The sequence below is a fragment of the Streptomyces rimosus subsp. rimosus genome, assembly GCF_000720725.1.
In the GTDB taxonomy this organism is placed as follows: domain Bacteria; phylum Actinomycetota; class Actinomycetes; order Streptomycetales; family Streptomycetaceae; genus Streptomyces; species Streptomyces rimosus_A.
In genome coordinates this window covers 1-57,671 of the sequence record NZ_JOCQ01000045.1, presented here as the reverse complement: position 1 = coordinate 57,671, position 57,671 = coordinate 1, and the positions used below count along the sequence as shown (strand labels likewise).

Genomic DNA, 57,671 nt, shown 5'->3' with positions numbered 1-57,671 from the left:
GACGGCGATGCGCGAGCAGGCCGTCGAGGTGGAGATCGACCCGGAGTCGGACGCCGGGGCCGTCGCGGAGGTGCACGGTGTGTGCGACCTGCTCGCCGGCCGCACACACCGCGACCTGCTCGCCGACGGCGTGCCGGAGGAGAGCATCACCACCCGGGCCCGCGTCATGCTGCGCTACGCGGGCACGGACTCCGCCCTCGCCGTGGCGCTGGACACGCCGCGGGCGATGGCCGCGGAGTTCGTCGAGGCGCACCGCGCGCGCTACGCCTTCACGATGGACAAGCCGCTGATCGCCGAGGCGGTCTCGGTCGAGGCGGTGGGCGCGCCGGGCGGCACGGCCGGGCACGAGCTGCCGACGGGGGAGCGGGCCGGGGAGCTGGCACCGGTCGCGCGGGTCCGGATGTTCGCGCAGGGGCGCTGGCAGGACACCGCGCTGTACACCCGCGACGACCTGCGCCCCGGCGATACGCTCACCGGTCCCGCGATCATCGCCGAGGACGACGCGACGACGGTCCTCGACCCGGGCTGGCAGGCGCGCGCCGGGGAGCGCGGCCACCTGCTGCTGACCCGGGCCCGGCCGCGCGCGGGCGGCGCGGCGGTCGGCACCGACGCCGACCCGGTCATGCTGGAGGTCTTCAACAGCCTCTTCATGGCCATCGCCGAGCAGATGGGCGTGCGCCTGGAGAACACCGCCCACTCGGTCAACATCAAGGAGCGGCTGGACTTCTCCTGTGCCCTTTTCGACCACGAGGGCAACCTCATCGCCAACGCCCCGCACATTCCCGTGCATCTCGGGTCGATGGGGGAGTCCATCAAGGAGGTGCTGAAGCGGCGGCGCGGCGCCGGTGACATGCGGCCGGGTGATGTGTACGCGGTCAACGACCCGTACCACGGCGGTACGCACCTGCCGGACGTCACCGTCGTCACCCCGGTTTTCGACGACGCCGGGCGGGAGCTGCTGTTCCTGGTCGCCTCGCGCGGCCACCACGCCGAGATCGGCGGCATCACCCCGGGCTCCATGCCCGCCTTCAGCCGCACCATCCAGGAGGAGGGCGTCCTCTTCGACAACTGGCTGCTGGTACGGGACGGGACGCTGCGCGAGGAGGAGACGCGCGCCCTGCTCGCCGCCGGGCCGTACCCCTCGCGGGCCCCGGACGCCAACATCGCCGACCTGCGCGCCCAGATCGCCGCCAACGAGAAGGGCATCCGCGAGCTGCGCAAGATGATCGCCGAGTTCGGGCTGGACGTGGTGCGCGCCTACATGGGGCACGTCCAGGACAACGCCGAGGAATCGGTGCGCCGCATCATCGCGCGCCTGGAGGACGGCGCGTACCGCTACGAGACGGACGGCGGCGCGGTGATCCAGGTCGCGCTCACCGTGGACCGGGAAGCGCGCAGCGCGGTGCTGGACTTCGCCGGGACCTCGCCGCAGCTGCCCGGAAACGCCAACGCGCCCAGCTCGGTGGTGATGGCCGCGGTGCTCTATGTCTTCCGCACGCTCGTCGCCGAGGACATCCCGCTCAACAGCGGCTGCCTGAAGCCGGTGGAGGTCCGCATCCCGCCCGGCTCGATGCTGGCGCCCGCATTCCCCGCGGCCACCGTCGCGGGCAACGTGGAGACCTCGCAGGCGGTCACCGGCGCGCTCTACGCCGCGCTGGGCGTACAGGCCGAGGGCTCGGGCACGATGAACAACCTCACCTTCGGCAACGACCGCGTGCAGTACTACGAGACGGTCGCCAGCGGCTCGGGCGCGGGCGACGGCTTCGACGGCGCGGACGCCGTGCAGACCCACATGACCAACTCCCGGCTGACCGACCCCGAGGTGCTGGAGTGGCGCTACCCCGTACGGGTCGAGAGCTTCGCCGTACGGGAGGACAGCGGCGGACGCGGGCGCTGGCGCGGCGGCAGGGGCGCCGAACGGCGGCTGCGATTCCTGGAGCCGGTCACGGTGGCGCTGCTGACCGGCCACCGGCGGGTGCCGCCGTACGGCATGGCGGGCGGCGGACCGGGCGCGACCGGCGCCAATCTGGTCCGCAGGGCGGACGGCACGGAGGAAGCGCTCCAGGGGTGCGACGTGGCGGAGATCGACGCCGGGGACGTACTGGTGATCCGGACGCCGGGGGGTGGAGGGTACGGGGAGCCGGACGTCTCCTAGTACTGCTTCGTTACCAGGGCACTCGATGGTCTGCCGCGGCTCAGGTAGTCGGACGCCGTACAGGTGGAGAAGCGGGGGCCCGGCAAGCCTGTGGCGCGCCACTCGCATGGTCAGGAGTGTTGCCCCGGCCGCCCGGCCCCCTCCGGCTGATCAGCCGATGGGCTCGGCCACGATGAGCTGGAACCGCTCGAAGGACAGCTTCACGGTGTTGTGCTGAGCAGTGGCGGTGCCGAGTGACTTGCCGGTGAACGGGTCGGTCAGGCGGTACCGCGTGCGGCCCAGACCGCGCAGCTCGACCGTCCCGTCCCACTTGTCGGCGTAGAAGGCGTAGTGGAGGGTGCGCTTCTTGGCCACGACATGCGCCTCGGGCTTGTCGAAGCCGATGTCGTACAGCTCACCGCGGTACTCGCCGGTGGACAGCATGTTCTTCTCGTACAGGGACACCCACTTGCGCCAGAGGACCTCCTTCTCCGGGGTGAGGTCGGTCGCCTTGTCCGGGGCTCCGGTTCCGGGGAGGGTGAACTTGGTCGACAGGACGGCTCCGATGCCGTAGGAGGACGCGAAGTCGTTCCCGCCGTCGCTCAGTTCGACGTGGTCGCCGGCGTAGCTGCTGCCCGCGCCCATCAGCGCCTTCATCGACTTGCCCTTGCTCCGGACCTGGTAGGAGGACTCCGGGTCCGAGCTGGGGTACTGGTCGACGTAGGGCAGGTTGTGGAAGGCGAAGGCGGTGCCGCAGGGGCAGAGCTCGACGAGGGCGTCGGGGTTCGCCTCGTGCGCGGCTTCGTGGATCGCCTTCCAGAACAGGGCCACGCCCTCGGTGGATTCCTCGGGGCGGGCGTGCCGGTGCTTCGGGTTGTAGCAGGGCGCGACGCTGTTGAGGTGCTGGCCGTCGATCTTGAGCCCCTCGTAACCCCAGTCGCCGATGAACCTCTTCGCCTGCTCGACGAAGTAGTCCACCGTCGGCCGGTAGGCCGGACAGAGGGTGTAGGCGTCCCACCAGGTGACGTCCTGCTTGTTGCCGTCGCGGTCCAGCAGCAGCATGTCGGGCCGGTCCCGGAACAGGTTGCTGTCGGGGTCCGCCGCCAGCGGGGCCCACCACAGGCGTGGCCGCAGACCGGCGTCCCGTATCTTCTTGGTGAAGGCCCGCATGTCCGCTTCGCCGCGCGGGAACTTCGCCGTGTTGATGTCCCAGTCGCCCTCGTTGGTCTGCCAGCCGTCGTCGAGCGCGGCCCAGCGCAGGCCGACCTCGTGCGCCTTCGGCAGTGCTGCGGTGACCTGCTCGGTGGCGAAGCCGCGCTCGTAGCCCCAGGCACACCAGATGGGCTCGAAGGCCGAGGCGGGGACCTTGGGGGCGCGCTGGCCGATGTCGCTCATGTAGTCGCGGTACCGCTGGAGCGGCACGAAGTGGTCGCCCGGGAGGGCGGTCAGAAACGTGGTGTCGGTGCTGAGCCGGCGGCCCGGCCTCAGGGTGCGGGCGGTGTCGTCCTGGATGGCGATGCTCGCTCCGGCGTCCGTCTTGCGGACCGGCATGCGCAGGACCGTCGCCACGGGCTCGACATGTCCGACGGAGAGGCCCGCGCCCCGGCGCCAGACGGTCGCCAGCGGGGTGCCGCCGCCGTAGTCGGAGGAGTCCATCCCCAGCGAGTTCTCCTGGACATAGCCGTCCTTCACCGGCATCACCCAGTCGCGGCGGTCCGTGTACGTGGTACCGGAGAAGGTGTAGAAGCCGCCGGGAGCCTCCAGGAGTTCGTGGGCTCCGTTGCGCCACCCGGTCACCTTCAGCGCGGTGGAGGACCTGTTGGTGTAGGTCACCTTCATCACGATCATGCCGGTAAGACGCTCGAAGGAGGTCAGCACGACCGTCTTCTGTACGCCTTCCCTGGACGTGCCCTCGATCGTCACCCGGACGCCCGCGCCGTGGCGGGGGTGCCGGGTGCCGTGGGTCCGGTGCCCGCGGTAGGCGAACGCCTCGATGGCCTTACCGCCCACCAGCAGGGCTTCGCCGGCGTCGAAGCGGGTGAGGCCGACGCCCTTGAGCGCCACCCGGCTGCGCAGTTGGTCGTCGAACTCCAGGGTGATGGAGGTGTCGCCGACTCCGACGAGGTCAGGATCCGAGTTCGGTGCGGCGGCCGCGGGTGAGGCGCCCATGGCCACGGCGGGGAAGGCGGCCAGGCCGGCACCCCCCAGCGCCACCTTCAGTACGCTTCGCCGGTTCATGTCCGTCATGTCGAACTCTCTTTCGGTCGTGCGTGCCCGACTGGGGCAGCCGCCTTTTGTCCGTCGTCGTGGATCGTCAGAGTCGAGCCGCACGCTCGCGACGAAGCGACCGTCCGTAAGGCTGGTCGATGCCTGGTCTACTACCGGTTTTGCAGAGGGTCGGCTGGGGTCGGGGGACGGCGTATCGCCCGAACGGGCATCCCAGTGCGAGGTCGCCTCCGGCGGTAGCGGGCGGGCATCCTCGGTGAGCTGCGACAACGCTGCCTGGATCACCGGCGGGTGCCCGAGGCGCGGCGAAACGGAAGGTTGCTCACGGGCGACTTCTTCATCATCGGGTGGCCTGCTTCGAGAACGTAAGTGGTATTCGAGTGGCATGTCAACGGGCGGGCCTCCTGGACAAGGATTGGCGCCGTCGATCGGATTGGTATGCTTCTGGTATGGCAGATGCGAAAACGTCAATGCCCAGAGGCCTGTTCGGGGACGACGTCCTCCCGCTGTACGAGCGCACAGCCACGCAGTTGCTCGACGACCTGCGCGCCGCCGGCGCCCGCCGCGGTGACCGGCTGCCCTCCGAGCGGGCTCTGGTCGACCGGTACGCCGTGTCGCGCGTGACGCTGCGAGCGGCCCTTGCGCAATTGGAATCGCGCGGCATCGTGCGGCCGTCATCGTCGCGCGGGTGGTTCGTCGCCGAGCTCGGTCTTCTCCCCGAGGCGACGACGACGGCCACCTCGGCGGCCCCGCAGGTCCAGGGGTTCGCCGACTATGCGCAGGCCAACGGCTTGACGACGGCCGGCAAGGTGCTCTCCGCCACCGTTCGCCCGGCCACGGTGTCCGAGGCCGAGCAGCTCCGGATCGCTCCGGGCGCCGACCTCTTCGACCTCCATCGACTGCGCTTCCTCGACGGTCTGCTCGTCGTGCTTGAGCACAACCGGCTTCCGTTGGCGCCCTGCCCCGCCCTGGCCGAGACCGACTTCAACACGGCCTCGCTCTACGCCACCCTGCGCGCCGCCGACCCGCCGCAGCTGCCCCGCATCGCCGACTATTCGGTCGAGGCCCGCCACCCGACGCCACGGGAGATCGAGCTGTTCGAGATCGGGGAGACCATGCCGATGCTCGTCGCGACCCAGCTGACGTCGAATCAGGAATCACGCCCGATCGAACTGACCGTCCAGGTCTACCGGGGGGACCGCTACCGGTTCCGGGCCTCCATCACCAATCAGACGTAAACGGTGACCAGCCAGATTTGAGCGATCGCCGACCGGACTTGGAGGGTCGCCGCGGATCTGCCGGTTCGGCTATGCAATACCAGTTGCATACCAGAATAAGACTATTGACGACCCCAAATAAGACCAGTACCGTCCGGCGTGAGCCGCAGGCCGTGACGGCGGATCGGCTTGAGATACACGTTGAGTAAGGGGTTGGCAATGCAGAGCCCGTTGAGCGAGGTGGTCCGGCGTCAGAAGGCCGGACAGCCGCAGGGCATCACCTCGGTGTGTTCGGCTCATCCGCTGGTCATCGAGGCGGCCGTGGTGCAGGCACGGGAGACCGGCGGTCATGTACTGGTGGAGGCGACCTCGAACCAGGTCGACCAGTACGGCGGTTACACGGGCATGCGGCCCGCGGACTTCCGCGACCTCGTGTACGGCATCGCCGCCGAAAGCGGTCTGCCACTGGACCGCGTGATTCTCGGCGGCGACCACCTCGGACCGAACCGGTGGCAGTCCCTGACGCCCGACGAGGCGATGGAGCGGGCCGACGCCCTGGTCGCCGCCTACGTGGCGGCGGACTTCACCAAGATCCACCTGGACTGCAGCTTCGCCTGCGCCGATGACCCCGTACCGCTGACCGACGACGTGGTCGCCGAACGCGCCGCACGGCTGATCCGGGTGGCCGAGGAGACGGCCGGCCCCGAGCGGGCCGAGCGGATCCGGTACGTGATCGGTACCGAGGTGCCCACACCCGGCGGCGCGCACGAGACGCTCGACGCGCTCCTCCCGACCACGCCCGAGGCGGCGCGCACCACTCTGGAGCAGCACCGCAAGGCGTTCGCCCAGCACGGCATCGACGAGGTCTGGCCGCGCGTCATGGCCCTCGTGGTCCAGCCGGCCGTCGAGTTCGACCATGTGCAGGTCGTCGACTACCGGCGCGAGCTGACCGAGGAGCTGCGCAAGGTCCTCGACGACGAGCCCACCATGGTCTACGAGGCCCACTCGACCGACTACCAGACCGCCGAGGCGCTCACCGCGCTGGTCGAGGACCACTGGGCGGTCCTCAAGGTGGGCCCCGGACTGACCTTCGCCCTGCGCGAGGCGCTGTTCGCCCTCGCCGCGATCGAGGACGAGCTGGTCCCGGCCGCCGAGCGGTCACACCTTCCCGAGGTCGTCGAGGAGCGGATGCTCGCCGAGCCCGCCAAGTGGGAGGGCTACCACCCGGGCAGCGCTGCCGAGCAGCGCCTCGCACGCCGCTACAGCTACAGCGACCGGATGCGTTACTACTGGCCCGACCCTGAGATCGAAAAGGCCCAGGCCCGGCTGATGGACAACCTCTCGGCCGTGGACATCCCCCTGCCGCTGCTCAGCGCCCACCTCCCGGTCCAGTACGCCCGCGTCCGCCACGGCGAGCTCGCCGCCCGGCCGCGCGACCTGGCCGTGGACCACGTCCGCGACGTTCTGCGCGACTACGACCGCGCCTCCCACCCCCACCTGATGGAGCACGTGTGACCACGCCCTCCGGCACCCCGTCCCTGGACGACGGCGCCGCCCACACCGTCCGCGAGATCGCCCAGCAGCCCGCCCTGTGGCGGGAGGTCGACCGGATCGTCGCGGCCTCCAGGGAGTCGCTGGACGCCTTCGTGCGTCCGCTCGTCGCCCGCGGTGACCTGCGCGTCGTACTCACCGGTGCCGGCACCTCAGCGTTCGCCGGCCAGGTGCTCCAGCCCGCCCTGGCCCGGCGCCTGGGACGCCGCGTCGACGCGGTCCCCACCACGGACCTCGTCGCCGATCCCCGCGGCGCTCTCGCCGAGGACGTTCCCACGCTGCTGGTTTCCTTCGCGCGCTCGGGTGACAGCCCGGAGTCCGTGGCCGCCACCGCCCTGGCCGACCAGGTCCTCTCCGAGGTGCACCACCTCGTGATCACCTGCAACGAGCAGGGCCGCCTGGCCCGCGAGCACGCGAAGCTGCCGAAGTCCCACGTGCTGCTGATGCCGGCCGCGTCCAACGACCGTGGTTTCGCCATGACGTCGAGCTTCACGTGCATGACGCTCGCGGCACTGCTCGCCCTCGGCGGCAGCGCCTACGACGGGGTCGCCGAACGCCTGGCCGAGGCGGCCGAGTCGATCTGCGAGAGCGACGCCGTGGACCGCACCGTCGGCGCCCTCGTGGACCGCGTGCCCGAGCGCATCGTCTTCCTGGGCAGCGGCCCGCTGAAGGGCCTCGCCGAGGAGTCGGCGCTGAAGGTGCTCGAACTCACCGGTGGGAGGCTCATGGCCGTCTCGGAGACCTCGCTGGGATTCCGGCACGGTCCCAAGGCGGTGCTCAACGACCGTTCGGCCGTCGTGGTGTACATGTCGAACGACCCCTACACCCGCAAGTACGACCAGGACATCTCCGCGGAGCTGCGCGGAAATCTTCCCGCCGGCAGCGTCGTCACGGTCTCCGCGGGCCCCGTCACGGAAGCGGACGGCAACGACGCCTGGCCGCTGCCGGGTCTCGACGGCGTCGAGGACGTCGCCCTGGCGCTGTCCGCTGTGGTGTACGCCCAGCTCATCGCCCTGCGCGCCTCCCAGGCCCGGGGCCTGCGGGCCGACAACCCGTTCCCCTCGGGTGAGGTCAACCGCGTCGTGCAGGGCGTGACCCTGCACTCCTTGCACAACTGATCAAAGGCATCAACGGCGCGGATCCACGGCGCCTGACGGAGGTACAACGATGTTCCTAGGTGTCGACGGTGGCGGTACGAAAACCGCCTTCTGCCTGGTCGACCGAGGCGGACAAGTCGTGGCGCGAGCGCAGGCGGCAAGTTCGTACTACTTCTCCCACGGCATCGAGCTCGTCGAGCGTGTGCTGGGGGAAGGCGTCGACGCCGTCTGTGCGGCGGCCGGGCTGACCCCCGCCGGCATCGAGTACGCCTTTTTCGGCCTGCCCGGTTACGGGGAGGCGGCCCGCGATCTGCCCGTCCTGAACGCGACCCCGCGGGCCGTGCTCGGACACGACCGCTACGCCTGCGACAACGACATGGTCTGCGGCTGGGCCGGTTCACTGGGCGCGGTCGACGGCATCAACGTCATCAGCGGCACCGGCTCCATGACCTACGGCGAGCGGCTGGGCCGGGGCGTGCGCGTCGGTGGCTGGAGCGAGATGTTCGGCGATGAGGGATCGGCGCACTGGATCGCGGTCCGCGGCCTCAACGCCTTCACGCGGATGAGCGACGGACGGCTCCCCGAGGGCCCCCTGGCCGAGGTGTTCCGGCGCCACCTGGATCTCGCGTCCGACCTCGACGTGATCGACGTCGTCCATACCCAGTGGCAGGGCGACCGCGGCCGGATTGCCGCGCTCAGCCGCTCGGTGGCCGAGGCGGCCGGTCTGGGCGACGAGACCGCCTCGGCGATCCTCGCCGAGGCCGGCCGGGAACTCGCCCTGCTCGTCGACGTCACCCGCGAGCGGCTGGAGTTCGGCCCGGACGAGACCGTACCGGTCTCCTACTCGGGCGGCACCTTCGGCGCGGACGCGGTTCTGGAGGCGTTCGCCACCGGACTGAAGAGTCGTTTCACCCACTACGACCTGCGACATCCTCTGTACGAGCCCGTCGTAGGTGCCGCCCTGTACGCGGCAAAAATCGCCGGAACCCCGCTCGACCGGTCCGCGCTCGACGCGCTGCGCATGGCCTCCGGGATCTCTGCCTCAAGAGAGGAAGACCGATGAACAGAGGCACGAAGAGCTGGATTCTGTACGCGTCACTGCTGGTCCTGTTCTGGGGTGTGTGGGGCGCCTTCTCCAGCGAGCCGAACAGCAGGTACGACTACCCCAACGAGATGATCTACATCATCTGGGCCTTCACGATGCTCATACCCGCGTACTTCGCGCTGCGCGGCAACACGTTCGACCGCCGGCCGATCGCCGCCGTGTACGGACTGATCGCGGGACTGACCGGCGCCGGCGGCCAACTCCTGCTGTTCCACGCGCTCGCCAACGGCCCGGCGTACCTGATCTTCCCCCTGGTGTCGCTCTCCCCGGTGGTCACCGTCGTCATGGCGATGGCGCTGCTGCGGGAGCGGATCAACCGGCTCGCCCTGGTGGGTGTCGTCGCGGCGCTGGCGGCGATCGTGCTGCTCAGCATTCCCAGCGGCCAGGACGACTCGAACGCGCACGGCCCGTGGCTGCTGATGGCCATCCTGGTCTGTGTCGCCTGGGGCGTGCAGGCGTTCTGCATGCGCAAGGCCGCGGTGGTCGGGGTCAACGACGCGACGACCTTCGGCTGGATGACCATCAGCGGACTGCTGCTGGTTCCGGTGGCGTTCGTGACGATGGGCGATTTCCCGTCCGACGCTCCGTGGCAGGCGCCGGCACTCACCGCGGTGACGCAGGTCCTCAACGCGGTCGGCGCGTTGTTCCTGGTCATGGCGTTCAGCCGGGGCAAGGCCACGGTCGTCGCCCCCGTCACCAACGCGCTGGCCCCGGTGCTGACCATCGTGCTGTCCCTGGCGGTCTACCGGACGCTCCCGAACGTGTGGGGCGCCCTCGGCATCGTGCTGGCCCTCGCGGGCTCGACCCTGATGGTCTACAGCGACGAGAAGAGCGGCGAGAACTCCGTGGCCCCGGGCGCGGCGGACGACGGTGCGGACGTGCGTCCGGTCCCGCAGAAGTCCTGATCGCCCGCATATCCGTACCGGCCGAACCACGTAGCGGTACCGGCCGAACTACGTAGCGGCACCGGCCGAACCACGTAGCGGTACGGGCCGACACCGGCCCGTACCCACCGAACCGACAGGAAAGCGAGGGGACACCTTCATGCCCCTGGTTCCCACGCGCGAACTCGTCTCGAAGGCCGCCGCCGCAGGCCGGGCCGTCGCGGCGTTCAACGTGATCACGCTGGAGCACGCCGAGGCGATCGCCGCCGGCGCGGCCGCCGCGGGCGCCCCGGGGGTGATCCTGCAGATCAGCGAGAACGCCGTACGGTTCCACGGCGGCCGGGTCGAGCCGATCGCGCGGGCCGCGGCCGAGGTCGGCAAGGCCTGTGACGTCGACGTCGCACTGCACATGGACCACGTGACGGACATGCGGCTGCTGCGCACGGCGGCCGACGCGGGGTTCTCCTCCGCGATGTTCGACGCCGGGGCGCAGCCGTACGCCGAGAACCTCGCCGCCACCCGCGCCGCGGCCCGGTGGGCGCACGGCGCGGGCCTGTGGCTGGAGGCCGAACTCGGCTATGTGGGCGGCAAGCCCGACGCTCCCGCGAGCGCCCACGCGGCCGGGGTGCGGACCGACCCGCAGGAGGCGGCGCGCTATGTCGCGGACACCGGCGTGGACGCCCTGGCCGTCGCCGTCGGCAGCAGCCACGCGATGACCGAACGCTCCGCGACCCTGGACCACGCGCTCATCGAACGTCTGCGGGATGCCGTGCCCGTACCCCTGGTGCTGCACGGTTCGTCGGGCGTCGGCGACGACGATCTGCGCCAAGCCGTTCAGGCGGGCATCGTGAAGATCAACATCGGTACCGCTCTCAACGTCGCGTTCACCGGCGCGGTCCGCGAGGCGCTGGCGGAGCGCCCCGACCTGACCGACCCCCGCCCCTACGTCGCCCAGGGCCGGGAGGAGATGGCGGAGACGGTCCGGGGCCTGCTCGGTGTGGTGAGCGGCTGAGCGGGGCCGGAGCTTTCCCCGCACCTGATGTCGCCTGGTCGGTGACGGCGGACCGCGTGGTCACGAGGGCGCCGACGCCACCGGCGCGCTCTGCGCCCCTTGGGGATCCGCCGCCGTCGCCACCCGGCCCCGCGCGCCGTCCCGGGTGGCCTGGACGGCGTGACCGCCGAGGTCGGCGACCCGCTCCACCGCCTCGTCCACGTCCGCCACCTCGAAGTACGTCATCCAGTGCGATCCCCGCTCGGGCGGCAGCGCGTGCCCGACTCCCGCGTCACCAGCTCGTTCCTCGCCACCGCCCAGGTACGCCGGCCAACGCCCTGCCCAGATGCTCCGCCGCCTGCCGGATGCCGAGCACCGCGCCCGGCGGATCGGAGCCGATGGCCGTCCGGCCCGCCTCACCGGCGTCCAGCGGGCCGACGCCCACCGTGCCGCCGCAGTGCCGCACACCGGCGGCCGTCCCGTCCACATCGTCCGAGGCCAAGCCGGGGGGTTCAGGCGACTACGGGGAGGCGTCCGGCTCAGCCCTGCCCGAAGGAGCGTGCGGGGCGCGGCACGATCCGCACCGGTGTCCCGGGCGTCGCCTGGGCCGCCGCGGCGAGGAACCGCTCCGGTACCACTCCGACGACCGGGTAACCGCCGGTCGTCGGATGGTCGTTGAGGAACAGCACCGGCAGCCCGTTCGGCGGCACCTGGAGGGCGCCCAACGGCATGCCCTCGCTGGGCAGTTCGCCGTCCTTCGCGCGCTCCAGGGGCGGGCCCTCCATGCGCAGTCCGATGCGGTTGCTCGCCGAGGACACCCGGAAGCGCCCGGTGGCCAGCGTGCGCAGCCCCGCCTCGGTGAACCAGTCGTCGCGCGGCCCCAGGACGCACGGCAGCACCAGTTCCGCGGCCGGCAGGCCCGCGCGTACGACGGCGTCCACGCGCGCGGGCGGGCCGTACGGGTCGCCGAGCGGCAGCACGCCGCCATCGGACAGCGGCGCGGGCCCGAGCCCGGACAGCAGGTCGGCGGCGCGGCTGCCGAGGACCGGCTCCGCCGCGACACCGCCGGCGAAGGCGAGGTACGAGCGGAGACCGGCGGTGGCGGGACCGGCGTCCAGCACCGCGCCCGCCGGGACGGCGACCGGCGCGCCCCAGGGGGCGGGGCGGCCGTCCACCGTGACGGAGCACGGGGCTCCGGTCACCGCGACGACGGTGGCCGTGCGGACCCGTACGGCACAGCCGGTCAGGGTCGTCTCCAGGGTCGCGGCCGTTTCGGGGTTGCCCACGAGGCGGTTGGCCAGCCGGTGGGCGGGCTCGTCCAGGGCGCCCGCGCGCGGCACGCCGAGGTGGGCGTGTCCGGCGCGGCCCAGGTCCTGGACGGTGGTCAGGGCTCCGGCGCGGACGACGCAGAAGGCGCGGTCGGTCATCGTGCCTCCCGGGGCGATTCCGTGGATGTTTCCGCCGTAACCGGTACGAAGCGGACGCGCGTTCCAGGGGTGAAGAGCGCCGCCGGTTCGCGGTCCGGGTCCCACAGCTCGACGTCGCTGGTGCCGATGAGCTGCCAGCCGCCGGGGGAGGAGCGCGGGTAGACGCCGGTGTACGGGCCGGCCAGCGCGACCGAGCCGACCGGGACCTTGGTGCGCGGTGTGGCCCGACGCGGCACGTGGTGGCGCTCGGGCAGCCCCGTCAGATAGCCGAAGCCGGGGGCGAACCCGCAGAAGGCCACGTGGAACTCCGTACCGGAGTGGATGCGCACCACGTCCTCCGGAGTGGTGTCCCACAGGGCGGCCACATCGGCGAGGTCCGGGCCGTCGTAGCGGACCGGGATGTCGATGGCCGGGCGGTCGTCGGAGGCGGCCGGCGGGATGTCCCAGCCGGGCAGTTCGGCGGCCAGCCGTCCGGGGTCGGCCAGGCCGTCGAGCAGGACCGTGCGCGCGGCCGGGACGATCTCGCGGACCGCGGGCAGGGTGCCGGCGGCGGCGCGGCGCAGCAGCTCGGCGTGGAACGCCTCGACGGCCGTCGCGTCGTCCAGTTCGACCAGCAGCCCGTGGTCGCCGACCGGCAGCGGGCGCAGCGGCAGCCGGGTACGGGCGGCGCCGTTGCCGGTGCTCACGCGAAGCTGCCGATCCGCACACCGGCCGCGGTCAGCTCGTCGCGCACCCGCCGGGCGAGGTCGGCGGCGCCGGGGGTGTCGCCGTGCAGGCACAGGGAGCGCGCTTCGACGCTTACGGTGCTGCCGTCGATGGCCGTCACTGTGCCCTCCGTCGCCATGCCCAGCGCGCGCTTGACGACCTCGTCGGGGTCGTGGACAACGGCGCCCGGTTCGCGGCGCGAGACCAGCGTCCCCTCGGGCGTGTAGGCGCGGTCGGCGAACGCCTCGCCGATGACCGGCAGGCCGACGCGGCGGGCCGCCGCGTGCAGCTGGGAGCCGGGCAGGCCGAGGATGGGCAGGGGGGTGCCGGCGGTGCGTACGCCCTCCAGGACGGCGGCGGACTGCGCCTCGTCGTGCACACAGCGGTTGTAGAGCGCGCCGTGCGGCTTCACGTAGCCGACCCGGGTCCCGGCGGCGCGCGCGAAGACCTCCAGCGCGCCGATCTGGTACGCGATCTCGTCGGCCAGCTCGCGCGGCGGTACGTCCATGGCGCGCCGTCCGAAGCCCGCCAGGTCGCGGTAGGAGACCTGGGCGCCGACGACGACGCCGCGCTCGGCGGCCAGCTCGCAGACCCGGCGCATGGTGCTCGGGTCCCCGGCGTGGAAGCCGCAGGCCACGTTGGCGCTGGTGACGACGGACAGCAGCGCCTCGTCGTCGGTGAGCTGCCAGCGTCCGAAGCCTTCCCCGAGGTCGGCGTTGAGGTCGACGAGGGGGGCGGTCACCGGGTCGCTCATGTAAGTCGTACGTCCGTTCCGGGAGGCCGCGCGGGCTGGCGCACCGGCGGCGGGTCACTGGCTGCGGGACCGGTCGGCCCTCATCCGTAGTGGCTCTCCCCCTGAGGGCACCAGGGCCGACCGGTGATGGGGCCAACGTAGGCGATTGTTCAACGATCCGACAAGAGGTGTGTTGTCTCGTTCTGCCATCTGGGATTGACTGCCGCTCACGGCACACGGGGTGCGCACCGGGGCGGAGAGCGGGGACGGCGATGGCGGGCAAGGCGGCGAAGGACGATCAGCGGCGGCTCGCCGAGGTCTCGGAGCTGGCGGGGGACCGGGTGCTGCTGGGGCGCTCCAGCACCGCGGAGCGGGTCGCCGACATTCTCCGGGACCGCATCACCGAGGGCTACTTCCCGCCCGGCGCGCGGCTGTCCGAGGAGAGCATCGGCGGGGCCCTGGGGGTCTCCCGCAACACCCTGCGCGAGGCGTTCCGGCTGCTCACCCACGAACGCCTGCTGGTGCACCAGCTCAACCGCGGGGTCTTCGTGCGCATCGTGACGGTGGCCGACCTGGACGACATCTACCGCGTCCGTACGCTCGTGGAGTGCGCCGCGGTCCGCAGCCTGGGCGAGCCGCCGCACCCGGTGGGCGCGATGGAGGCCGCCGTGCTGGCCGGCGAGGCCGCCTTCGAGGAGCGCGCCTGGCGCGACCTGGGCACCGCCAATCTGCGCTTCCACCAGGCGGTGGTGGGGCTGGCGGGCAGCCCGCGGATGGACGAGCTGATGCGCGGCGTGCTCGCGGAACTGCGGCTGGTCTTCCACGTGATGGACGATCCGCGCCGCTTCCACGCGCCGTACCTGACCCGCAACCGGCAGATCATCGAAGCGCTCCAGGCCGGCGACGCGGCCGACGCGGAGCGGCTGCTGGAGTCTTATCTGGAGGACTCGCGGGCCCAGCTGTCGGGGGCGTACGCCCAGCGCATCGCCGCTCGATAGGGCGCTCGGAGCGCTCGCATTTCGCTCCTGTCAACCCCTTGTCGGATCGTTGAACAATAACCTAGCCTCCTCGCATCCTCCTCACGGTCCGCGTGAGGTCCCGTATGCGGAAGGCGGACCCATGATCGTGCTTCTCGGCGTGCTCGTGGTCGTGGTCGGCTTCGCCACCAAACGCAATGCCCTGCTGGTCGTGGGCGTGGCGGGCATCGTCACCGGCCTGCTCGGCGGCCTGTCGCCGCAGGAGGTCCTGGCGGCCTTCGGCTCCGGCTTCGCGAGCAGCCGGGCGGTGACGATCTTCGCGATCACCCTGCCGGTGATCGGCCTCCTGGAGCGCTACGGCCTCCAGGAGCAGGCCCGCCGGCTGATCGCCCGCTTCGCCAAGCTCACCACCGGCCGCTTCCTCGCGCTGTACCTGGGGATGCGCCAGATCGGCGCGGCCGTCGGCCTGACCCACGTCTTCGGGCACGCGCAGACCGTGCGCCCGCTGGCCGTGCCGATGGCCGAGGGCGCCGCCGAGCGCAAGCACGGGCGGCTGACCGAGAAGTCCCGCGAGAAGGTCCGCTCGTTCTCCGCCAGCGCGGACAACGTGGGGCTCTTCTTCGGCGAGGACGTCTTCCTCGCGGTCGGCTCGATCCTGCTGATCACCAGCTTCGTCAACACCACGTACAACACCCACCTGGAGCCGCTGCACCTGGCGCTGTGGGCCATTCCCACCGCGCTGTGCGCCCTGGCCGTGCACGGCTGGCGGCTGCTGCGCCTGGACCGGTACCTGGAACGCGAACTGGTCGCCGCCAACATCGGGCCCGTCGCCGAGGGAGCAGCCAAGTGATCAAGGCAGAGTGGTTCTACTGGCTCGTCGGTCTGAGCTTCCTGGTGATGGCCTCCCAGATGCTCACCGACCGCAGCAACCCCAAGCGCATCGGCACCACCGCCTTCTGGGGCCTGCTCGGCGCCGGCTTCATCTACAGCAGCTGGGTGGTCGAGAAGAAGGCCCCCGCCGAGCCGCTGGGCGCGGCCGTGCTGGTCATGATCGTGCTGGCCGGCTTCGGGTTCACCGGACGCGGTACGCCGCGCACCACCACGCCCGAACAGCGCGAGGCGAGCGCCCTGAAGATGGGCAACAAGCTGTTCGTGCCCGCGCTGGCCATCCCGGTCGTCGCGCTGCTGTGCGCGGTCGTCGTCAAGAAGCTCTCGATCGGCGGTGAGCCGATCCTCCAGGAGGGCAGCGAGACCATCCTCGGGCTCGGCATCGGCGCCGTCGTCGCCCTCGTCGTCGGCATGATCATGCTGCGCGAGAAGCGGATATCGGTGCCCGTGCAGGCCGGACGCTCCATGCTGGAGGCGATGGGCTGGGCGATGCTGCTGCCGCAGCTGCTCGCCACCCTCGGCACCATCTTCCAGCTCTCCGGCGTCGGCACCCAGGTCGGCAAGGTGTCCACCTCGGTCCTGCCCAAGGACTCCCTGTACATCGCGGTCATCGTCTACTGCGTCGGCATGGCCCTGTTCACCGTGATCATGGGCAATGCGTTCGCCGCCTTCCCGGTGATGACCGCGGCCGTCGGCTGGCCGGTGCTCATCGAGCACTTCCACGGCAGCGCGCCCGCCGTCCTGGCCATCGGCATGCTCGCCGGGTTCTGCGGCACGCTGGTGACCCCGATGGCGGCCAACTTCAACATCGTCCCGGCGGCCCTGCTGGAACTGAAGGACCAGTACGGCCCGATCAAGGCCCAACTCCCCACCGCCGGCATCCTGCTCGGCTGCAACATCGTGGTCATGGCCCTGTTCGCCTTCTGAGGGCGCCTTCCGAGTCCGCTTTCCGAGGCCGCCTTCCGACCACGCCCACCGCACGACACGGACCACGCGCGCACCGGAAGGTGCCGCGTGCGTCCACGAACCACAGGGAACGCCATGACCCGGACGACGCGCGTCCTGCTCACCGGATTCGAGCCCTTCGACGGCGAGCGCACCAACCCCTCCTGGGAGGCGGTGCGCGACGCCGCCGCGTCCCCGCCCGACGGGCTGGAGATCACCGCCGTCGAACTGCCCTGCGTCTACGGGCGCTCGCGCACCGCGCTCCGCGAGGCCGTCGCGGCGCACGACCCCGACCTGGTGCTGTGCGTCGGGCAGGCGGGCGGGCGACCCGACCTGACCGTGGAACGGGTCGCCGTCAACATCGACGACGCCCGCATCCCCGACGTCTCCGGCGCCCAGCCCATCGACGAGCCGGTCGTCCCCGGCGGCCCGGCCGCCTACTTCGCGGCGCTGCCGGTCAAGGCGTGTGTGGCCGCCGTGCGTGAGGCGGGGCTGCCCGCCTCCGTCTCCAACACCGCCGGCACCTTCGTCTGCAACCACGTCTTCTACGACCTGATGCACCTGATCGCCACCGAGCGGCCCGCGCTGCGCGGCGGCTTCGTGCACGTCCCGTACGCCCCCGGACAGGTCACCGGCCGGTCGCTGCCCTCACTCCCGGTGAGCGCCGTCGCCGAGGGGCTGCGTGTGATCGCCGCCACCGCCGCGCGTACAAATACGGACATCAAGGTCGTCGGCGGCGCCACGCACTGACGCCGGGGCCCGTGCCGTTTCGTCCGTTGTCAGTGTGAGCGCCTACTCTGTGCGACGTGACTTTTCCTGCCCCGGGGACCGCTGCGTCCCAGCTCAACGGCGTGGCCCGGCCCGAAGGCGGCGCCCGGCCCGCGCCGGGCCCGGCCGCCGACGAGGGCCTGGCCCGCCGGCTGCGCGCCCTCGCGTGCACGGCCCCGCTGCACGACCTGGACACGCGCAAGGCCAACCTCGCCGGCGAGTACGGGGTGTACGCGATGGCGGAGGTGGCGCTCGCCGCCATCGACCTGGTCACGCTGCACATGGATTTCGACACCGGCGCCGACCACGAGCAGATAGTGGCCCGCCTGCTGCCGCGCGTCGCCGCGCAGACCCCGCGCCGCCCCGCCGCCGAGCACGAACGCGTCGCCCGCTGGGTGCTGGAGAACCTCATCAACGTCGGCAGCGTCGACCGCGGCTTCCGCGCCGTGTACGGCACCTTCGGCCCCGAGGGCGAGTACGTCCGCCGCGACTACGACTTCAAGCTCATCGAGGAGGTCCCGGGGCCCGGCGGCGGTGTCTACCTCCGTACCACCGACGAGGCCGTCAACGTCCTGGTCGGCGCGCTGGACACGGACGTGACGAGCGCCCAGATCGCCGCCGAGGTCAAGCTGGAGGTGCTGATCAGCCGCGGGCGGCTGGCGGACGCCCAGCTCGCCGCCGAGCAGGCCCGCTACCGCACCGTGCAGTATGCCGAGACGCTGCGCCGCACCCTCGACGCCACCCGCCGCAACGTCCGCGCGGTGGACTGGCTGCGCGCCGTCCCCGACATGATCGCCGAAGCCCTCGACCACGTCGCCGAGCGCTACCGCCACGAGAACGCCATCCTCACCAACATCCGCAGGGCCCGCGACGAGGCCGAGGACCCGGAGAACAAGCGCCGCGCCGCCGAGCTGGTCGACATCGTCAAGGACTGCATCCGCCGGCACACCCAGCTCCAGTCCCGGCTCCTGGAGGCGGGCCCGCTCTTCCGCGCGGAGCAGGACCGCCAGGCGTTCGCGCCGCCCGCCGGGCGCTCCGGCCTCGACCTGTACGGCCAGTTGGTCGCCCCGGTCCTGCCGCTGCCCGTCGAGCAGGCGATCCGGGTCACCGACGCCTTCTTCGCGCGCGGCACCGGCTTCCGTACGGGCACCTCCGTACGGCTCGGCGACCTCGTCGGCCTGCTGTTCCAGCCGCCCGTCGAGCGTGAGCACCTCGGTGCCGAGATGCCCGAGCCCGACCTGATCGCCACCCCGGACGACAGCCGCTTCTCCGAGGAGCAGCTGGAGGCCGCCCAGGCCCTGCTGGACCTGCCCGCCGACGCGCCGCGCCGGCTCTCCGGCCTGCTGGCCGAGGCCCGCCGCAGCGATCCCGTCCTGCCGTATCTGGTCGCCCTGCTGGCGGTGCACGCGGCCAGCCCCCCGGTCGGCACCGCCTACCGCCAGGGCGAACAGCACCTGCTCTTCGCCGTCGACGACGGCACCGTGCTCGACGACCATGAGTTCGGCGGCGCCGACCTGATCGTCGGCAAGGCCCTGCTGGACGCGGCGGGCATGGCCGCGGACCGCTCGGAGGTGGCCTGATGCCGGCCGGTCGGGGCGCGCACACGGCGTCAACAACAGGGCGTCACAAGGAAGTTCGCATGGAGGTACGGGCGTGAGTGAGTACGGAACCGGCGCCGGGGCCGGCGCCGAGGACCCGGCACAGGGAGACCTGACCGGCGGGGCGGACCACCCGTCCTGGTCCGCGCCCGGCCCGGCCCCGGCCGAGCCCGCGGGCCCCGCGCCCGTGACACCGGCCGACGCCGCGGACGCCGCCCGGCTGGTCTCCTTCGGCCTCCAGCCCAAGCTGCTGCCCGCCCGCGACGCCGAGTACGGCGAACTGCTCCGCAGGTACCGTGACGAGCCCGCGTTCGCGCGCCTGGCCGACGCCGTCGCGACCGGCCTCGGACTGGTCGTCCTGGAGGTGTCCCCGCGCGCCGGCATGGCCGTCACCGCCGACGAGGACTCCGTCTTCGCCGTACGGATGGGCGACTACGCCCGCCGCGCCTCCGCCGACTCCGCCGACCGCTTCCTGCACGGCCTGGCCCACCTGGCCGTCGCCGCGCTGGCCTTCCCCCGCCCCGAGGACCTCGCCGACGACGGCTACATCGGCCGCATCACCGTCAACGGCGTGGACGCCTTCGTCCGGCAGGCGTGCCGCCGCCTGGAGGAGCGTGCCGAGGAGCAGGGCGAGAACACCGACCCGGTCACCGACGCGCCCGGCCTGGAGGCCGCCTGGCGCACGTACGCGCGGCGCAGCGCGACCGGCGCCACCAAGGACGCGCGGCGGCTCGCCGGTTCGACCACCGGCATCATCGCCAAGGCCGTCGCCTTCCTCGTCGACTCCGGCTTCCTCCAGCGCACCGGCGACGACGCCGGCGGCGCCTACCGCACCACCGCCCGCTACCAGCTCCAGGTGCGCGACATGGCGGGCAGCGCCGCCATGGCCGAACTGCTGGAGCTGGGCGTGGTCCCCGTCGGCGACGGCAGCGCCACCCTGCTGCCCGCCGAGGACACCGACGACCTGGAGCTGGTCTCCGACGCGGGCCTGCCCTTCCACTCCTCCTGACCGCCCGGGGCCGGGCGCACCGGCCCCGGCCCCACAGATCTCCCGTCCACCGACCACCGTCCGCCCACACAACGAGAGTCCGCCGCCATGTACGAGCTGTCCCGGGTCCGCCTCTACTCCATCGGGCCCGCCGGTGCGCGCTATGCCGACACCGTGCTGGACCTGCGGGGAGTCGGCGCGCCGGTGCCCGACCCGGCGCCCGCGCAGGCGGACTTCTTCGAGGACGAGCCGGTCGGCCCGCCGCGCCGGCCCGCCCCCGCCGGCGTCCTCTTCCTGGAGAACGGCGGCGGCAAGTCCGTCCTGCTCAAGCTGATCTTCTCGGTGATGCTGCCGGGCCACCGCAACACCCTCGGCGGCGCCAGCTCCGGCGTGCTGCGCAAGTTCCTGCTCGCCGACGACTGCGGCCATGTCGCCCTGGAGTGGCAGCACACCCTCACCGGCGAGTCCATCGTGGTCGGCAAGGTCAGCGAGTGGCGCGGCCGGCAGGTCTCCAACGATCCGCGCAAGTTCGCCGAGGCGTGGTACAGCTTCCGGCCGGGTCCCGGCATGAGCCTGGACTCGCTGCCGGTCGCCGAGGCCACCGTCGTCCGCCCGCGCGGCGAGCAGGCCGAGGGCCACTCCGGGGCCCGGGGCCGCCGCCGTACGATGAAGGGCTTCCGGGACGCCCTGGTCGAGGCCGGCAAGAACTACCCCAACCTGGACGTCTCCTGGGTCGAGATCCACGAGCGGTGGAACGAGCACCTCGGCGAACTGGGCCTGGACCCCGAACTCTTCCGCTACCAGCGGGAGATGAATGCCGACGAGGGTGAGGCGGCCGGCCTCTTCGCGGTCAAGAACGACTCCGACTTCACCGACCTGCTGCTGCGCGCGGTCACCGACACCCGCGACACCGACGGCCTCGCCGACCTCGTGCACGGCTTCGCGCACAAGCTGGGCCGCCGCGCCGAACTGACCGCCGAGCGCGACTTCACCGCCGGCTCGCTGGACCTGCTGTCCCGTATCGCGGACGCCGCCGAGCAGCGCGAGACCGCCCGTGACGTGCACGCGGGCGCCGAGCGCCGCACCCGTACGCTCGCCCAGCGGCTGCACGCCCGCGGCACCGAGGAGCGCGGCCGGGCCGCCGAGTTCGCCGAGCAGGTCGCCACCGCCGCGCACGCGGTCACCGACGCCGAGCGGGTCCGCGAGCGCCGTGCGCTGATCTCCGCCGAGATCGCCTACCGGCATGCGTCGCTGGCGCTGGCCGCCGCCGAGAAGGGCGCCGCCGCCCAGCGCCGCGAGCTGAACGACGCCCGTACGCTGCACTCCGCCTGGCAGGCCGCCGAGACCGTGCTGCGCCACCGCGCCGCCGCCGACCGGGCCACCCGTGTCGCCGCCGCGATCCGCGAGGCCGAGCGGGACGCCGCGCCCGCGCTCGCCGCCCGGTCGAAGGCCGCCGGTGAACTGGTGCGCGCCCTCCAGGCCGCCGCCGACGTCAGCGAGGGCATCGCCAACGAGCAGGAGGAGCGCTCGGCCGCCCTCCAGGAGACCAGCGACACCGCGCACCGCGACGCCACCGCCGCCGCCACCCACGCCCAGCGCGCCCGCAGCGAGGCCGAACACCTCAAGCAGCGGCTCGCCGAGGTCGAGCAGGAGACCGCCGAGGCCGTGAAGGCCGGCTGGCTCGACGACTCGGCGCCGGACGCCGACCCGGCGCGCGCCGCGCTGGCCGCGTCGGACGCAGAGAAGTCCACGGTCGAGGGCTGGGACGCGGCGCGCGAGGCCGCGGCCGGCGCCGCCGACCGGGCTCGGGAGGCCGCCACCCGGCTCGCCGCCGCCGAACTGGCCGCGGCCCGCGCCGAGGACGCCGCCCAGGCCGCCGAGCGGGCGTACGAGGCCGAGCGCCAAGCCGCCGAGTCGATCGGCGCCGAGCAGCGGCTCGCCGACCTGCTGGGACTGCCGCAGGCGCCCGCCAAGGCGGGCGTGCCCGGACCCCGTACGGGGCAGCCCGCGGACTCCCCGGAGGAACCCCACCGCGTCCGCCGCCCCGCCTCCGAGGGCCCCCTGACCGCCGAAGAACTCGACCGGAACGCCGACGACCTGCGCGACCTGCTCGACGAGAGCGTGGCCTCCGCCGAGCGCCAGCTCTTCGACCTGCGCACCGCCGCCGCGGACGACGCCCGTATCCTCGGCGCGCTGGGCGACGGCGGCCTGCTGCCGCCCGGCCCCGACGTGCTCGCCGCCGTCGAGTATCTGGGCGAGCACGGCGTCCCCGCGCTGCCCGGCTGGCGCTACCTGGCCCAGTCGGTCGACCCCGCCGACCACACCCGAGTGCTGGCCGCCCGCCCCGAGCTGGTCGACGGCGTCATCATCACGGACCCGGAGACCCACGCACGGGCCCGCGACGTGCTCGCCCAGGCCGCGCTGCTGCCGCGCTCCACCGTCGCCGTCGGCACCGCCGCGGCCCTGCTCGCGCCCACCCCCGCGCCGGACGCCCAGGACAGCGGCGTCTTCCTCGTCCCGCCGAACCCGGCCATGCACGACGAGTCCGCCGCCGACGAGGAGCGCCAGGCGCTGCGTGCGCGTGCCATAGAGCGGGACGAGGAGATCCGCGCGCTGGCCGCCCGGCTGGCCGGTGACCGCGCCCTGGCCGCCCGCCTCTCCTCCTGGCGTACGGGCTGCCCGCCCGGCCGCCTCGCCGAACTGGCCACCGCTGCCGAGGAAGCCCGTACGGCCGCCGACACCGCCGCCGCCGAGCTGGCCGAGGTGCGTACGGTACGGGCCGAGGCCGACGAGGAGGCCGCCGAGGCCGCGCGCGTGCGCGATCAGCGGCAGGAGGCCGCGCAGCGCGCCCGCCGGGTCGCCGACGCCCTCGCCGGGCTCGCCCACCGGCTGCGCGAGCGCGCCAACTGGCAGGTCCGGTTGCGTGAACTGGCCGATGAGAGCGCCGAGTTGGAGGCACGCGCCGAGGGGTGCGTGGACCGGGCGCGGGCCGCGGACGAGGACCGCCGCACCGCCCAGCGCGCCGCCGACGACGCCCGGCGCACGGCCCACGCGCTGCGCGCCGAGCGCGCCGAGATCGCGGGCGTGCCGGACGACATCGGCGAGGACGGCACCGAGCCCGCGACCGCCTCCCTGCCCGCGCTCCGTGAGGCGTACCGCGCCGCCTCCCAGGTCTACGAGAAGGTGGGCGTCGGCGCCGACCTGCGCGCCGAACAGGCCCGCGCGGAAGGCGACGAGAGCGCCGCCCTGGCCGAGCTGAACCGTCTCACCAACAAGGTCCGCACCCGCGCCGAACAGCTCCTGGAGAGCCCGGACGCCGCCGACGGACCGTCCCGGCAGGCCGCCGCCGCCCGCGCCGAGGCCCTGGTCTCCCGGCTGGAGTCGCGTGCCTCGGCCGCCAGTGAACAGCTCGGCCGCCTGCGCGGCGAGGCCGAGCGGCTCGCCCCGGCCGACGGCGAGGCGCACACCGAGCTGCCCGAGGACATGATCCCCGCCGACGCGGACCGCGCCAAGGAACTGCTGCGCACCGCCAACGCCGAACTGGCCACCGCCGACGATGCGTTGGAAACCGCCCGCGCCACCCACACCGAGCTGCTGCGCGCCCACCGCGCCGCCGAGGACGCCGCCTCCGGCTTCGACGAGATCGCCGCCATGCTGCGCGACCTGCTGCGCGACACCCAGGAGGACGAGGGCGAGCGCCCCGAGCCGTATGCCGGGCGCCTGGAGGACGCGCGGCAGGCCGCGGCCGAGTCTCGCCGTTCGCTGCGCGGCTGCGCGAGCGACCTGTCGGCGGCCGAGGCCGCGGTGCGCGAGGCCAGCGACGTGCTCGTACGCCACGCCAACTCCACCAAGTACGAGCAGGTCCGCACGCCCGCCCGCCAGCAGATCCGGGAACTGCCCGCGGCGGCGCTGCCCGACCACGCCGCCAAGTGGGCCGACGCCTTCGCGCCCCGCCTGCGGGTGCTCACCGACGAGCTGGAGCAGCTGGAGCGCAACCGCGACAGCATCGTGGACCGGCTGCGCGGCCTGGTCGAGTCGTCGCTGGCGACGCTCCGCTCCGCCCAGCGGCTCTCCCAGCTGCCCGGCGGCCTGGGGGAGTGGTCCGGGCAGGAGTTCCTGCGCATCCGCTTCGACGACCCGGATCAGGCCACGCTCACCGAGCGGCTGGGCGAGGTGATCGACGAGGCCACCCGCTCGGCGGTCAAGAAGAACAGCGACCTGCGCCGGGACGGCATGTCCCTGCTGCTGCGCGGTGTCAGCGCGGCGCTCCAGCCGCGCGGCGTGGCGGTGGAGATCCTCAAGCCGGACGCGGTGCTGCGCGCCGAGCGCGTCCCGGTCGGCCAGATGGGCGACGTGTTCTCCGGCGGCCAGCTGCTGACCGCGGCCATCGCCCTGTACTGCACCATGGCCGCGCTGCGCAGCAACGACCGAGGCCGCGACAAGCAGCGGCACGCCGGCACGCTGTTCCTGGACAACCCGATCGGCCGCGCGAACGCGACGTACCTGCTGGAGCTCCAGCGCGCCGTCGCCGACGCGCTGGGCGTCCAGCTGCTCTACACCACCGGCCTCTTCGACACCACCGCACTCGCCGAGTTCCCGCTGGTCATCCGGCTGCGCAACGACGCGGACCTGCGGGCCGGGCTGAAGTACATCAGCGTCGAGGAGCATCTGCGACCCGGTCTGCCGCAGCAGGACCCGGAGTCGGAGCCGGTGCACGGGCAGATCACGGCGACGCGGATGTACCGCCGTCCCGAGGACGAGCGGCAGGAGGACCGGCCGGTGCCCCAGGAACCTCAGGGACACCCCGAGCCTCAGGAGAACCCGGAGCCTCAGGAGAACCCGGAGCCTCAGGAGAACCCGGAGCCTCAGGACCCCCCGGCAGCAGCCGGATGACCCACCGGTGGAAGCCGGCGATGTGGTGCTCGCTGGGGACGAGCACCCCGCCGGCCCGGTAGGCCCGCGAGTCCATCGCGGGCTGGGTCCGCTCGCAGGCCGCGAAGTCCTGCGTGTTGACCCGGTGGAAAAGTTCCACCGACCGCGACAGGTCGGCCCCCGAGGCGATCACCTCGGGAGCGTAGAGCCAGTCGCACTCCACGACGGTGCGGTCCGCGGCCAGCGGGAACATCCGGTGCACGATGACATGGTCCGGCACGAGGTTGAGGAAGACCTGCGGGCGCACGGTGACGGCGTAATAGCGGCGGTCCTGGCTCTCCTCGATGCCCGCGATGCGGGCGAAGCCGCCGCTGCCGTCCACGGTGAACCCCTCGGCCTCGTCCGCGAACGCCGCGCCGTGCCCCACGTAGTACTGCGCGGCGAACCCGTCCGTGAACTCCGGGAGCACGTCGGTCAGTTCGGGGTGGATGGTGGCGCAGTGGTAGCACTCCATGAAGTTCTCGACGATCAGCTTCCAGTTGGCGCGCACGTCGTAGGTGACGCGCCGTCCGAGTTCCAGTCCGTCGATCCCGTACCGCCCGATCGCCTCCGTCCCGCCCAGCCGCTCGCTGACCGCGCCGATCACCGTCTCCTCGAACGACGGCGGCTCGTCGGCCAGGCACACCCACACATAGCCCAGCCACTCGCGCAGCCGGACCGGCAGCAGCCCGCGCTCGGCGCGGTCCACGTCCGGCATCCGTTGCAGGTTGGGCGCGGCGACCAGGCGCCCGTCCAGGTCGTAGGTCCAGGCGTGGTACGGGCACTGGAGGTTGCGCCGCACCTCGCCGGACTCCTCGGTGCACAGCCGGGCTCCCCGGTGGCGGCACACGTTGAGGTACGCGCCGAAGCCGCCGCGCCGGTCGCGGACCACCAGTACGCTCTCCCGGCCGACCTGGACCGTACGGAACGCGCCCGGCCGCGGCAGGTCGGCGGCGCGCACCGCGCAGCACCACAGCGATTCGAAGATGTGCCGCTGTTCCTGGCGGAATGTCCCGGGGTCGGTGTAGAAGGCGCCGGGCAGGGTGGCGGCGAGGCTGGCGGCCGGGGCGGTTCCGGTGGCTCCGGCGGTCTCGGGGGCGAGGGTCATCGGACGCCTCCTGGGGCGGACGGGGCGGGAGAGGGGGTGGTGGCCGGGGCGGCAGCGAGCAGGCGCTCGGGTGCGAACAGGCCGACCGGGTGCGCGGTGTCGCCGCTCAGCGCCAGGTCGGCGAGGATCTCGCCGACCACCGGCACGAACTTGAAGCCGTGTCCGGAGAAGCCGCAGGCCACGGTCACGGTGTCGGGGTGCGCGGGGTGCCGCGCGAGGACGAAGTGCTCGTCGGGGGTGTTGGTGTACATACAGGTGACGGATTTCAGGTGGCGGCCGGGCAGCGACGGCAGCAGCCGGGCCGCCTGCCCCGCCATCGCCCGTACCTCGTCCTCGTGGACGGCCCGGTCGATGGTCTCCGGCGTACAGACGGTTCCCCTGCGGAAGAACGCCACCTTCGCGCCACCCCCGGGCCCGTCGATCGCGGGGAAGCCGTAAATCTGTACGCCGTCGGCGTCCTCCCAGATGTAGATGGGGTGCCGCTCCGGGACGTACGGACCCGTGCCGCCCGTGGGCTCGAACCAGTGCATGATCTGGCGCTCAACGGAGAACGACACCCCGAGACCGTCCAGCAGCTCCGGCGCCCAGGCGCCCGGACAGATCACCAACTGGCCCGCCGTATAGGCGTCTTCAGGCGTGTGCACCCGCACGCCCCGGCCACCCGGCAGCGCCTCCCACCGGGTGACCGGTTCCTGGAAGCGCAGGTCGGCGCCGCCCTGGGTGGCGAGCTGGAGCTGCGCGGCCACGGTGTTCTCCGGGCGCAGGAACCCGGCGCGCGCCTCGTACAGCGCGACCTCGTCGGCGCCCGGCGTCAGCGTCGGGAAGCGGCGGCGTACCTCCCGCGCGTCCAGCATCTCGTGGGGCAGGTCCCAGGTGCGGGCGGAGCGCAGCGACCCGGCGACGGTACGGCTGTCCGGCCGCCCGAGCATCACCCCGCCGCACAGCGTGGCGATCCGCCGCCCGGTGGCGCGCTCCAGTTCTTCGTACAGCTCGTAGGCGCGCAGCAGCAGCGGTACGTACGCCGGATCCTCGAAATAGGACTGCCGCGTGATGCGCGAGCCGCCGTGGCTGGAGCCGTGCGTGTGCACCGGCCCGAACTTCTCCAGGCCCAGCACGCGGGCGCCGCGCGCGGCCAGGTGGTGGGCCGCGGCGCTGCCCATGCCGCCGAGGCCCAGCACGATCACGTCATGGGTGGGGGACAAGCGGACCTCCCGGGTCGGCGGGGACACCCGACGGGCTGCGGGCGACGGACTGCCTGTGGACGGTCATCTGCGGATACGTTCCATCGCGGGGTCGAACAGCGGCTCCGCGGCCACCGTCGCCGCGGCCTTCTCCCCGAAGTACTCGATGTGCACGGCGGTCCCGGGTACCGCGGCCCGCGCGGGCAGCCACGCGTAGGCGACCGTCCGCCCGACGGAGCAGCCATAGGCGGCGCTGGTCACATAACCGGCGGGCACGCCGTCCACGAACACCGGCTCCTTGCCCAGCACCACCGCCGCCGGATCGTCCAGCGTCAGACACACCAGCCTGCGCCGAACGGTGTCCGCCGACCGTCCCTCCAGGGCCGCGCGCCCCACGAAGTCGCCCTTGTCCATCCGGACGGCCCAGCCCAGACCCGCTTCGTACGGGTCGTGCTCGGTGGTCATGTCCCGGCCCCAGGCCCGGTAGCCCTTCTCCAGGCGGAGGCTGTCGAACGCGCCGCGCCCGGCCGCGACCACGCCGTACCGCTGCCCGGCCGCCCAGAGCGTGTCCCACAGGCGCAGGCCCAGATCCGCGCTCGTGTACAGCTCCCAGCCCAGCTCGCCGACGTACGACAGCCGCAGTGCGGTCACCGGCACCTCGCCGAGGAACGCCTGCCGCGCCTTGAAGTAGCCGAACGCGCGGTGCCCGAAGTCGGTGCGGGTCAGCGGCTGCACGAGATGGCGGGCGCGCGGGCCCCAGACACCGATGCAGCAGGTGCCGGGCGTGATGTCGCGGACCTGCACGCCGTCGGGGGCGCGCCGGGTCAGGTGGTCGAGATCCATTCCGCTGTTGATGCCGACCTGGAAGCGGTCGGCCCCCAGCCGGGCCACGGTCAGATCGCTGCGGACGCCGCCCGCATCGTCCAGCAGCAGCGTGTACGTCACCGAGCCCGGCTTCTTCGCGAGCTGGTTGGTGGTCAGGTACTGGAGGAAGTCCAGGGCGCCCGGCCCGCTGACCTCCAGGCGCCGCAGCGGCGTCATGTCGTACAGCGCGACCCGCTCGCGGGTGGTGTGCGCCTCGGCCGCGGCGATGGGTGACCAGTGACGTGCGGACCAGGCGTCCCGCTCGGGCAGCGGGATGCCGTCCGTCAGCGGCGCGTTGGCCTCGTACCACTGCGGACGCTCCCAGCCCGCGCCTTCGAGGAAGTATGCGCCCAGCTCCCGCTGCCGCTCGTAAAAGGGGCTCACGCGCAGCGGGCGCGGGCGGCACAGCGGCTGGAGCGGATGGATCACGTCGTAGACCTCGGCGAACTGCTGCTTGCCGCGCTCGGTGACATAGGCGGGGGAGAGCTGGGCCTCCTCGAAGCGGGCGATGGCGCACTCGTGCACGTCGGTGGCGGGCCGCCCCTCGGTGAGCCATTCGGCCACCGCCTTGGCCACGCCCGCCGAGTGGGTCACCCACACCGCCTCGGCCAGCCAGAACCCGCGCAGCCCGGGCACCTCGCCGAGCAGCGGCATGCCGTCGGGGGTGAAGGAGAAGACCCCGTTGAAGCCCTCCTCGATCCGCGCCTCCCCGAGGGCGGGCAGCAGCCGGCGGCTGTCCTCCCAGCTCGGGGCGAAGTCGTCGGGGGTGAAGGGGAGGGAGGAGGGCATGACGGGCGCGTCGTCGAAGGCGGGCACCGCGGTTGGGTCGACGGGCATCGGGCGGTGGGCGTACGAGCCGATGCCGATCCGGCCGACGCCGTCTTCCGTATGTTCGCGGAAGTACAGGTCACGTTCCTGGAAGCGCAGGATCGGCCGCCGGCCGTCCGGACCGGCGAGCGCGGAGGTCTTCGCGTACTGGTGGGCCAGCGGCAGCAGCGGTACGGACACGCCCGCCATCGCCCCGATCACCGGGCCCCAGAAGCCCGCCGCCGAGACCACCACGTCCGCGGGGAAGGTGCCCCGGTCGGTGGCGACCGCCGTCACCCGGTCCGCGTCGCGCTCGATGCCCGTGACGGTGTGCCGCTCCAGGAAGCGGGCGCCCCGGTCCCGCGCCCGTGCGGTCTGCGCGCGGGCCGCGGGCAGCGCCCTGGCCAGCCCGTCACCGGGGGTGTGGAACCCGCCCAGCACCTTCGCGGCGTCCAGCATCGGCCACAGCCGGGCGCACCGGCGCGCGTCGATCAGCTCGCCCTCGATGCCCCAGGAGGCGGCCAGCCCGGCCTTGCGGTGCAGTTCGGCCCACTGCTCCCCGGTGGTGGCGATCTCCAGCCCGCCCACGGCGTCGAAGCACGGCCGGCCGTCCTCGGTGAGCGCGGTGAACTTCTCGACGGTGTACATGGCGAAGTCGCTCAGCGTTTTGGAGACGTTGGTACGGAAGACCAGGCCGGGCGCGTGCGAGGTGGAGCCGCCGGGGGCGTGCAGCGGGCCCTGCTCCAGCACGGTGACGTCCCGGGCGCCGCGCGCGGTCAGCTCGTCGGCGAGCGCACAGCCGACGATGCCCGCGCCGACGATCACGATGCGGCGCCGTGCCGGGCCGCCGGAGCCGGTCACAGGACCACCACCGAACGCAGCACCTCTCCGCGCCGCATCCGCGCGAACGCCTCCTCCACGTCCTCCAGCCGGACGGTCTCGGAGACGAACGCGTCCAGGTTGAGCTTGCCGCTCAGATGGAGGTCGATCAGGACCGGGAAGTCCCGGCTGGGCAGGCAGTCGCCGTACCAGGACGACTTCAGGGAACCGCCGCGTGCGAACACGTCGAGCAGCGGCAGTTCGATGTGGTGGTCCGGCTCGGGCACGCCGACCTGAACCAGGGTGCCCGCCAGGTCCCGCATGTAGAAGCCCTGCCGGAACGTCTCCGGGCGGCCCACCGCGTCGATCACGACATCCGCGCCGTGCCCGCCGGTCAGCGCGCGCACCGCCTCGACGGGGTCGGTGCCGCGGGAGTTGACGGTGTCGGTGGCGCCGAAGCGCTCGGCGGCGTCCAGCTTGCCGTCGTCGATGTCCACGGCGATCACCCGGCGCGCCCCGGCCCGGGAGGCCCCCGCGATGGCGGCGCTGCCCACCCCGCCGCAGCCGATCACCGCCACGGTGTCGCCGCTGCCCACGCCCCCGGTGTGCACCGCGGCCCCGTACCCGGCCATCACCCCGCAGCCGATCAGGCCCGCGGCCTCGGGGCGGGCCGCCGGGTCGGCCTTGACCGCCTGCCCGGCGGCGACCAGGGTCTTGTCGGCGAAGGCGCCGATGCCCAGCGCCGGGGTCAGGGCGGTGCCGTCCAGCAGGGTCATGGGACGGGCGGCGGTCTGCGAGTCGAAGCAGTACCAGGGGCGGCCGCGGCGGCAGGAGCGGCACCGGCCACAGGGCGCCCGCCAGGCGAGCACCACATAGTCGCCCGGCACGAGGCCGGTGACGCCGGGGCCGGTGGCCTCGACGACACCGGCGGCCTCGTGGCCGAGCAGATAGGGGAAGTCCTCGCCGACCGCGCCCTCGCGGTAGTGCAGATCGGTGTGGCACACCCCGCAGGCCTGCACGGTGACGAGGACTTCCCCCGGTCCGGGATCGGGGACGAGGATCGGCAGCACCTCGACGGGCGCGCCCTTCTTGGCGGCGACGACGGCGCGTGCTTCGTGCGGCATGACTCACTCCTAAACAGCGCCTGCCGGGGGCAGGGCGGGTGCGTGGAGCCGGCACGGATGCCGTTATGGGGGATGGCGCGACGTACGGGACCGGCGGGAGGCAGGCGACCGCACGGTACGGAAGGGGAAACGGGGGAGGCGCAGGGAGCCGCGGGAGACGGAACAACGCCCTTGGGAATCCCCTGTGTTGCTGATGGCGCGCTACGTTGCGCCATGAGAGACATGCTGGAAGTCCGTGAGCGATCCGTCAAGGGGGGACCGGGTGGCCGCGGAGCCCGGGTCCGAAACCCGGCCGGGCGGCGGGCGCCCGGCCGGGCCCTCAGCCCGCGAAACCCATCCGGCGGGACAGCTCGGCAGCCGCCTTCACCGCCCGCCCGGCCAGGTCCGGAAGCAGCGCCTGCGCCATCCGGTACGCCGGTCCGGACACGCCGATCGCGCCGATCACCGCGCCGTCGTGGGCCCGCACCGGCGCCGCCACCGCGTTCAGCCCGACCTCCAGCTCCTCGCAGGAACAGGCGTAACCCTGCTCGGCCGCGGCGGTCAGCTGCCGGCGCAGCTCGCCCGGCACGGTCAGGGTGTTCGGCGTGAAGCGGGCCGGTTTGCGCTCGATCAGGCGCTCGCGGCGCTCCCGCGGCAGGTGCGCGAGCAGGACCTTGCCGCTCGCGGTGGCGTGCAGGGGCGTACGGCGGCCCAGCCAGTTGTACGCGGTGACCGCCGCCGCGCCGCGCGCCTGCATGATGTTGACCGCCGCGTCCCCGTCCAGGACGGCGATGTTGGCGGTCTCCCCGGTGTCGTCGGCGAGCGCCCGGCACACCGGCTGGCCCTCCTGGGAGATGTCCAGCCGGATGGCGGCGGCGCCGGCCAGCCGCAGCACCCCCGCGCCCAGGTAGTACTTGCCGCGCTCGTGCTCCTGCTCCACGAGCCCGCGGTGCTCCAGGACGCCCAGGATGCGGAAGGCGGTGGACTTGTGCACCCCCAACTCCTCGGCGATCTCGGTGACTCCGGCCTCGCCGAGGCGGGCCAGGATCTCCAGGACGCTCACCGCGCGGTCCACGGACTGCACGGATCCGGCCGCTCCCCGCTTCTCCTCGGACCGGTCGTCGGCCGCCTCGCTCGTCTTCGGCATGGTTCTGGCGTCACCACCCGTTGGCCCCGCGGGGCACGTCGGCGGGGCCCGGCCAAGAAGCGTCGGCGGCCCCTTGACGGCACACTCCCCGGACTGGATTCTGTTGCGCAATGCGCTACGCGATGCGTTATTCAGAACGCCATGATACCGATCAGCGCTGAGGGGGCCAGATGATTCCCGTCTGCCGCACCGAGGACCTGCCCGAGGGCGGGGCCGTACGGATCGAGATCGACGCCACCACACCCGCCATTGCCGTCTTCCGCAGCGAAGGCGTCCTCTACGCCCTCGACGACCGGTGCAGCCACCAGGACGCCTCGCTCTCCGAGGGCTGGGTGGAGGGCTGCCAGGTGGAATGCCCGCTGCACGCCGCCCTGTTCGACCTGCGTACCGGCAGGCCCAGCTGCCTCCCGGCCCGCCGCCCCGTGCGCACCCACGAGGTCACCGAGGCGGACGGCATGATCCATGTCCGGCCCGCCGCGCGGGGGACCGCCGTACGGGAAGACGCCTACGCATGAGGACCGTCACCGTCGTCGGCGCCTCCCTGGCCGGGCTGTACGCGGCGCGGGCGCTGCGCGGCGAGGGGTTCGACGGCCGGCTGGTCATCGTCGGCGCCGAGCGCCACCGCCCGTACGACCGGCCGCCGCTGTCCAAAAGCTTTCTCACCCAACGCCCGCCCGCAGCCATGGAGTTGGAAGACCTCCGGCTGTGCGACCAGGACGAGGAGGACGCCCTCGCCGCCGAATGGCACCTCGGCACCCGGGCCACCGCACTGGACACCGCGGCCCGCACGGTCACGGTGGACGACGGCCGTACGGTCCGCCCCCTGCGCACCGACGGCGTCGTCATCGCCACCGGAGCCGTCCCGCGCACGCTGCCGGGGCCGCCGCTCGCGGGCGTGCACGTACTGCGCACCTACGACGACGCCCACGCGCTGCGCACCGCCCTGCACGACGGCACGCCCCGCGTGGTCGTCATCGGCGGCGGCTTCATCGGCGCCGAGGCCGCCTCGTCCTGCGCCGCGCTCGGCCTGCCGGTGACGGTGGTCGAGGCCGCGCCGCTGCCGCTGGTGCCCCAGCTCGGCCCGGACCTCGCGCGGATCTGCGCGGACCTGCACGCCGGCCACGGGGTGCGGCTGCTGTGCGGCACCGGCGTCGCCGGGCTGCGCGACGACGGCACGGGCCGCGTCCGGGCCGTGGAACTGGCCGACGGGCGGCTGCTGGACGCGGACCTCGTGATCGTCGGGATCGGAGTGCGCCCCGCCGCCGACTGGCTGACCGGATCCGGGCTGCCCCTGGACGATGGGGTGGTGTGCGACGCGGGCGGTATGACCTCTGTGCCGCAGGTGGTCGCCGCGGGCGATGTGGCCCGCTGCGCGGGCGTGCGCACCGAACACTGGACGGGCGCCACCGAACAGCCCGCCACCGCCGTGCGCAACCTGCTCGCGGGCAGCACCGTCGCGCGGCACGAGGCGCCGCCGTACTTCTGGTCGGACCAGTACGGCGTACGCCTTCAGCTCGCCGGCCGGCCCGGGCCGCGGGACGCCGTACGCATCGTCGAGGGCGACCCCGGAGAGCGCAGCTTCCTGGCCGTCTGCGAACGGGACGGGCGCACCACGGCGGCGTTCGCCGTCGACCGCCCGCGGCCGTTCATGCGGCTGCGCCGCCGACTCGCGACGGGCCCTCCCGGGGATCGTGGGCCTTCCGGGACGCCCGCCGCGCCTGCCGGCGCTCCCGGCGCAGCCTCCTGGCCGTACTGCTCGGCTGCGAGCGGACGCCGTTGCGCTGGACCCACACCTGGCGTGTGACCCACACGTCCAGCACCGCCCAGGTCGCCACGACCGTACTCGCGACCGTGCTGAGCACCGCGGGGAAGGCGAACCAGGCACCGGCCATCGCGCAGAAGAACGCCACCATGGCCTGAATGAGGGTCACCGACGCGATGATGACGGCGCGCACCGCGGCCGTACGGACCGGATCGGGCATCCGGCGCCTTGCCGCCGGCTCCTCCACCCACAACGGGCGCCTGCCGATCGGGTAAGCGCCACCGTCCTCGTGATCCATCGTCGGCGTCACTCTCCCCGTACCCGCATGTACCCGCATGTCCCCGCTTGTCACACCAGGTGCCTGCCCGGCTTCCACCCGACACATGTCTGCCGGCCGCGCGCCCGCGCCACACCCGTGCCGACACCACCACCCACCATGGTCACGAACGGGAAGGCCGCCCGGTTCCCGGCCCAAGAGATTTTCGGCCAACCGCTCCGGCGCACTCGCGTGCGCGGGGGAGGTGTTCGAGGCCACATGTGCGGGCGGGTTGTCCGGGAATCAGCCGACAACTGCGGACGATCCGCCCCTGACCTGCGGATCCGGTGTCCGGACAAGACTTCGGTCAGGTCCCTCGTCAGTAGTAGGCTCGCGCCGTTTGTTGACGGAACACCATCCCCGTGCGCCGGGGTTGACGTAGGGGAGGCCATGCGCAGCTTTCGAGGGAAGACGATCACTCGGAAGATCGCAGCGCTGCTGTTGGTGCCGCTGGTGTCCCTCACGGCGATGTGGGCCTTCGCCACGTATCTGACCGGGCGCGAGGCCGACCAGCTGCTCGGCGTGGGCAACGTCGTCGCCAAACTCGGCTACCCGGCCGAGGACGCCGTCCAGGCACTCCAGCGGGAGCGCCGGCAGAGCCTGCTCTACCTGGCCGACCGGCGCGGGGCCAACTCCGCGGCCGCCCTGCGCGAGCGCACCCGCGAGACCGACAAGGTCGTCGCCAAGCTGCGCGACAACGCCGACAACCCGGACGTGCGCGACGACCTCGACGGCATCGCCGGCGCCCGGATGGACGACATCGTCCGCAGCCTGAACCGGCTGTCCCCGCTGCGCGCCCAGATCGAGGACAACACCATCTCCCGCGACGCGGCGTTCGAGGCGTACAACGACCTCGTCGACCCCAACTACGAATTCCTCGCGGCGCTGCACGCGCTGGAGAACGTGGAGATGGACAAGCAGGGCCGCGCCCTGGTCAACGTCACCCGCGCCCGCGAGGCGGTCGCCCGCGAGGACGCGCTGATGTCCGCGGCGATCGTCTCCGGCACCATGGACAAGAAGGACCTGCGCGCCTTCTCCGACCGGGTCGCCGAGCGCCGCGTGCTCTACGACACCAGCCTGCCCCTGCTGCCCGGCGAGGAGCGCAGCACCTTCGCCGACTACTGGCGCTCCGCGCCCGGCGCCGAACTGACCTCCTACGAGGACCGCGTCATCGCTGCCGGACCGACCGCCGCCGCCCGCGCCGTCAACGCCGAACGCTGGGACGCCGCCGCGGGCAAGGTCCTCGGCGACCTCCAGCGCATGGGCCGGGAGGCCGGCGACCGCTACAAGGAACGCGTCGAGCCGGTCGCCACGGGCGTGCTGCTCAAGGCCGGCATCGCGGGCGTCCTCGGCTTCGTCGCCCTGCTGGTCTCGGTCATCGTCTCCGTCCGCATCGGCAGCAAGCACGTCCGCGACCTGATCCGGCTGCGCAAGGCCGCCCACGAGGTCTCCGGCGTCCGGCTGCCCAGCGTCATGCGCCGCCTGGCCGCGGGCGAACAGGTCGACGTGGAGACCGAGGCGCCGCGCCTGGAGTTCGGCCAGAGCGAGACCGAGCAGGTCGGCCAGGCGCTCAACACCCTGCAGCGGGCCGCCGTCGAGGCCGCCGTCAAACAGGCCGACATGCGCCGCGGCGTCTCCGAGGTCTTCGTCAACCTCGCCCGCCGCAGCCAGGTCCTGCTGCACCGCCAGCTGACCCTGCTGGACGCCATGGAACGGCGTACCGAGAACGCCGACGAGCTGGCCGACCTGTTCCGCCTGGACCACCTCACCACCCGCATGCGCCGGCACGCCGAGGGCCTGGTGATCCTCTCCGGCGCCGCCCCCTCACGGCAGTGGCGCAAGCCCATCCAGCTCATGGACGTGGTGCGGGCCGCGGTCGCCGAGGTCGAGGACTACGAGCGCATCGAGGTGCGCCGGCTGCCGCGGCTGGCCGTCCAGGGCCCCGCCGTCTCCGACCTCACCCACCTGATCGCCGAACTCCTGGAGAACGCCACCGTCTTCTCGCCCCCGCACACCGCGGTCCAGGTGGTCGGCGAGCGGGTCTCCAACGGCTTCACCCTGGAGATCCACGACCGGGGCCTGGGCATGGCCCCCGACATCCTGCTCGACGCCAACCTGCGGCTCGCCGAGACCCCCGAGTTCGAGCTGTCCGACACCGACCGGCTCGGCCTGTTCGTGGTCAGCCGCCTCGCCCAGCGCCAGGGCGTGCGGGTCTCGCTCCAGCCCTCCCCGTACGGCGGCACCACCGCCGTCGTCTTCATCCCCTCCGGCCTGCTGACCGAGGGCGAGCGCGAGGACGGCCAGGACACCGGCAGCCGGCGCATCGACGGCCGCCGCACCGGGGAGATCGAGGCGCCCGGCGGCAAGCTGGCCGCGCTGGCCCAGGTGCCCGTGCCGCTGCCCGAACCGGACGGCCGCCTTCCGGGGGTCATCGACGGGCCCGTCGAACTGGAGCCTCCGCTGCCCTCCGCCGAGCGCGTACAGCGGACGGACTCCGATGCCACCGACGAGGACAGCGTCTTCCGCGGCCGGACCGGCCGGCGGAGCCTGCGTGGCACCGCACGCGGCACCGACCGCGAACCGGGCGCCGACAGCGGCACGGGCCGGCCCCGCCGCGACGGCCCCGCGCCGGTCGCCCCCGTACCGTCCCCCGGCGCCCCGGAACAGCACCAGCAGACCCGCGACCAGGCACCGGCCGGCGACGGACCCGCGCCGCTGCCGCGCCGCCACCGCCCGCCCGTGCTGGTCTCCGACCATGGCAGGCCGGTCGACGCGACAGCACGTGCCGACGTACGCTCCGACGCGGAAACCGACGGCGACACGGATGCGGACATGGACACCGGTACGACGACGGACGCGGGCCGCGCCCCGGCCGGCCCGCCCGCGACGACGGCGGGCGGACTGCCCCGCCGCGTACGGCAGGCCAGCCTCGCCCCCCAGCTCAAGGCGGAGCCCGTCGCACAGGACGAGCCCGGCGGGCCGGCCGGCCCCGCCGACGACCGGGACGCCGAGGACGTGCGCGCCCGGATGGCCTCGCTCCAGCGCGGCTGGCAGCGCGGCCGGCGCGACAACGGCGAGGACGACGGGCGGGACGGCAGCCCGGGCACAGCACCAGGAACCACATCGGGAGGGGACGGTCGATGACCGCACCGAAGGCAGCAGCGGCCAGTGCCGAGTCGAAGGGCGGCCCGCAGGGGTCGGGCGAGCTGAACTGGCTCCTCGACGAACTGGTCGACCGGGTGGGCAGCATCCGCAAGGCGCTCATCCTCTCCAGCGACGGCCTGGCCACCGGCGCGTCCCAGGACCTCACGCGGGAGGACGCCGAACACCTCGCGGCGGTCGCCTCCGGCTTCCACAGCCTCGCCAAGGGCGTGGGCCGGCACTTCGAGGCGGGCCGGGTGCGGCAGACGCTGGTCGAACTGGAGGAAGCGTTCCTGTTCGTCAGCGCGGCGGGCGACGGCAGCTGTCTGGCCGTCCTCGCCGACGCCGACTCGGACGTGGGGCTCGTCGCGTACGAGATGACGCTGCTCGTCAAGCGGGTGGGCGCCCACCTGGGCACCGCGCCCCGGGCCGGGCAGCCCGCCGGCGGCTGACCGGAGGATGACGGCACGGTGACGCCATGACCACGGACGGCCCGGCCCGGACCGGGCGGCCGGACACCAGTTGGTACGACGACGACGCGGGCCCGGTGGTGCGCCCCTACGCGATGACCCGCGGGCGGACCAGCACCGAGGCCGAGGAGCGGCTCGACCTGATCGCGCTGGTGATCGCCGAGGACCGGCAGGAGGAGCCCCTCGACGACCAGACCCTGTCGCCGGAGCACGTGGACATCGTCGGCCTGTGCCGCGACGCGCCGCTGTCCGTCGCGGAGCTGGCCGCCGAACTCGACCTGCCGCTCGGCGTCGTACGGGTGCTCATCGGCGATCTGCTGGACGCGGAGCTGGTCCATGTGAGCCGGCCCGTGCCACCGGCCGAGCTGCCCGACGAGAAGATCCTGCGCGAGGTGATCGACGGACTGCGGGCGCTGTGACGGCACCCGGCGGCGGACGCGCCGCCGGCCCGGCCACGGGCGGGCCGCACGGACCCACGAACGGCAAGGACCGAACAATGCGACAGATCAGCACCAGCGGCGAACCGGGAGAAGACGGCCATGGTCTTCGGGCGCTCTGAACGACGCCGCAAGCACGACGCCCCCGACCCCGTCACCCTCAAGATCCTGGTGGCGGGCGGCTTCGGGGTGGGCAAGACGACCGCGGTGGGCGCGGTCAGTGAGATCAAGCCGCTGCGCACCGAGGAACGGCTGACCGAGGCGGGCCGCCCGGTCGACGACCTGGTGGGCGTGGAGGGCAAGCGGACCACCACCGTCGCCATGGACTTCGGACGCATCACGCTCCGCGAGGACCTGGTGCTCTACCTGTTCGGCACGCCGGGCCAGGACCGCTTCTGGTTCCTGTGGGACGAGCTGGCCCGCGGCGCGCTCGGCGCGGTCGTGCTGGCCGACACCCGCCGCCTGGCCGACTCCTTCGCCGCCATCGACTACTTCGAACGCCGCGGCATCGCGTTCATGGTCGCCGTCAACTGCTTCGACGGCGCCGAACGCTACCCCGCGGAAACGGTGCGCGAAGCGCTCGACCTGGACGCCGAGGTACCGGTGATGCTCTGCGACGCCCGGGCGAAGGACTCCGTCCGCGACGTACTGATCGCCGTGGTGGAACACGCGATGCACCTCACCACCCGCCAACGCGAGCCGGCCCTTCCGTAGCGCGGCCGCCGCACGCGGGCACGGCCCGTGACCCCGCCGCCCGGGGTCGCGGGCCGTACGCCTGCGTGGCCCGCCGCCCGGTGATCCGGGGACTCCCGGCCGGACGTAATCCGGTCGCAGCCGAACCGTCCCGCGCCCTACCCTGCGCGCCATGGCGAAAGCACCCGTTCTCACGCCCCGGGCGGACGACTTCCCCCGCTGGTACCAGGAGCTGATCACCAAGGCGGAGCTGGCCGACAACGGCCCGGTGCGCGGCACCATGGTCGTCCGACCGTACGGCTACGGCCTGTGGGAGCGGATGCAGCAGGAGATGGACGCCCGGATCAAGGAAGCGGGCGCCCGGAACGCGTACTTCCCGCTTCTCATCCCGCAGTCCTACCTGACGAAGGAGGCCGAACACGTCGAGGGCTTCGCGCCCGAGCTGGCCGTCGTCACCCACGCCGGCGGCAAGGAGCTGGAGGAGCCCGTCGTCGTGCGGCCCACCTCCGAGACGATCGTCAACGACTCCTTCTCCCGATGGGTGCAGAGCCACCGCGACCTGCCCCTGCTGATCAACCAGTGGGCGAACGTGGTGCGCTGGGAACTGCGGCCCCGGGTGTTCCTGCGCACGACGGAGTTCCTGTGGCAGGAGGGCCACACCGCGCACGCCACCTATGAGGACGCCCGGGACTACGCCGCGCACATCCACCGGAACGTGTATGCCGACTTCATGGAGAACGTCCTGGCCATGGACGCCGTACCGGGACGCAAGACGGCCCGGGAGCGCTTCGCCGGCGCGGTCAACACGCTCACCCTGGAAGGCATGATGGGTGACGGAAAAGCCCTCCAGCTCGCCACCAGCCACGAACTCGGCCAGAACTTCGCCAAGGCCTTCGGCACGCGGTTCCTCACGCGTGAGGGGCGGCAGGAGTACGTCTGGCAGACCTCCTGGGGCTCCACGACACGGATGGTCGGCGCGCTGGTGATGGCGCACGGGGACGACGACGGCCTGCGCGTCCCGCCGCGCCTGGCCGCGGTGCAGGCGGTGGTCGTCGCCATCAGGGACGACGAACAGGTCCTGGCCGAGGTGCGCCGGATCGGCGAGCGGCTGAAGGCCGCGGGGGTCCGCGTCCACGTCGACGACCGCACCGACACGCCGTTCGGCCGCCGCGCGGTCAACTGGGAACTCAAAGGCGTGCCTGTACGGATCGAGGTCGGACCGCGCGACCTGGAGAACGGCACCGCCGTACTGGTCCGCCGCGCCGGGGGAAGCAAGGAGCCGACCGCGATCGAGGCGCTGCCCGTGCTCCTGCCCGAGGTGCTTGAGGCCGAGCAGGCGCTGCTGCTCAAGCAGTCCCGCGCGCGCCGCGAGGAACGCACCGCCGAGGTGGCCACGGTCGAGGAGGCCGTGGAGGCGGCACGCACCGGCTGGGCGCGCATTCCCTGGTCCGCACTGGGCCCGGAAGGCGAAGCGAAGCTGGCCGAGCGGGGCGTGTCCGTACGGTGCCTGGTCGCCGCGGACGGCTCGGTCCCCGAGAGCGACGACCAGCCGGGCAACGTCGCCGTCGTGGCGCGCGCCTACTGACCGGTGGGTGCCCGGCAGCCGCTGCCGGGCACCCACCGCCGGGGGACAGGACCGCTACTCGTTCCCGGCTCCCCCCTCGTGCCACCCGAAGCTCCGCTCCACCGCCTTGCGCCAGTTGCCGTACTCGCGCTCCCGCGTCGGGCCGTCCATCCGCGGCGTCCACTCCGTGTCGCGCTTCCAGTGGGCCGTCAGCTCGTCCAGGTCCTGCCACACGCCGGTGGCCAGGCCCGCCGCGTACGCCGCGCCCAGGCAGGTCGTCTCCGAGACCACCGGCCGGATCACCGGCACGCCCAGCACGTCCGCCTGGTGCTGCATCAGCAGGTTGTTGACGGTCATGCCGCCGTCCACCTTCAGCGCGGTGATCTGCACACCGGAGTCCTGGTACATGGCGTCCACCACCTCGCGCGTCTGCCAGCTGGTGGCCTCCAGTACCGCGCGCGCCAGGTGGGCCTTGGTGACGTAGCCGGTCAGGCCGGTGATCACGCCGCGCGCGTCGGAGCGCCAGTACGGCGCGAACAGGCCGGAGAACGCCGGGACGATGTACGCGCCGCCGTTGTCGGGGACCTGCGCCGCCAGGTCCTCGATCTCGTCCGCCGAACCGATGATGCCCAGCTGGTCCCGGAACCACTGCACCAGCGCCCCGGTGATGGCGATCGAGCCCTCCAGGCAGTAGACCGGGGCCTCCCCGCCGAGCTGGTAGCCCAGCGTCGTCAGCAGCCCGCTCTTGGAGGGCACCGGCCGCTGCCCGGTGTTCAGCAGCAGGAACGATCCGGTGCCGTACGTGTTCTTGGCCTCGCCGACCCGGTAACAGGTCTGCCCGAACACCGCCGCCTGCTGGTCGCCCAGCGCCGCGGCCACCGGCACCCCGTTCAGCTGGCCCACCGCCGTCCCGTACACCTCCGCCGAGGACCGGATCTCCGGCAGGACCGCCTCCGGCACCCGCATCGCGGACAGGATCGAGGTGTCCCACTGGAGCGTGTGCAGGTTCATCAGCATCGTGCGCCCGGCGTTGGTCACGTCGGTGACGTGCACCCCGCCGTCCGTACCGCCCGTCAGCTTCCAGATCAGCCACGAGTCGATCGTCCCGAAGGCGATCTCCCCGGCCTCGGCCCGTGCCCGCAGCCCCGGCACGCTGTCCAGCAGCCAGGCCGCCTTGGGCCCGGAGAAGTAGCTGGCCAGCGGCAGCCCGGTGGCCGCGCGGAAGCGGTCCTGGCCGTCCGTGCCGCCCAGCTCGTGGCAGAGCCGCGCGGTACGGGTGTCCTGCCAGACGATGGCGTTGTGCACCGGCCTGCCGGTGGCACGGTCCCACAGCACCGTCGTCTCACGCTGGTTGGTGATGCCGAGCGCGGCGAGCTGGTCGGCGCGCAGCCCCGCCTTGGCGAGCGCGCCCGCCACCACCGCCTGCACCTTCGCCCAGATCTCCTCGGCGTCGTGCTCCACCCACCCGGGCTTGGGAAAGATCTGCCGGTGCTCGCGCTGGTCGACGGCGACGATCGCGCCGTCCTGGTTGAAGATGATGCAGCGGCTGGAGGTCGTGCCCTGGTCGATCGCGGCGACGTACTTCTGCGCGGTGCCGTCCGTCATGTGCCTCTCCTGACTTCCTGACTCCTCGTTGCCGGTCCGGGCCGCCTGCCGTGGCCGGTCAGAAGACCGCGTTGAACACCAGGCCGGAGAGCACCGCGCCGAGCAGCGGGCCGGCCACCGGAATCCAGGCGTAGGACCAGTCGGAGGTGCCCTTGTTGGGGATGGGTAGCAGTGCGTGGGCGATGCGCGGCCCCAGGTCGCGGGCCGGGTTGATGGCGTAGCCGGTGGGCCCGCCCAGCGACAGGCCGATGCCCACCACCAGCAGTGCGACGAGCAGGACGTTGATGCCGGACCCGTAGACGCCCACGTCCGCGCCCGGCACCTGCCCGATCCCGATGCCCTGGTTCTGGCCGAAGAACAGCAGCGGCAGCACCAGCCCCATGGTGGCGATGGTCTCGGTGACCAGGTTGGCGGCCGGGTTGCGGACCTCCGGAGCGGTCGAGAAGATCCCCAGCGTGGGCTGCGCCTTGTCCGCCTCCGCGTTGGCCGCGAACTGCGCGTAGTACAGCGCCCACGCGAGTACGGCGCCGAGCAGCGCGCCCACCATCTGCGCCGCCATGTACAGCGGCACCTTCGACCAGTCCGTACCGCCCGCGACCGCCGAGCCCAGCGTCACCGCCGGGTTCAGGTGCCCGCCGGACAGCGGCGCCGCCGTGTAGGCCCCGGCGAGCACGCCGAAGCCCCACCCGAACGCGATGACCACCCAGCCCGCCGCCCGCGCCTTGGAGTGGTGCAGGGTGACGGCGGCGCACACGCCGGCGCCGAAGAGGATCAGCAGGGCCGTCCCGATGACCTCGCCGACGAAGATGTCCCCGTTGGAATACATGGCTGGCTCCTTGTCCCCGGCCCGGGGGCGCGGCCCCCGGTCCTCCGTGCAGGGTGCGTACTTCCCGTGCCACGGGGAGCCGGCGGGCGCTCGGCCGCCGTGCCCCGCGCGGCGTCCGCGTCGAGCGTGCCGGTGCGCCGGAGCCGCCCATGGGGAGTCGGGCAGCGCGGAGCGCTGCCACGCGGCCGGGGAGCCCGGCTGCGGCGGTGTTCCGGCGGACACCCGGAAGTGTTCACCGCAGGTGACGGGGCGTCAAGGTGGCCGGGAGCGGAGGACGTCAGTCGCCGCGCCGCCGTCCCCGGCGCACCTCGTACCCCGGTGTGCCGGGCCGCCCCAGAACCCAACTGCTCGCCCCCCGTCAGCGACTTGGCCGCCTTCTTCAGCGGCGCCAGGGCCGCCGCGGCCGGCCCGTGGCCGCTCACACTGCCCGGCGCGCACACCACCGTCGCCAGCGACAGCGTCACCGGCAGCCCGCCCGCCGACCACGGCACGTCCAGCACCGCCGCCGCGAACGGCTCCAGCTCCTCGGGACCGGCCAGCACCAGGAAGTCGTCACCGCCGATGTGCCCCACCCGCGCCGAGGGCAGCTCCGCCGCCGTACGCGCCAGCGCCTGGCCCACGGCGCGGATCAGCGCGTCCCCGGCCGCGAACCCGGCCCCGTCGTTGACCTGCTTGAACCCGTCCACGTCCAGCCAGCTCAAGGCGAACGCCCGGCCGCCCGCGACCCGCCGGTCCACCTCCGCGTTCACCGCGTCCGAACCGGGCAGCCGGGTCAGCGGATTGAGCCGCGCCGCCTCCTCCACCCGGCTCTCGGCCAGCGCCCGCAGGATGTCGGCCAGGTGCACCACCCCCACGCACCGGCCCTGCTCGTCCACCACAGCCACATCGTCCCCGGTCCGGTCCCGGTCGCCGTCCGTCACCACGTCCAGCACCTCCCAGGCGGTGGCGTCGGCGCCCACCGTCCGCGGCCGGTCCGCCAGCCGCAGCGCCGGGCGGTCGGCGTACAGCGCGTGCCCGTAGCGGCCGGACAGCGACAGCAGGAACCGGTCGCGGTCGATGGCCCGTACGGGAACGCCGTCCGGGTCCACCAGCAGCACACCGGAAACCCCCGGGAAACCCGTCAGATGGCTGCGCACCGCGCCCGCCGAGGCGGACATCGGCAGCAGCGCGGCGGGCTGCAGGAACTGCGTGACCGGTGGCCCGGCCGGCGGCTGGAGCGCCCCGGCGCCGCCCGCGTAACCACTCGCCACGGGCCCGTACCCGTCGGACGGCTCCGGCAGGAAGACATCGGCCGCCGGACGCCGCGCGGGCGGCGCGAACAGGAACCCCTGCGCGAGCTGCGCGCCCGCCGCCCGCACCGCCGCGTACTGGCGCTCCGTCTCCACCCCCTCCACCGCCAGCAGGCTCCCCAGCACCTCGCACAGCTGCCGCATCGCCGCCACGGCGGCCCGCCCGCCTCGGTCGCCGTCCGGCTCCGCGCACAGCGAGGCGTCCAGCTTCACCAGGTCGGGGCCGAGGTCCCCGAGCAGCCGCAGTGGCAGATCACCGTCGCCGACCCCGTCCGCGCAGATGCGGTAGCCGTCCTGCCGCAGCCCCGCCACCGCGTCCAGCAGCGCCCGCCGCGGTACGTGGGTGAACGGCCCGCCGACGTCCACCGTGATCTCCCACGGGCGGCGGCCCACGTCCTGTACGGCCTTGCGCAGCGCGGTCAGCCCCGGCTGCTCGGCGAGCGTCGCCGCGAACACGTTGACGTGCAGCGGCAGCAGCGTCTCCTGCTGTGCGGCCGCCCGCACGCCGAGCCCGGCCAGTTCGGCGTCCACGTCGGCGGACCGGCGGGCCGCCGTCAGCACGTCGCCGCGCTCGGGGCGGGCGAGTATCTCCAGGGCGGCGACCGAACCGGTCGCCAGGTTCACGACGGGCTGGAAGGCGAATCGGAGCTGGTCCGTCCAGGCAGGCACGGCAGCAGCATGCCCACCGGAAACACCGGCGGAGCGCGATTCACGCACTGTTCACGCACGCTTCCGGCGCGCTCGAACGGCCGCCCGCGCCCGCGCGTCGCGGGGGCCGTCCTCACCGCACCGCGATCACCGCCGAGCCATGCCCGAACAGCCCCTGATTCACCGCGATCCCCGTCCGCGCCCCCGGCACCTGCCGCGCCCCGGCCTGCCCGCGCAGCTGCCGGGCCAGCTCGCAGACCTGCGCGATCGCCTGCGCGGGCACCGCCTCCCCGAAGGACGCCAGCCCGCCGCTCGGATTCACCGGCAGCCGCCCGCCGAGCGCCGTGGTCCCGTCCCGCAGCAACTTCGCCCCCTCGCCCTCGGCACACAGCCCCAGATCCTCGTACCACTGGAGCTCCAGCGCGGTGGACAGGTCGTACACCTCCGCCAGTGACAGATCGTCCGGCCCGAGCCCCGCCTCCTCATAGGCGGCGCGGGCGATGGAGGGCCGGAAGGCGACCGGCGGCTCCGGGACGGCGGCGGCCGAATCGGTCGCGATGTCCGGCAGATCCAGATCCGTACGGGGATAGCGCGGCGTCACGGTGGAAACCGCCCGGATACGTACGGGATCGGCCACGCCGCGACGACGCGCGTACTCCAGGCCGCACAGCACCAGCGCCGCCCCGCCGTCCGACGTGGCGCAGATGTCCAGCAGCCGCAGCGGGTCGGCGACCACGGGTGACGCGGCGACCTCCGCCGCCGTCACCGGCTTGCGGTAGCGCGCATACGGATTGGCCGCCCCCGCCGCCGCGTTCTTCACCTTGACCTGGGCGAAGTCGTCCGTTGTGTCCCCGTACAGAGCCATCCGGCGCCGCGCGTACAGCCCGAAATACGCGGGATTGGTGGCGCCCAGCAGCCGGAAGCGCAGCCAGTCCGGGTCGTCGGGCCGGTCGCCGCCCGCCGGCGCGAAGAAGCCCTTGGGTGCCGCGTCCGCGCCCACCACCAGCACCACGTCCGCAAGGCCCGCGAGGATCTGCGCCCGCGCCGCGGCGATGGCCTGCGCCCCGGACGCGCAGGCCGCGTAAACACTCGTCACCCGAGCCCCCTGCCAGCCCAGCGCCCGCGCGAACGTCGCGCCCGCCACGTAGCCGGGATAGCCGCCGCGCACGGTATCGGCGCCGACAACCGACCGCACCTCACCCCACTCCAGGCCCGCGTCGGCGAGCGCCGCCCGCGCCGCCACCGTCCCGTACTCGACGAAGCTGCGGCCCCACTTGCCCCAGGCGTGCAGCCCCACCCCGAGCACCGCGACATCACCGGTCACGCCTGCCCCCTGCCGTCATGCGGCACCGGCCGCCACCACCACGTGGTCCACACCGTCTCCGCATCCTCCCCGAGCACCCCGGGAACCACCTCGACCAGCATCCCCACCCGCAGATCCGCGACCGTCACCCCCGGCGCCGCCTGCCCCAGCACGACCATCCGCTCCGCCGCCAGCTCCACCGCCACCAGGGTGTACGGCTGCCACGGCACCTCCGGGTCCGAGACGTAGGGCGGCGGCGGCCGGTACCTCCCGTCCGTGTACGACCACACCGTGCCGCGCCGCGACAGCGGCACCTCTGCCGGCTCCGTACCGGCACAGCCCGGATTACGGCAGAAGGAATCCACCCGCGGGAAGAAGACCGCCCCACAAGCACCACACCGGGTCCCCAGCAGCCGAAAGTCTTCCGTGCCTTCGCTTCCGTCTCCGTCTCCGGTGAACCACCCCGGTACCACCGGCTTGCGTGTACGTGCCACGAGCACCTCCCGGCAACAAGCGGGCGCAAGGACCGAACTGACGCCCCGTCAGGAGCGTGCCACGCCCCACCGGCCCCAAGGAACCCCGCCCGCCCCCGTCAAAGGGAAAGGATCATGCCTTTCCCCCCGATTCCGGCTGAACCGGAGCAGCCCGCACGGCGTCCACTCATGCGGGGCCGGGGCGCGGGATCCACGGGGGTGGTTCCGCGCCCCGGCTCCGCTCTGCGTGCGGCCTACCGCTCAGTGCCCTCCGTCCAGCGCTCGCCGGGACACCGGAAAGTCGAAATACGTCTCCGGAAACGTCTCCGGCGTGAACGTGTAGTGCCACCACTCCTTGTCGTAGTTGACGAAGCCTGCGCGCTCCAGACCCTGCTTCAACAGCAACCGGTTCGCGAGCTGTCGGCCCTGCACCCGGGGGTCGAGGGTGTGCGCCAGAGTGTCGAAGCAGTCGAAGCCGGTTCCCATGTCGAGCGAGTTGTCGGGGAAGCGTTCCGCCTTAGGCGCGTAGCACTTCCGCAGGGGCTCGCCCGGGATGTACGGGCGGGTGGGTGGGCCCGGCAGCCGGACCAGCGTCAAATCGACGGTGCTGCCGCGGCTGTGTCCGGACTTCTCGGCGATGTAGCCGTCCCGGAAGAGGGTCGACTTGTCGATCCGGGGATAGAACTCGCCCTTCATCCGCTGGTCCTTCAGGTCCTTCGCCCAGTCCACGAAGTGGTTCACGGCGCGCTGCGGCCGGTAGCAGTCGTACACCTTGAGCGTGTAGCCGCGGCGGAGGAAGGAGACCTGGGCCCGGTGGAGAGCGCGGGCGGCGTCCCGGGTCAGGATGCACAGGGGCTGGCGGTAGCCGGTCACCCGTACCCCCATGAAGTTGTGCGGCGTGAAGTAGCGCATTTCCTGGCGGATCGTCGGGTCGACGTCGCGCAGTGCCACGAACTCCGGCGGCGCCGTCTGCGTATCGCCGCGCACGGCGGCATCGGCCTTCGGCACGGTGCCGGCGGCCTCCGGAACGGCGGCGGTGGTCAGGGCGACGGCGGCTGCGGTCACGGCGAGGCCGCGCAGCGCGGCAACGAGTCTCGGCATGCCACCCGTCTACCACCGGCACCGCGCGGCGCGTAAGGGACCCGGCCGGACGGCCCGTTCGGGCTGCGACCGTCAGCGAGCGATCGTCAAGGAGTGGCCGTCAAGGAGTGGCCGTCATGTAGCGACCGCTACGCGGCCACCATCTCCACCACCGCCAGATCACCCGCCTGATGCACCCCGGCCACCCGCAGCCCGGCCCCGGCGGCCAGCTCCGTCAGCTCCGCGACCCCGCGCTCCCGCGCGCCGAAGTAGACGAGCATCCGCAGGTCCATGCCCGTGTGCACCGACTCGCCGTCCGCGCCGACCCGTTCCACCACCAGTACTCGGCCCCGCGTCCCCGCCGCTTCGGCGCACCGGCGCAGGATCGTGCGCGCCGCGTCGTCGTCCCAGTCGTGCAGGACCGCGGACAGCACGTAGCCGTCCGCGCCGGAGGGCAGCGCCTCGAAGAAGTCGCCCGCCATGGTGTCCCCGCGGTCCGCCAGCCCGGCCGCCGCCAGCGTGGCGCGGGCTGCCCGTACGGTCTCCGGCTGGTCGAACACGGTGCCCCGCATCCCGGGATACGCGGTGAGCAGCGCCGTCAGCAGCGTGCCGTTGCCACCGCCGACATCGACGATCCGCCCCAGCGCGCCCCAGTCGTAGGCCGGCACGACGGCCTTGGCCCACGCCGTCACGTCGACGCCCATCTGCGCGTCGTAGTCGGCGCTCCGCTCCGGGGCCGCTCGCAGGTCCTCCCAGAAGGAGCGGCCGTACTGCTGCGGGAAGGCCGCCTTTCCCGTCCGTACGGAATGCAGCAGCGCCACGAACGCGAGATCCGCGCGGCCGATGGCGCTCTTCGCGTCGAGCAGGCGCCGCGCGCCGGACGGGTGGCCGTCGCGCAGTTCCTCGCCGCGCGGCAGCAGCCCGTACCGCCCCTGGGTGTCCCGGCTGAACACCTCGACCGTCACCAGGTGCCGCAGGATCCGCTCCAGCACTTCGGCGTCGGCCCCGGTGGCCACGGCCAGTTCCCGCGCGGTCCGTGCACCGTCCGCCAGGTGATCGGCCACCCGCAGCGTCGCCGCGACCCGCACCGCCATCGGCGTCACCAGGTCCGCGATCGCCAGAATTCCCCGGCCCTCGCCGTCGCCGTCGGCCATCGTCCCGTCCTTCCCGCCGTACGCCGGTTCCGCTATGCGAACGCACCAATCTACGTAACCGCGGACGGGTCAACCAAGGGTCAACCAATGGTCAATCAATGGATGAGCAGCCGCCTATGCGGTGCCGTCGGCCGTCCCGCGTACCCGTACGCGATAACCCACCTCACCGCCGCCCTGCCGCTCGACCACCACCCGCCCGTCCTCCAGCCGCGTCTCGAAGCGCTCGACCTCCGGCCGCTGCCAGCCGTCACCGGCGTCCGGTACGACCAGGCCGCCGCCGTTCCGGCCGGGCTTCGGCGCCCACACCTCCAGCTCCGTGGCACCGTCCGCGCCCGCCACCGGCAGGACCGCACCGGCGCGCGCCAGCACCGGGATCCGCGACAGCGGGGCGTCCACCAGCACCTGCCCCGGCCCGTCGTACGCGCGCCCGCTCGCCGTGTCGTACCAGCGGCCGCGCGGCAGCCGCACCGCCCGCCGCGCCACCCCGGGCCCCAGCACGGGCGCCACCAGCAGCGCGTCCCCCAGCAGGAACGCGTCCTCGCAGTCGCGCAGCTTGCGGTCGCGCGGCGCGTGCCACCACACCGGACGGACGTACGGCGCCCCCGACAGCCGCGCCACATGCGCCAGCGTCACGAAGTACGGCAGCAGCCGGGCCCGTTCCAGGAGCGCCGCCCGCGCGTGCTCCAGTACCTCGGCCCCGTACTCCCACGGCTCCCGTCTCCCCGCGGACATCGCCGAGTGCGTACGGAACAGCGGCAGGTACGCGGCCATCTGGAACCACCGCAGATACAGCTCCGGCGACGGCACCCCGGAGAACCCGCCGACATCCGGACCGCTGTACGGCACGCCGCACAGGCCCATCCCCAGCACCAGCGACAGCGACGCCCGCAGCCCCGGCCAGCCGGTCGCCACATCACCCGACCACGTGCCCCCGTACCGCTGCATGCCCACCCACCCGGAGCGCGAGAACAGGAACGGCCGCTCCTCGGGACGCTGCTCCAGCAGCCCGTCATAACCGGCGCGCGCCATCGCCAGCCCGTAGACGTTGTGCGCCTCCCGGTGGTCGCCGCCCCGGCCCTCCAGCGCGTGCCGCGCCGAGCGCGGCAGCGACGGATCGCCGAACGCCGCGAAGGACACCGGCTCGTTCATGTCGTGCCACATCCCGGAGAAGCCCTGCGCCACCCGCTCCGCGTACAGACCGCCCCACCACTTGCGCACCCGCGCGTCCGTGAAGTCGGGGAACACCGCCTCGCCCGGCCACACCACCCCGCGCACCTCCCGGCCCCGCGCGTCCCGTACGTACGCGTCGGCCGCCGCCCCGCCCTCGTACACCGCGTTGCCGGGCTCCGCCTTCACCCCCGGATCGACGATCGACACCAGCCGCACGCCCTCCGCGCGCAGCTCGCGCGCCAGACCGGGGAGGTCGGGGAACGCCGTACGGTCCACGGTGAAGACGCGGTGGCCGTCGAAGTGGTCGATGTCCAGGTGGACGGCGGACAGCGGCAGCCCGCGCTCCTGATAGCCGCTGATCACCCGCCGCACCTCCGCCTGGCTGCCGAAACCCCACCGGGCGTGCTGCGGGCCCAGCGCCCACGCGGGCGGCAGCGCGGGCGCGCCGGTCAGCGCCGTCCAGCCCTGCAGGACACGGGCCGGTGTGCCGACCAGGATCCAGTAGCGCAACGGGCCGCCGTCCATCCGCAGCTCGGCACAGCCCGGCCGGTCGTGCCCGGACCCGGCCCCCTCCACACCCTCGCGCAGCGTCACCGCGCCGTCCCAGGAGTTGTCGTGGAAGACCAGGTGCGTACCGGCGTCCGCAACCACCAACTGCACCGGCATCGTGACGGACAGCGGATCGTCGCCCGGCACGAACGCGCCGCCCGGGTCGGTGTTCCACATCCGGTACGTGCCCGCGCGAAGGCGCGGTCCGGCCGACCGGCCGCCCAGCCCGAAGAACCGTGCGTCGGCCGCCACCTCCGAACGCTGCACCCACCGCGAGTCCCCGGCCCGCTCGCCCGGTACGCCGCTCCCGTCGCCCGGTACGTCACCTTCCTCCCCGGGCACCCGGTCCCACCAGCGCGGCGGCAGGTCGCGCCGCAGCACCACACCGCCCGGCGTCCGGACGTCCACCGCGCCGTGCCGCGACACCGTCACCGTCACCCGCTCCGCCACCACCCGCCAGCCGCCCTCCGTATCGGGCTCCAGCACCGCCCGCGCGTCCGGCTCCGGGCACGCGCCGGCCAGCGCGTACGACGGCTCCGGCGCCGCGCCGTCCCAGCCGCAGAACACCGCGCCGCCCGAGGCCACCCGCACCCGCAGCGACGAGCGCGCGAAATGGATCACCCCGCCGCCCGGCTGCGGCTCCGCGCGCACCGCCGCGCCCGGCACCCGCGCCCGCTCCGGGCCGCGGCGCGGCAGCCCCAGCGCGTCCGCCCGGCGCCGCCGCCACGCCCACCGCCACGTCCGCAGTCCCCGTACCGACCCGAGGGCCCGGACCGCGCCGGCCACCCTGTCCCACCGCACCGACCGCACCTGATCATGCCCGTCCATGCTGCTCAGCCTGCCATCGCCGGTGCGGCGTGAGGGCGTCGTTCAACTCCCGTTCACCCGGGAAGAACCGGGAGCCCACCCACGGCACACCGGTGCCGCCCGCGCCGCGCGCGCCGGCCGCCGGGGCGCGTCCGGCTCCGCCCGCCGCCGCCCCCGAATGTGCGGCCGACCCTGGCGCACAAGTCGATCACGTGGCATCGTCCTGCCCAGCCGTGTCACACGCACGCGCCCCCGCGCTGCGCCGGGGTGATCCTCCGGCCGTACGGGGACCACGCACACCGCGTACCGCACGCCCACACCGCGTCCACGCAACGCCGCGTACAGCCGGGAGCCGATCATGACCACCGCACCGCAGTCCGTCCCGCAGCCGGAACCCCTCTGGCAGCCCGGCCCGGACCGCATCGCCGGCGCCCGGCTCACCCGCTTCCACGACTGGGCGGCCACCCGGCACGGTGCCCCCGCGCGCGCCTCCGGCGACCCGGTCGCGGACTACGCCGCGCTGCACCACTGGTCGGTGTCCGAACTGTCCCGTTTCTGGCAGGCCGTCGCCGACTGGTTCGACGTCCGCTTCACCACCCCGTACGAGACGGTGCTCGCCGACCGCGCGATGCCCGGCGCCCGCTGGTTCCCCGGCGCCACCCTCAACTACGCGGAACACGCCCTGCGCGCCGCCGAGGACCCGGCCCGCGCGGACGCGCCCGCCCTGCTGTACGTGGACGAGACCCACGAACCGGCCACCGTCACCTGGTCCGCGCTGCGCGCCCAGGTCGGCTCCCTCGCCGCCGAACTACGCCGCCTCGGCGTACGGCCCGGCGACCGCGTCAGCGGCTACCTGCCCAACGTCCCGCAGGCCGTCATCGCCCTCCTGGCCACCGCCGCCGTCGGCGCGGTGTGGACCTCCTGCGCGCCCGACTTCGGCGCCCGCAGCGTCCTGGACCGCTTCCAGCAGGTCGAGCCGGTCGTCCTGTTCACGGTCGACGGCTACCGCTACGGCGGCAAGGAACACGACCGCCGCGACACCGTCGCCGAACTCCGCCGCGAACTGCCCACCCTCCGGGCCGTCGTCCACATCCCGCTCCTCGGCACCCCCGCCCCCGAAGGCGCCCTGGAATGGGCCGAACTGACCTCCGCCGCCACCGAGCCGGTCTTCGAACAGGTCCCCTTCGACCACCCCCTGTGGGTCCTGTACTCCTCCGGCACCACCGGACTGCCCAAGGCCATCGTCCAGTCCCAGGGCGGCATCCTCCTGGAACACCTCAAGCAGACCGGCCTGCACTGCGACCTCGGCCCCGAGGACCGCTTCTTCTGGTACACCTCCACCGGCTGGATGATGTGGAACTTCCTCGTCTCCGGCCTCCTCGTGGGCGCCACGATCGTCCTGTACGACGGCAGCCCCGGCCACCCGGACACCGCTGCCCAGTGGCGCATCGCCGAACGCACCGGCACCACCCTCTTCGGCACCTCCGCCGCGTACGTGATGGCCTGCCGCAAGGCCGGCGTGCACCCCGGCCGCGACCTCGACCTCTCCGCCGTCAAGTGCGTCGCCACGACGGGCTCCCCCCTGCCGCCCGACGGCTTCCGCTGGCTGCACGACGAGGTGGCCGCCGACCTGTGGATCGCCTCCGTCAGCGGCGGTACGGACGTGTGCAGCTGCTTCGCCGGCGCCGCACCGACCCTGCCCGTCCACATCGGCGAACTCCAGGCCCCCTGCCTCGGCACCGACCTCCAGGCCTGGGACCCGCACGGCAAGCCGCTCGTCGACGAGGTCGGCGAACTCGTCGTCACCAACCCCATGCCGTCCATGCCCGTCCGCTTCTGGAACGACCCCGACGGCACCCGCTACCACGACAGTTACTTCGACACCTACCCCGGTGTCTGGCGGCACGGCGACTGGATCACCCTCACCTCGCGCGGTTCGGTCGTCATCCACGGCCGCTCCGACTCCACCCTCAACCGCCAGGGCGTACGGATGGGCTCCGCCGACATCTACGAGGCCGTCGAACGCCTCCCCGAGATCCGCGAATCCCTCGTCATCGGCCTCGAACTGCCCGACGGCGGCTACTGGATGCCGCTCTTCGTCCACCTCGCGCCCGGCGCCGTCCTGGACGACGCGCTGCGCGACCGCGTCAAGCGCACCCTGCGTGAACAGTGCTCCCCGCGGCACGTCCCCGACGAGATCATCGAGGCACCCGGCGTACCCCACACCCTCACCGGCAAGCGCATCGAGGTCCCGGTCAAGCGGCTTCTGCAGGGCACACCGCTGGAGAAGGCGGTCAACCCGGGGTCGGTGGACGACATCGAGCTGCTGCGGTTCTACGAGCGGATCGCGGCGGAGCGGGCGGAAGGCCCCGCGGGCCGGGAGAAGTAGCCGCGCGGGCCGTCCCGGACGGCCGTTGTCAGACCCCCCGACTACTCTCAGTCACCAGTGCAGCTCGTGGAGCGAGCCGCACGCACCGACCGAGGGGGAGTCATGGCACCACCGTCCCGACACACCGCACCCGCCGACCCGAGCGGCCCCGCCGCGCGCCGCATGCTGCGCCGCGAAGTCCCCAGCACCGCCGCCGTCCTGGCGGACGCGCAGGACTTCGCGGCCATGCGCCGCTACCGCACCTTCCCGTTCGACGACCACACCGCCTACCTCCAGCAGATGGAGACCCTGCTGCGCTCCCTGGCCGCCCAGGGCATCCACACCACCGTCACCCTCTTCGACCCGGTCGCCTACGAGACGTTCTGCACGGACGCCGACCTGGACCCCGACCGCCCCGACAGCCGCTCCCGCTACACGGCCGAACTGGCCTGTACGGGTGCCACCTTGCCGTATCACGGTGAATCCCTGTCCCGCCTGCTGCCCCTGCTCATCGACGAGGCGGAGCGCCAGGCGACCTGGGAGCGCGCCACGGCTCTCCTCGCCCGCACCGGCGCCTGCGCCGACTGCGGCGAGGACCTGGCCCGCGCCGCCTTCGCCCGCGCCTCCCGCGCGGTCACCGCACTGCTGGACGCGCTCGGCGACGGCACCCACCACCTGGTGTGCAGCGTCCCCGCGAGCGGCGCCGCGCTCCTCGCCGTCCTGCACGTCGCCTCCGACGAGGAGGGACGGACGGAGCTGTCCGAGGCCGCGACGCTGCTCTTCTGCACGGTCCTCGCCGTCGGCATCGCCCTGCGCAGCCCCGGCGGCATCGTGTCGCGTACGACCGGGACCGACGACCGGGACGCGGTCCGCGGCTGGATCCTGCGCGACACCTGGCTGCACCCGCTCAGTGCCGCCGAGGTCTTCACGGCGTACTGCACCGACGCAGACTCGGGCGAACCGGTCCCGCCCGAGCACGGCGTCGACTACCACGCGGGGCTCACCCTGCCCGACCCGCCACCGACGGAAGGCCACGACCACCACGGCCACCGGTGACGGGAGCCGCGGGGGAGGAGCGGACGGCTCCCGGCACCACGCCGAAAACGCCGGACGGCCGCCCCGCCACAAAGGCGGGACGGCCGTCCGTACCAGCTCGACCGTGTCACGGCGGTCCGGCGATCACTCCCCGGAAAGCACCGCCTGCGCGGCGGCGCGCGCGTCCTCGGCGGTGTCCGCGGCCCGCGCCGCGGCGGCCGCACGCTCGCACTGCGCCAGCGTGTGCTTGGCCAGCTGCGCGCGCACATACGGAATCGACGCCGCGCCCATGGACAGGCTCGTCACGCCCAGACCCGTCAGCACACACGCCAGCAGCGGATCGGAGGCCGCCTCGCCACAGACACCACAGCTCTTGCCCTCGGCCTTCGCGGCCTCGGCCGAGACCGCCACCAGGTCGAGCAGCGCCGGCTGCCACGGATCCTGGAGCCGCGAGACGGCACCGACCTGACGGTCGGCGGCGAAGGTGTACTGCGCCAGGTCGTTGGTCCCCAGCGACAGGAACTCGACCTCCTGAAGGATCGACCGGGCGCGCAGCGCGGCGGACGGAATCTCCACCATCGCGCCGAACTTCGCCTGCAGCCCGGCCTCGCGGCACGCGTCCGCGAACGCCTTCGCGTCGGTCCGGTCGGCCACCATCGGGGCCATGACCTCAAGGTAGACCGGCAGCCCGGCGGCGGCCTCGGCCAGCGCGGCCAGCTGCGTACGGAGCACCTCGGGGTGGTCCAGCAGAGTCCGCAGACCGCGCACGCCCAGTGCCGGGTTCGGCTCGTCGCCCGGCGTCAGGAAGTCCAGCGGCTTGTCCGCGCCCGCGTCCAGGACGCGCACCACGACCCGGCCCTCGGGGAAGGCCTCCAGCACCTTGCGGTACGCCTCGGCCTGCTTCTCCTGCGACGGCGCCTTCTTGCTGTCGTCCAGGAAGAGGAACTCCGTACGGAACAGCCCGACGCCCTCGGCACCCGCCTCCACGGCCGCCGGCACGTCCGAGGGACCGCCGACGTTCGCCAGCAGCGGCACCTTGTGCCCGTCCGAGGTGGCGCCCGGACCGGTCGAGGCGGCCAGCGCGGCCTTGCGGGCCTCGGCGGCCCGCTCCAGCTCCGCGCGCTTGTCGGCGCTCGGGTTCACGAAGATCTCGCCGGTGCTGCCGTCGACGGCGACGACGGTGCCCTCGACCAGCTCGCCCGCGCCCGGCAGCGCGACCACGGCCGGCACCCCCAGCGCCCGCGCGAGGATCGCGCTGTGGCTGGTCGGCCCGCCCTCCTCGGTCACGAATCCGAGCACCAGCGTCGGATCCAGCAGCGCCGTGTCGGCAGGCGCCAGGTCCCGCGCGATCAGTACGTACGGCTCGTCGCTGTCCGGCACGCCCGGCATCGGCACGCCCAGCAGGCGCGCGACGATGCGGTTGCGCACGTCGTCCAGGTCGGCGACCCGCCCGGCCAGGTACTCACCGGCACCCGCCAGCAGCGCCCGGTAGGCGGCGAACGCGTCGTACACACCGCGCTCGGCGGTGCTGCCCACGGCGATACGCCGCTCGACGTCGGCCATCAGCTCGGGGTCCTGGGCCATCATGGCCTGGGCCTCCAGCACGGCCTGGGCCTCGCCGCCCGCCAGGTTGCCCCGCGCGATCAGGTCGGCAGCCACAGCCTCCACGGCCTTGCGGGCACGCCCCTGTTCGCGCTCCGCCTCCTCGGCCGGAATCTGCTTGGCCGGCGGCTCCAGGACCGCCGTGCCCATGTGCCGCACCTCGCCGATCGCCACACCGTGGCTCACGCCGACGCCTCGCAGCGTTGTCTCCATTTCACCCGTCTCCGGTTGGTGCGGCGGCTCACTGCCGCCGCGGTGGATGTCGTACGTGCCGTCAAGGACGGCGGCGGGTCACTGCCAGCTGAAGAGCTGCTCGCCGGCCTTCACTTCGCCGTCCTCGACCACGTCGCCGAGCGAGTCGGCGGTGGCCTCCAGCGCGACGACCGGGCAGACCGGCGACTTGCCGGCCTCTTCGACGGCGGCGGGGTTCCAGCGCACGACGGCCTGGCCGCGGGTGACGGTGTCGCCCTTGTTGACGAGCAGCTCGAAGCCCTCGCCGTTCAGCTGCACGGTGTCGATACCGAGGTGCGTCAGTACGCCGTGGCCCTCGCCGTCGACGACGACGAACGCGTGCGGGTGCAGCGAGACAACGACACCGTCGACGGGCGAAACGGCCTCGGACGGCTCACGTACCGGGTCGATGGCGGTACCGGGACCCACCATCGCGCCGGAGAACACCGGGTCGGGCACGGCCGCGAGTCCGATGGCGCGTCCAGCAAGCGGGGACGTCACGGTGGTCATGGGAGTCCTCCCAGGGGTGGAGATGTATCAGGCCGCCGTCACTACCTGTCCTGGACGGCGTGCCGATCAGAGCGTAAGTCATAAGAAGTGAGGGTTCCGCACGCGCAACACCGCCCCCGGAACAGCGGCCCCCGGGGTTCGATTTGCCCCCTCCGGCACGGCCCTGTACTGTCTGACACCTGCCCCGGTTCGACAGAACGCGATCACTTCGCGGCACGGACGGAGGCGGCACTCCATCAGAACTGATCGAGATTTTCGACCGCGTTTCTGCATGTCCATTGCGGAAAAGACGGTGGATCGAAAGCCCGAAACGGCCTGATAGAGTGGTGGAACACCGAAGGGAAGCGCCCGGAGGGCCCGGTGATACGGGACCGAAGGAAGCGTCCGTTCCTTGAGAACTCAACAGCGTGCCAAAAGTCAACGCCAGATATGTTGATACCCCGTCCACCGGCAATCACGCCGGA

40 protein-coding genes and 3 pseudogenes (1 of these 43 running past the window's edge) are annotated in these 57,671 nt (G+C 73.2%); 23 read left to right on the top strand and 20 right to left on the bottom strand.

Features of this window, described 5'->3' with window-relative positions; all coding sequences use genetic code 11:
* Positions 1-2,155 carry the 3' portion of a hydantoinase B/oxoprolinase family protein gene (locus IH45_RS0123300; protein ID WP_030671674.1) on the top strand. It extends 1,475 nt beyond the left edge of the window, so only the last 2,155 of its 3,630 coding nucleotides appear in the window; the start codon falls outside the window, past its left edge; it ends in the stop codon at positions 2,153-2,155.
* Between the two features lie 150 nt (positions 2,156-2,305).
* Here the strand turns inward: IH45_RS0123300 and IH45_RS0123295 are convergent, their stop codons facing one another.
* A complete protein-coding gene (locus tag IH45_RS0123295) occupies positions 2,306-4,381 on the bottom strand; it encodes a glycoside hydrolase family 36 protein (RefSeq protein ID WP_030671670.1) in 2,076 nt (691 codons plus the stop codon).
* 428 nt (positions 4,382-4,809) lie between these two features.
* Here IH45_RS0123295 and IH45_RS0123290 point away from each other — a divergent pair, with 428 nt between their 5' ends.
* From IH45_RS0123290 to IH45_RS0123265, 6 genes are all read left to right on the top strand, one after another.
* On the top strand, positions 4,810-5,598 hold the full coding sequence (locus IH45_RS0123290) for a GntR family transcriptional regulator (protein ID WP_030671667.1): 789 nt from the start codon (positions 4,810-4,812) through the stop codon (positions 5,596-5,598).
* Positions 5,599-5,796: 198 nt separating this feature from the next.
* Positions 5,797-7,092, top strand: a complete 1,296-nt coding sequence (locus IH45_RS0123285; RefSeq protein WP_030671665.1) for a D-tagatose-bisphosphate aldolase, class II, non-catalytic subunit — start codon at positions 5,797-5,799, stop codon at positions 7,090-7,092.
* Entirely contained in the window at positions 7,089-8,246 is a 1,158-nt protein-coding gene (locus IH45_RS0123280; protein WP_030671662.1) for an SIS domain-containing protein, read from the top strand. Before IH45_RS0123285 ends, IH45_RS0123280 begins: the two co-directional genes overlap by 4 nt.
* Before the next feature lie 49 nt (positions 8,247-8,295).
* Entirely contained in the window at positions 8,296-9,288 is a 993-nt protein-coding gene (locus IH45_RS0123275; protein WP_030671659.1) for an N-acetylglucosamine kinase, read from the top strand.
* Complete coding sequence (locus tag IH45_RS0123270) at positions 9,285-10,235, top strand: DMT family transporter (RefSeq protein ID WP_030671656.1); 951 nt, start codon at positions 9,285-9,287, stop codon at positions 10,233-10,235. The genes IH45_RS0123275 and IH45_RS0123270 overlap by 4 nt, the downstream gene beginning before the upstream one ends.
* 139 nt (positions 10,236-10,374) lie before the next feature.
* Positions 10,375-11,226, top strand: a complete 852-nt coding sequence (locus tag IH45_RS0123265; RefSeq protein WP_030671653.1) for a class II fructose-bisphosphate aldolase — start codon at positions 10,375-10,377, stop codon at positions 11,224-11,226.
* A 60-nt stretch (positions 11,227-11,286) separates the two neighbouring features.
* Here IH45_RS0123265 and IH45_RS1000000146780 read toward each other — a convergent pair.
* From IH45_RS1000000146780 to IH45_RS0123245, 4 genes and pseudogenes are all read right to left on the bottom strand, one after another.
* Positions 11,287-11,713: pseudogene (locus tag IH45_RS1000000146780) on the bottom strand (VOC family protein); the annotation flags it as partial.
* A 31-nt stretch (positions 11,714-11,744) separates the two neighbouring features.
* A complete protein-coding gene (locus tag IH45_RS0123255; RefSeq protein ID WP_030671650.1) occupies positions 11,745-12,632 on the bottom strand; it encodes a 5-oxoprolinase subunit C family protein in 888 nt (295 codons plus the stop codon).
* Positions 12,629-13,318 (bottom strand): 5-oxoprolinase subunit PxpB, encoded by a 690-nt coding sequence (gene pxpB / locus IH45_RS0123250; protein ID WP_030671646.1) that lies wholly within the window; start codon positions 13,316-13,318, stop codon positions 12,629-12,631. Before pxpB ends, IH45_RS0123255 begins: the two co-directional genes overlap by 4 nt.
* Positions 13,315-14,091: a LamB/YcsF family protein gene (locus tag IH45_RS0123245; protein WP_030671643.1), complete on the bottom strand. Its 777-nt coding sequence runs from the start codon at positions 14,089-14,091 to the stop codon at positions 13,315-13,317. Before IH45_RS0123245 ends, pxpB begins: the two co-directional genes overlap by 4 nt.
* Positions 14,092-14,342: 251 nt before the next feature.
* On the opposite strand from IH45_RS0123245, the gene IH45_RS0123240 reads away from it, so the two are divergent.
* From IH45_RS0123240 to IH45_RS0123210, 7 genes are all read left to right on the top strand, one after another.
* Positions 14,343-15,068 (top strand): GntR family transcriptional regulator, encoded by a 726-nt coding sequence (locus tag IH45_RS0123240; RefSeq protein WP_030671640.1) that lies wholly within the window; start codon positions 14,343-14,345, stop codon positions 15,066-15,068.
* A 121-nt stretch (positions 15,069-15,189) separates the two neighbouring features.
* Complete coding sequence (locus IH45_RS0123235) at positions 15,190-15,897, top strand: DUF969 domain-containing protein (RefSeq protein ID WP_030671637.1); 708 nt, start codon at positions 15,190-15,192, stop codon at positions 15,895-15,897.
* The gene (locus tag IH45_RS0123230; protein ID WP_030671635.1) at positions 15,894-16,862 is read left to right on the top strand and encodes a DUF979 domain-containing protein; all 969 of its coding nucleotides are present in this window, start codon (positions 15,894-15,896) and stop codon (positions 16,860-16,862) included. The genes IH45_RS0123235 and IH45_RS0123230 overlap by 4 nt, the downstream gene beginning before the upstream one ends.
* Positions 16,863-16,976: 114 nt before the next feature.
* A complete protein-coding gene (gene pcp, locus IH45_RS0123225; protein WP_030671633.1) occupies positions 16,977-17,630 on the top strand; it encodes a pyroglutamyl-peptidase I in 654 nt (217 codons plus the stop codon).
* A gap of 56 nt (positions 17,631-17,686) precedes the next feature.
* Complete coding sequence (locus IH45_RS0123220; protein ID WP_030671630.1) at positions 17,687-19,228, top strand: hypothetical protein; 1,542 nt, start codon at positions 17,687-17,689, stop codon at positions 19,226-19,228.
* 130 nt (positions 19,229-19,358) lie between these two features.
* Complete coding sequence (locus IH45_RS0123215; RefSeq protein ID WP_030671627.1) at positions 19,359-20,255, top strand: hypothetical protein; 897 nt, start codon at positions 19,359-19,361, stop codon at positions 20,253-20,255.
* A gap of 87 nt (positions 20,256-20,342) precedes the next feature.
* On the top strand, positions 20,343-25,127 hold the full coding sequence (locus tag IH45_RS0123210; protein WP_234440638.1) for a hypothetical protein: 4,785 nt from the start codon (positions 20,343-20,345) through the stop codon (positions 25,125-25,127).
* Here IH45_RS0123210 and IH45_RS0123205 read toward each other — a convergent pair.
* The 5 genes and pseudogenes from IH45_RS0123205 to IH45_RS0123185 form a co-directional block, all read right to left on the bottom strand.
* Positions 25,108-26,253, bottom strand: a pseudogene (locus IH45_RS0123205) (aromatic ring-hydroxylating oxygenase subunit alpha); the annotation flags it as partial. The gene IH45_RS0123210 and the pseudogene IH45_RS0123205 overlap by 20 nt on opposite strands.
* Complete coding sequence (gene solA / locus IH45_RS0123200; RefSeq protein ID WP_030671619.1) at positions 26,250-27,455, bottom strand: N-methyl-L-tryptophan oxidase; 1,206 nt, start codon at positions 27,453-27,455, stop codon at positions 26,250-26,252. The gene solA and the pseudogene IH45_RS0123205, both read right to left, overlap by 4 nt.
* Before the next feature lie 63 nt (positions 27,456-27,518).
* Complete coding sequence (locus IH45_RS0123195; RefSeq protein ID WP_030671616.1) at positions 27,519-29,966, bottom strand: GcvT family protein; 2,448 nt, start codon at positions 29,964-29,966, stop codon at positions 27,519-27,521.
* Positions 29,963-31,048, bottom strand: coding sequence for an S-(hydroxymethyl)mycothiol dehydrogenase (locus IH45_RS0123190; RefSeq protein ID WP_030671613.1), 1,086 nt, complete (start codon positions 31,046-31,048; stop codon positions 29,963-29,965). The genes IH45_RS0123195 and IH45_RS0123190 overlap by 4 nt, the downstream gene beginning before the upstream one ends.
* A gap of 319 nt (positions 31,049-31,367) precedes the next feature.
* Positions 31,368-32,174 (bottom strand): IclR family transcriptional regulator, encoded by an 807-nt coding sequence (locus IH45_RS0123185; protein WP_030671611.1) that lies wholly within the window; start codon positions 32,172-32,174, stop codon positions 31,368-31,370.
* Positions 32,175-32,344: 170 nt separating this feature from the next.
* Between IH45_RS0123185 and IH45_RS0123180 the strand changes: the two genes are divergently transcribed.
* The 7 genes from IH45_RS0123180 (at position 32,345) to proS (ending at position 40,578) form a co-directional block, all read left to right on the top strand.
* Positions 32,345-32,689, top strand: coding sequence for a bifunctional 3-phenylpropionate/cinnamic acid dioxygenase ferredoxin subunit (locus IH45_RS0123180; RefSeq protein WP_030671607.1), 345 nt, complete (start codon positions 32,345-32,347; stop codon positions 32,687-32,689).
* Entirely contained in the window at positions 32,686-33,978 is a 1,293-nt protein-coding gene (locus tag IH45_RS0123175) for an NAD(P)/FAD-dependent oxidoreductase (RefSeq protein WP_063763041.1), read from the top strand. Before IH45_RS0123180 ends, IH45_RS0123175 begins: the two co-directional genes overlap by 4 nt.
* A gap of 664 nt (positions 33,979-34,642) precedes the next feature.
* Positions 34,643-37,396, top strand: a complete 2,754-nt coding sequence (locus IH45_RS0123160; protein WP_030671601.1) for a nitrate- and nitrite sensing domain-containing protein — start codon at positions 34,643-34,645, stop codon at positions 37,394-37,396.
* On the top strand, positions 37,393-37,845 hold the full coding sequence (locus tag IH45_RS0123155) for a roadblock/LC7 domain-containing protein (RefSeq protein ID WP_030671598.1): 453 nt from the start codon (positions 37,393-37,395) through the stop codon (positions 37,843-37,845). Before IH45_RS0123160 ends, IH45_RS0123155 begins: the two co-directional genes overlap by 4 nt.
* A 26-nt stretch (positions 37,846-37,871) precedes the next feature.
* Positions 37,872-38,282, top strand: a complete 411-nt coding sequence (locus IH45_RS0123150; RefSeq protein ID WP_003986093.1) for a DUF742 domain-containing protein — start codon at positions 37,872-37,874, stop codon at positions 38,280-38,282.
* Positions 38,283-38,402: 120 nt separating this feature from the next.
* Positions 38,403-39,014 (top strand): GTP-binding protein, encoded by a 612-nt coding sequence (locus IH45_RS0123145; protein ID WP_030671595.1) that lies wholly within the window; start codon positions 38,403-38,405, stop codon positions 39,012-39,014.
* Positions 39,015-39,165: 151 nt separating this feature from the next.
* Positions 39,166-40,578, top strand: coding sequence for a proline--tRNA ligase (proS, locus tag IH45_RS0123140; protein WP_030671593.1), 1,413 nt, complete (start codon positions 39,166-39,168; stop codon positions 40,576-40,578).
* A gap of 54 nt (positions 40,579-40,632) precedes the next feature.
* On the opposite strand, the gene glpK is transcribed toward proS, so the two are convergent.
* From glpK to IH45_RS0123100, 8 genes and pseudogenes are all read right to left on the bottom strand, one after another.
* Positions 40,633-42,162 (bottom strand): glycerol kinase GlpK, encoded by a 1,530-nt coding sequence (gene glpK / locus IH45_RS0123135; protein WP_030671589.1) that lies wholly within the window; start codon positions 42,160-42,162, stop codon positions 40,633-40,635.
* Between the two features lie 58 nt (positions 42,163-42,220).
* Positions 42,221-42,988: an MIP/aquaporin family protein gene (locus IH45_RS0123130; protein WP_030671586.1), complete on the bottom strand. Its 768-nt coding sequence runs from the start codon at positions 42,986-42,988 to the stop codon at positions 42,221-42,223.
* A gap of 277 nt (positions 42,989-43,265) precedes the next feature.
* Positions 43,266-44,946 (bottom strand): annotated as a pseudogene (locus IH45_RS01000000143995) (EAL domain-containing protein).
* Between the two features lie 112 nt (positions 44,947-45,058).
* Positions 45,059-46,249 (bottom strand): lipid-transfer protein, encoded by a 1,191-nt coding sequence (locus tag IH45_RS0123120; RefSeq protein WP_030671583.1) that lies wholly within the window; start codon positions 46,247-46,249, stop codon positions 45,059-45,061.
* Positions 46,246-46,701, bottom strand: coding sequence for a Zn-ribbon domain-containing OB-fold protein (locus IH45_RS0123115; protein ID WP_030671580.1), 456 nt, complete (start codon positions 46,699-46,701; stop codon positions 46,246-46,248). Before IH45_RS0123115 ends, IH45_RS0123120 begins: the two co-directional genes overlap by 4 nt.
* 261 nt (positions 46,702-46,962) lie before the next feature.
* Positions 46,963-47,802, bottom strand: coding sequence for a M15 family metallopeptidase (locus tag IH45_RS0123110; protein WP_030671579.1), 840 nt, complete (start codon positions 47,800-47,802; stop codon positions 46,963-46,965).
* A gap of 128 nt (positions 47,803-47,930) precedes the next feature.
* Entirely contained in the window at positions 47,931-48,935 is a 1,005-nt protein-coding gene (locus IH45_RS0123105) for a methyltransferase (protein ID WP_030671577.1), read from the bottom strand.
* A gap of 114 nt (positions 48,936-49,049) precedes the next feature.
* Positions 49,050-51,482: a glycoside hydrolase family 31 protein gene (locus IH45_RS0123100; protein WP_030671575.1), complete on the bottom strand. Its 2,433-nt coding sequence runs from the start codon at positions 51,480-51,482 to the stop codon at positions 49,050-49,052.
* A gap of 337 nt (positions 51,483-51,819) precedes the next feature.
* On the opposite strand from IH45_RS0123100, the gene IH45_RS0123095 reads away from it, so the two are divergent.
* Positions 51,820-53,850 (top strand): acetoacetate--CoA ligase, encoded by a 2,031-nt coding sequence (locus IH45_RS0123095; protein ID WP_030671574.1) that lies wholly within the window; start codon positions 51,820-51,822, stop codon positions 53,848-53,850.
* A gap of 102 nt (positions 53,851-53,952) precedes the next feature.
* Positions 53,953-54,885, top strand: a complete 933-nt coding sequence (locus IH45_RS0123090; protein WP_030671572.1) for a hypothetical protein — start codon at positions 53,953-53,955, stop codon at positions 54,883-54,885.
* A gap of 123 nt (positions 54,886-55,008) precedes the next feature.
* Here IH45_RS0123090 and ptsP read toward each other — a convergent pair whose 3' ends face one another.
* Both ptsP and IH45_RS0123080 read right to left on the bottom strand, forming a co-directional pair.
* Positions 55,009-56,679 (bottom strand): phosphoenolpyruvate--protein phosphotransferase, encoded by a 1,671-nt coding sequence (gene ptsP, locus IH45_RS0123085; RefSeq protein WP_030671570.1) that lies wholly within the window; start codon positions 56,677-56,679, stop codon positions 55,009-55,011.
* Between the two features lie 78 nt (positions 56,680-56,757).
* A complete protein-coding gene (locus IH45_RS0123080) occupies positions 56,758-57,207 on the bottom strand; it encodes a PTS sugar transporter subunit IIA (protein WP_030671567.1) in 450 nt (149 codons plus the stop codon).
* Between the last annotated feature and the right edge of the window lie 464 nt (positions 57,208-57,671).

Bases quoted from the DNA above. Each gene is read 5' to 3' on its own strand.
- pcp (WP_030671633.1), top strand. From the start codon at position 16,977: ATGACCCGGACGACGCGCGTCCTGCTCACCGGATTCGAGCCCTTCGAC.
- glpK (WP_030671589.1), bottom strand. From the start codon at position 42,162: ATGACGGACGGCACCGCGCAGAAGTACGTCGCCGCGATCGACCAGGGC.
- IH45_RS0123185 (WP_030671611.1), bottom strand. From the start codon at position 32,174: ATGCCGAAGACGAGCGAGGCGGCCGACGACCGGTCCGAGGAGAAGCGG.
- IH45_RS0123285 (WP_030671665.1), top strand. From the start codon at position 5,797: ATGCAGAGCCCGTTGAGCGAGGTGGTCCGGCGTCAGAAGGCCGGACAG.
- IH45_RS0123295 (WP_030671670.1), bottom strand. From the start codon at position 4,381: ATGACGGACATGAACCGGCGAAGCGTACTGAAGGTGGCGCTGGGGGGT.
- IH45_RS0123155 (WP_030671598.1), top strand. From the start codon at position 37,393: ATGACCGCACCGAAGGCAGCAGCGGCCAGTGCCGAGTCGAAGGGCGGC.
- IH45_RS0123095 (WP_030671574.1), top strand. From the start codon at position 51,820: ATGACCACCGCACCGCAGTCCGTCCCGCAGCCGGAACCCCTCTGGCAG.
- IH45_RS0123180 (WP_030671607.1), top strand. From the start codon at position 32,345: ATGATTCCCGTCTGCCGCACCGAGGACCTGCCCGAGGGCGGGGCCGTA.
- proS (WP_030671593.1), top strand. From the start codon at position 39,166: ATGGCGAAAGCACCCGTTCTCACGCCCCGGGCGGACGACTTCCCCCGC.
- IH45_RS0123160 (WP_030671601.1), top strand. From the start codon at position 34,643: ATGCGCAGCTTTCGAGGGAAGACGATCACTCGGAAGATCGCAGCGCTG.
- IH45_RS0123145 (WP_030671595.1), top strand. From the start codon at position 38,403: ATGGTCTTCGGGCGCTCTGAACGACGCCGCAAGCACGACGCCCCCGAC.
- IH45_RS0123090 (WP_030671572.1), top strand. From the start codon at position 53,953: ATGGCACCACCGTCCCGACACACCGCACCCGCCGACCCGAGCGGCCCC.
- IH45_RS0123100 (WP_030671575.1), bottom strand. From the start codon at position 51,482: ATGGACGGGCATGATCAGGTGCGGTCGGTGCGGTGGGACAGGGTGGCC.
- IH45_RS0123235 (WP_030671637.1), top strand. From the start codon at position 15,190: ATGATCGTGCTTCTCGGCGTGCTCGTGGTCGTGGTCGGCTTCGCCACC.
- IH45_RS0123265 (WP_030671653.1), top strand. From the start codon at position 10,375: ATGCCCCTGGTTCCCACGCGCGAACTCGTCTCGAAGGCCGCCGCCGCA.
- IH45_RS0123270 (WP_030671656.1), top strand. From the start codon at position 9,285: ATGAACAGAGGCACGAAGAGCTGGATTCTGTACGCGTCACTGCTGGTC.
- IH45_RS0123210 (WP_234440638.1), top strand. From the start codon at position 20,343: ATGTACGAGCTGTCCCGGGTCCGCCTCTACTCCATCGGGCCCGCCGGT.
- IH45_RS0123190 (WP_030671613.1), bottom strand. From the start codon at position 31,048: ATGCCGCACGAAGCACGCGCCGTCGTCGCCGCCAAGAAGGGCGCGCCC.
- IH45_RS0123255 (WP_030671650.1), bottom strand. From the start codon at position 12,632: ATGACCGACCGCGCCTTCTGCGTCGTCCGCGCCGGAGCCCTGACCACC.
- IH45_RS0123245 (WP_030671643.1), bottom strand. From the start codon at position 14,091: ATGAGCGACCCGGTGACCGCCCCCCTCGTCGACCTCAACGCCGACCTC.
- ptsP (WP_030671570.1), bottom strand. From the start codon at position 56,679: ATGGAGACAACGCTGCGAGGCGTCGGCGTGAGCCACGGTGTGGCGATC.
- IH45_RS0123130 (WP_030671586.1), bottom strand. From the start codon at position 42,988: ATGTATTCCAACGGGGACATCTTCGTCGGCGAGGTCATCGGGACGGCC.
- IH45_RS0123150 (WP_003986093.1), top strand. From the start codon at position 37,872: ATGACCACGGACGGCCCGGCCCGGACCGGGCGGCCGGACACCAGTTGG.
- IH45_RS0123240 (WP_030671640.1), top strand. From the start codon at position 14,343: ATGGCGGGCAAGGCGGCGAAGGACGATCAGCGGCGGCTCGCCGAGGTC.
- IH45_RS0123105 (WP_030671577.1), bottom strand. From the start codon at position 48,935: ATGGCCGACGGCGACGGCGAGGGCCGGGGAATTCTGGCGATCGCGGAC.
- IH45_RS0123110 (WP_030671579.1), bottom strand. From the start codon at position 47,802: ATGCCGAGACTCGTTGCCGCGCTGCGCGGCCTCGCCGTGACCGCAGCC.
- IH45_RS0123175 (WP_063763041.1), top strand. From the start codon at position 32,686: ATGAGGACCGTCACCGTCGTCGGCGCCTCCCTGGCCGGGCTGTACGCG.
- IH45_RS0123275 (WP_030671659.1), top strand. From the start codon at position 8,296: ATGTTCCTAGGTGTCGACGGTGGCGGTACGAAAACCGCCTTCTGCCTG.
- IH45_RS0123080 (WP_030671567.1), bottom strand. From the start codon at position 57,207: ATGACCACCGTGACGTCCCCGCTTGCTGGACGCGCCATCGGACTCGCG.
- IH45_RS0123290 (WP_030671667.1), top strand. From the start codon at position 4,810: ATGGCAGATGCGAAAACGTCAATGCCCAGAGGCCTGTTCGGGGACGAC.